We start from the raw sequence: 57,671 nt of genomic DNA, 5'->3' as shown, positions 1-57,671 counted from the left end.
AAAGATGCAATTTACTTGGATACCACAAATTTAACAATTAATGAAGCAGCTAATCACATTATTCAATTAGCGAAAGAAAGGATGAGCTAAATGAACATGTACCAATTTGCTAAAAATTTCGTTTGGATCACATTAAAGCCGATATATCGTTTTGATGTAAAAGGGTTAGAACATTTTCCGAAAACCGGCGGAGTTTTAATTTGCTCAAACCATATCGATGCTCTTGATCCTCCAGTAGTGGGAATTACTGCTCCACGCCCGGTTCATTTTATGGCTAAGGAAGAGCTTTTTCATATGCCAATATTAAAACCTCTATTGCCGAAAATAAATGCATTTCCTGTTAAAAGAGGATTGAGTGACCGTGAAGCATTAAGAAAAGCATTAGCCTTATTGAAAAACGGAGATGTAATGGGTCTTTTTCCAGAAGGAACTCGAAATACGGATGGTAAGCTCGGGAAAGGCTTCTCAGGAGCTGGCTTTTTTGCTTTAAAAGGGGATGCGAATGTTGTTCCTTGTGCCATTATTGGTCCATATAAGCCTCTTAAACGATTAAAAGTGGTTTATGGTAAGCCGATTGACATGCAACCTTACCGCGATCGAAAAGCGACTGCTGAAGAAGTCACTACAGTAATTATGAATGAAATTCAAAAGTTATTAGACCAAAATAAATCGTAATATTTAGTTTTTTTCAAATTAAAGGGTAAATTTTTGTTTTTATTAGAGAATTCGCATAAAATAAAGAGTGGAACGTTGTGAAGGAGGATTCTATATGTCTGAGGAAATGAACTTGCAGGAAAACCAGGACTTCCGTGAAGGGAATCTTGTAAAAGGAACGGTTGCCCAAGTTGAGGATAAGGCAGTAACTGTCACAATTGAAGGTGCACCGTTTGATGGAATAATCCCGATTAGTGAACTGTCAAGCTTGCACATTGAAAAAGCTTCTGACGTCGTTTCCATCGGTGACGAATTAAATTTAATTATTACAAAAGTAGAAGACGACAATTTTGTGTTATCTAAACGTAGAGTTGATGCTGCTGAAGCTTGGGATTCGCTAGAACAAAAGTTTCATAGTGGCGAAATTATCGAAGCAGAAGTGAAGGATGTAGTGAAAGGTGGACTTGTAGTTGACCTCGGGTTACGTGGATTTGTTCCAGCTTCGTTAGTTGAAGATCACTTTGTGGAATCGTTCGATGATTACAAAGGAAAACTACTAACATTTATCATTGTTGAAATGGAAAAAGATAAAAATCGATTAATCTTATCTCATCGCGCAGTAGTTGAAGCTCAAAAAGAGTCAAACAAGAAAGACGTTATTGACCACATTCACGCTGGAGATGAATTAACGGGAACGGTGCAACGTATTGCTGCTTTCGGTGCTTTTGTAGATTTAGGTGGGGTAGATGGACTTGTTCATATTTCTCAACTATCTCATGAGCATGTTGAGCAGGTTTCAGACGTTATTCATGAAGGACAAGAAGTTAAAGTGAAAGTTTTGTCCGTTGACCGTGATAGCGAACGTATTTCTTTATCAATTAAAGACACTCTCCCAGGACCGTGGGAAGGTATTGAAGATAAAGCGCCTCGAGGATCAGTCCAAACAGGTACAATTAAACGCCTTGTTTCATACGGAGCATTTATAGAAGTATTCCCAGGCATTGAAGGCCTTGTTCATATCTCGCAAATTGCCCATTCTCATATTGGCACACCGCATGAAGTGTTAAAAGAAGGGCAAGAAGTACAAGTAAAAGTATTAGACGTTAACAAAAAAGATAAACGATTATCACTGAGCATTAAAGATTTAGTTGAAAAAGAAGATGGATATTCAGGTAATGATTATGAAATGCCTGAAGAATCAAAAGGTTTTTCAATTAGTGATGTTATTGGGGATAAATTAAAACACTTTAAATAATGGAGCATAATAATGACTAGAGCTGAACGAAAATTGGACCACATAAAACACGCGTTGTCGACAGGACAATCTAGAGCAACATGGTTAGATGATATTCGTTTTGTACATCAGGCTCTTCCTGACAGTAGTTGGGATAAAGTGTCATTGCAAACTCAACTTGGCGAACTCGTTTTTGGTTCGCCTTTTTATATTAATGCAATGACAGGTGGAGGAGGGGCTAGAACGACTGAGTTGAACAGTCAATTAGCTCGTATTTCTCGTGAAATGAATATTCCAATGGCGGTGGGTTCTCAAATGGCCGCCATTAAGAACCCAGAAGAAATTGCCACATTTGCCACCGTTCGAAAAGAAAATCCAGACGGCCTGATTTTTGCTAACCTAGGTAGTGAAGCATCGGTGGATCAAGCTAAAAGAGCTGTCGATATGCTTGAAGCTAACGCTCTACAAATCCATCTTAATGTCATCCAAGAGTTGACGATGCCTGAAGGAGATCGTGATTTCAGTGGAGCACTAAGTAGAATAGAACAGCTTGTAAACGACCTGGATATACCAGTTATCGTTAAAGAAACAGGTTTTGGAATTTCACGCGAAGCGGCAATGAAACTTCAATCAATAAACGTAGCGGCTATCGATATTGGAGGCTTTGGTGGAACCAATTTTGCGGCGATTGAAAATGAACGTCGACATCGCAAACTTAGCTTTTTTAATGATTGGGGAATTCCTACAGCTGCAGCGTTAATAGAAACTACTAGTTTGAATTCTAAAGTTCCTGTATTAGCTTCTGGAGGCATTCAACATGCACTGGATATGGTGAAATGTTTATCACTCGGTGCATCTGCTGTCGGTTTGGCTGGCAAAGTATTAAAAACCTTAGTTGAAGAAGGGGAACAAGCTACGATTGAAGAAATTAAAGAAATAATTGAAGATTTGACTATGTTAATGGTATCACTTGGCGCGAATACCATTGAAGAATTGCAAAAAGTTCCATTAATTATTTCAGGTGAATTACATCATTATTTAACTTACCGCGGTATCGATACATATACATACGCAAATCGTAAATAATAAAGAGATGTAGACATATACAAAGTCTGCATCTCTTTATTTTGGCCAGGGAATAATGTCTGACAGGGTTTTCGCTTCATATATCCGCTTTGCGATGTCGAGCGAACATGGCGTTTTATGCGTTTCTTATGTATAATACTTTAGAGAAGAATTTGGAAGGATGAAATAAATATGCCTAAACCGGTAGTAGCAATAGTTGGTCGCCCAAATGTAGGGAAATCAACAATCTTTAATCGAATAGTTGGAGAACGCGTTTCCATCGTGGAAGATATTCCAGGAATAACACGTGATCGTATATATAGTTCTGCTGATTGGTTAACTCATGAATTTAATATAATTGATACAGGTGGAATTGACATTGGGGACGAGCCTTTCTTAGAACAAATTCGTGCTCAAGCTGAAATTGCCATCCAAGAATCAGACGTTATTATTTTCTTGACGAATGGTCGAGAAGGTGTCACAGCAGCAGATGAGCAAGTAGCGAAAATATTATACAAAACAAAAAAACCTGTCGTGTTGGCAATTAATAAAATTGATAATCCTGATATGCGTCCTATGATTTATGACTTTTATTCATTAGGATTCGGCGAACCATTCCCGATTTCGGGTTCTCATGGACTTGGTATTGGAGATTTATTAGATGAAGTAGCGAAGAATTTCCCAGACGAAGATGAAGAAATTTATCCTGAAAATGTTATTAAATTTTCATTAATTGGTCGACCTAATGTTGGAAAGTCTTCTTTAGTGAACTCTTTCTTAGGTGATGAGCGTGTTATTGTAAGTGAAATTGCAGGAACGACTCGTGATGCAATTGATACGCAATATGAATACGAAGACCAACCATATGTCATTATCGATACAGCTGGGATGCGTAAAAAAGGAAAAGTCTACGAAACCACTGAAAAATATAGTGTGCTTCGTGCATTAAAAGCAATCGAACGCTCGGATGTTGTTTTAGTTGTTATAAACGCAGAAGAAGGTATTCAAGAGCAAGATAAAAAAATTGCTGGGTACGCGCATGAAGCGGGTAAAGCAATTATTATCGTAGTTAATAAGTGGGATGCAGTAGAGAAAGATGAGAAAACCATGAATAAAACTACTAAATTAATTCGTGCTCATTTCTTGTTCTTAGATTATGCTCCAATTATATTCGTTTCTGCAGTAACGAAACAACGCGTCCATTCCATTTTACCAGTTATTAATCGTGTAAGTGAAAATCACGCAATGCGCGTTACTTCTAGTGTATTAAACGAAGTAATTGAAGACTCAGTTGCTCGTAACCCTGCTCCAACAGACAAAGGACGTCGTCTGCGCATTTACTACGCCACTCAAGTTGCGATCAAGCCACCAACATTTGTGGTGTTTGTAAACGAACCAGAAATTATGCATTTCTCATATGAGCGATTCTTAGAAAATCGAATTCGTGAATCCTTCGATTTCGAAGGAACACCAATTCGCCTTATTACACGTGCTAGAACGTAATTTGTATCAGTAAGGGAGATTTAAAACATGGAAAAAGCAGTCGTTTTAGGTGCCGGCAGTTGGGGGACAGCTCTCAGTATGGTCCTTGCAGAAAATGGACACAATTGTTTGCTTTGGTCGCACCGAGAAGATCAAGCAACTGAAATTAATAATCAACATTCCAATGAAAAATATCTTCCTGGAACAGTGCTACCATCTACATTAACAGCCACTTCATCATTAAAAGATGCAGCCACCCACGGAAAAATAATCGTGATGGCTGTCCCAACTAAAGGGATTCGAGAAGTTTGTCGTGATTTAAAAGAGTGGATTCAGGAACCCATTCTTTTCGTTCATGTATCTAAAGGGATTGAACCCGATTCCTTAAAGCGAATTTCTGAAGTTATGCGAGAAGAAATACCTGCGCATTTAATTGAAGAAATAGTGGTTCTTTCTGGACCGAGTCACGCAGAAGAAGTAGTGTTAAAACACCCTACTACTGTAACGGCTGCTTGCGAAGAGATTCACTATGCTGAGAAAGTACAAGACTTATTTATGAACGGCAATTTCCGTGTCTATACTAATTCAGACGTTATTGGCGTCGAAATTGGTGGGGCATTAAAAAATATTATTGCATTAGGTGCAGGCATTTCTGATGGCCTAGGATACGGTGATAATGCAAAGGCTGCTTTAATTACAAGAGGTCTAGCTGAAATTGCCCGTCTTGGAACCAAAATGGGTGCTAATCCTTTAACGTTTTCTGGTTTAACTGGAATAGGTGATTTAATAGTGACTTGTACTAGCGTCCATTCAAGAAATTGGCGTGCTGGGAACCTATTAGGTAAAGGCATGAAGTTAGATGAAGTATTAGATCAAATGGGTATGGTTGTAGAAGGCGTGAGAACGACAAAAGCCGCTTATCAATTATCTAAATTTCATGATGTGCCAATGCCAATAACAAGCGCATTATATGCTGTGTTATTTGAACAAGTCAACCCGAAAACCGCAGTGGATCAATTAATGGATCGTGTTAAGAAACAAGAGATGGAAGACTTATTTGAATATCTTTAAATCGTCACAAAACAAGAGGTAGTGAGTCTGCGCCTCTTGTTTTTTCATGATATAATTATTTGCTAGAGATAGTGGAAGGTGGTTAAATTTATGTCATCACTAGATAAAATGTGGGTTTCATTTGCTTCCATGGGCTTTTTGATGATTTCTATGGGTTTAATTTATATAAGTAGACACAAAATCAATAATCGTTTAATTAAATTTATTTTTGCAACTGTAGCTTATGTACTTTTAATAGGTGGATTTTTAAGTATGATTTATATTGTATTTTCTGGTCCAACTGGAAGCTCGTGAGGTGAGGAAATGAAAAAAATATCACTTATTAGTCTATTATTCTTTACATCAATACTGTTATCAGGTTGTATGTATCCAGAGTCAGAGCGTGCTGAAAATCAAAAACCATATGAAGATCAACTAAATTCAGTTCAAGTGGCTGTCGATAAGTATCAAGAAGCTTCAGGTGGTTTACTTCCAATAAAAACTAGAGATCAAAGTGTTGATCAATACATTAAATACCCTATTGAGTTTCAAAAAATTGTCCCTGCCTATTTAAGTGAAATTCCACCAAACGCTTACGAAAACGGTGGACTCTTTCAATATGTTATTATTGATGTCGAAGAAAATCCGACTGTCAAATTAGTTGATTTACGTTCTGCTGAAAAAATTAGAGATTTAAATATTAAACTTGGTGTGAATGGTTATGGTCCGATAGCTGGAGAAATAGCCGAAAATGTATATAAATTAGACTATAAAATTATGGGCTTTAAAGAGGAACAAACGGTTCCTAGTCCTTATTCAGATGTTAATCTGCCGTTAGTGGCTACTGGAGATGGAACCATTTATATCGATTACTCAATCGAACTGAATCGTGTTCTTCAAGAAGATAAGCCTACAGTAAAACCAGGTGAAGATATTCGTTATCTTTTAGTTGATAAATACCCTGTGCTACCTGCGTATTCACTGCCGTATACTGTTAATAAAAATAATGAACCAGAATTCTTATTAAAGAAATAAAGACAAACGTTTCATGCATATGCATGAAACGTTTTTTTGGTGCATAAAATAAAGTGCGTAGGAAAGGGGGCCATGATATGGCTGAAGAGCTTTATCAACAAATAGCCGAACGGACAAATGGTGATGTATATATTGGCGTGGTTGGACCGGTGCGAATCGGAAAATCTACTTTTGTAAAACGAGTTATGGAGAGTTTAGTAATACCTAATATGACGGATGAAGTGGACAGACTTCGTGCACAAGATGAACTACCTCAAAGCTCTCCTGGAGCAGTAATTATGACAGCCGAACCAAAATTCGTACCCGCTCATGGTACTAGCATTCAGGTAGGCGATGATGCATTCCGTTTCAATATTCGCTTAGCGGACTGTGTAGGATATATTGTAGAGGGTGCAAAAGGTCATGAAGACGAGAATGGGCCAAAATTGGTTCATACGCCTTGGCATCATGATCCGATCCCATTTGAAGAAGCCGCACGAATTGGTACGGATAAGGTAATCAGAGATCATTCTACTATAGGAATCGTGATGACAACGGATGGCTCGGTCAACGAAATTCCAAGAGCAGCTGTTGAAAAAGTAGAAGAAGAAATCGTTGGTCAGTTAAAAGAAATTGGGAAACCATTTGTTATTTTGCTTAATACTAGATTTCCAGGTACTGATCAAACAGATCATTTGCGTAAAGAATTATCCGAAAAGTACAATGTACCCGTGATTGCAGCAGCGGTTGATCGGATGTCAGTTCAAGAAATTCAAGTTGTATTAAAAGAGGCACTTTATGAATTCCCTGTGACAACATTTGAGTTACTGAAACCGGACTGGATGGACGTTTTGGAAAATGATCATCCTTTAAAAGAGTCCCTTCAAAATTCAATTGATTCTTGGTCTACACAAGTTTCAAAAATCCGTGATGTGAAAGATTTGGCCACATTTATATGTGATGAACCTTTTGTTGAAAATGCTGAAGTGATTGAAGTAGATGCAGGAAAAGGAAAAGCATCTATTCAAATCGAAATAACAGATGAGGCGTTCCAACAAGCCTATTCGGACTTCTTGGATGAGCCAATTGTTACAAAAAAAGACTGGCTATCATACGTTAAAGAATCTTCATATGCAAAAAAATCGTATTTACGATTCCATGAAGCAATTGAAATGGCACAAGAGACTGGGTACGGTGTATCAATGCCATCGGTACAAGAGTTTCAACCTACTGCTCCAGAATTAATTAAACAAAATGATTTCTTTGGTGTACGAATGAAAGCCAAAGCTCCTTCACTTCATATTATTCGTATTGACATGGATGCAGAATTCTCACCATTAATTGGTTCTGAATTCCACAGTCAACAACTGTTAAAAGATTTAAAAGAAGCCTATTATCACAATCGTGAAGCACTGTGGGCAACATCGTTATTTGGAACACCTTTACACGAGATGTTAAGAGAGAGTATGCGCTATAAATCAGATGCTGTACCAACACATGCGAAGAAACGTATGAGAGAAACGATTGAACGAATGGTTAATGAAGGCGATCGTGGTATGGTAACGTTTATCCTATAATAGAGAGCAGGACTGCGCATTTACCTATGCGAATAGTCCTGTTCTTTTTATTCTGGATGGATTTTCTGCATGAAGTTGGTAATTCTCGTGGAAATATTGTTGCGTAGCCTTTTTGGTTATGATACTCTTTTTACATGATTGAGATTCCATCCCCTTTGAGAGGAGGTGAATGGTGTGAATAAAACAGAATTAGTAAACTCAGTAGCTGAAGGTACAGAACTTTCTAAAAAAGATGCTTCTAAAGCAGTTGATGCTGTATTTGATACAATTCAAGATGCTCTTGCTAAAGGTGAAAAAATCCAACTTATTGGATTTGGTAACTTTGAGGTTCGTGAACGTGCTGCTCGTAAGGGTCGTAACCCACAAACAGGTATGGAAATCGACATTGCTGCAAGTAAAGTACCTGCTTTCAAACCAGGTAAAGCTCTTAAAGACGCGGTAAAATAAAACGCGTGTAATTACATAAAGAACGACTTTTGTGAGAAATTACAAAAGTCGTTCTTTTTTGTATGCTCTTAAGTGAAGTGAATTATCATCTTGACATGCAAAATGATGATAGAGGCTGCTTTGTCGCATATTCATGAATTATTGTCGTAACTATCCAATTTCCTCCTAATTCTACTATCCCTCTCGTGGAGCAGCAGATAAGATGTAGTACAAAATACACATTATCTTAGACAATCAAGAAGGATAGAAAAAGTAATTTCTGAAAAGAATAGACTAATTGAGCGTTTTTGCGTAACATTTGATGGTGTGCTACGATTTACATGAATTTAATACCGAAACAGTTGTCTTTATTACCCGAATTTCAATTGCCAAACGTAGAGAATGAAAACCTTTCCAAGTTCACTATTACTACACGGTAAATTACATAAAGCCAATACACGGCAAAGATAGTTGTGTTTTATTATTAGGAGGCGTCAAGCATGTCAACGGTTGACTTACAAAAAATAGAAGAAGCAGTAAAAATGATTTTAGAAGCAGTTGGAGAAAATCCTGAACGTGAAGGATTACTTGAAACACCAAAACGTGTTGCGAAAATGTATGCTGAAATGTTTTCAGGTTTGAATGAAGATCCAAAAGAATATTTTAAAACCGTCTTCCACGAAGATCATGAAGAATTAGTTTTAGTAAAAGATATCCCGTTTCATTCAATGTGTGAACATCATTTAGTGCCTTTTTACGGTAAAGCTCATATCGCTTATATTCCGAGAGACGGAGTAGTTACAGGTTTAAGTAAATTAGCTAGGGCTGTTGAAACAACGGCTAGACGTCCACAACTACAAGAAAGAATTACATCGACTATTGCTGATTCAATTATGGAGATGTTAAATCCTTTTGGAGTATATGTAATTATCGAAGCTGAGCATATGTGTATGACCATGCGAGGAATTAAAAAGCCAGGAGCAAAAACAGTTACAGCCGTCGCACGTGGCATTTATGAACAAGATGATATAAAGCGCAGTGAGATTTTATCATTCATACAAATGAAATAACCAAATCATCTTAAAACAATAGGGTATGCTATGATTAATAGAGAATTTGTTTCACATAGGAGGAATGTACAATGGCACAAACAGAATACATTGTGATTCGAGCAGAAGAAGATGGCGTTCATGTCATTGGTCTTACAAGAGGCACTGATACAAAATTTCATCACTCCGAAAAGTTGGATCGTGGAGAAGTTATGATTGCCCAATTTACTGAACATACTTCAGCGATTAAAATACGTGGTAAAGCAGAAATTCAAACAACACATGGCCAAGTTTTTAGTGAAACTAAAAAATAGAATCTGTCTACGTGAATGAGTAGCCATGCTGTGCTATAATTACAAAATACGACACCGGCAACATCGCGAAATGGAGCACGTACGATGAACGAAAAATTCATTCATAAAACAATTGAACAATTTCATTCGAAAATATTAGATTACGTCCGTCATCGGACTCTTCGGAAGCATGCGGGAGAACCGGATCTTCGAGAAGACCGTTTATTTTTTTTGCTTCTACCTTTGTTAAACGGGAATCAATGGGACGATGAACACGAACAGTCTGCAATTTCAGTTGCAGTTATTTATTGTGCATTAACGGCACATGATCAAATTAAAGAATTAAATGCATCCTCGAAAAGCCAGCAATTAACGGTATTAGCAGGGGATTACTATAGCGGACTTTACTATCAAATATTAGCAAGCCTTTCAAACATCGACCTAATCCGTTCGCTATCAAATGGAATAATCGATATTAGTGAGAAAAAAGCATCGGTGTATGATGATGTAAAGCAATCCTTTGAACAGTGGATGGAGACCATTCAAACGATCGAAAGTTTATCAATTGAACAATTTTACGATCATTTTAATTTTGCTGCCTATAAACCATTTGTACGTCGCGGATTATTAATTCACCGAATTGTAAATGAGTTAGAGCTTGTAAAACAAGGTAAAGGATCTCGTTTCCAAGACTCCTTATCAGATAGCGAACAGCATTTAGGTTTTTCTCACACTTGGCTTGTATTACTGAATAAAGAGCTTGCCATTCAAAAAAATAAATTGATGGAAGAAATTTCACGATCTCATCTACTCAGCCATTCTGTTCAACAATACTTAGTTGATATGTTTGAACTACGCTTGAATGAGCAAGTTTCTGTCATGAGAGAAAGGTGACATCAGCATGACCAAAACAAAAGAACAACGTGTCCATGAAGTATTTGAAAAAATTTCTGGGAATTACGATAAGATGAATTCCGTCATTAGCTTTCAACAACATAAAAAATGGCGTGATGATACCATGTCTCGTATGAACGTCCAAGCAGGTAGCACAACTTTAGATGTTTGTTGTGGAACTGCTGACTGGACGATTTCAATGGGACATGCGGTAGGTCCAAATGGAAAAGCGATTGGATTAGACTTTAGCCAAAATATGTTGAATGTTGGGTATGAGAAAGTTAAAGCATATCCTCAAATTGAATTGATTCATGGAAATGCTATGCAATTACCATTCCCTGATGCTACGTTTGATTATATTACGATTGGTTTTGGCTTGCGAAATGTTCCTGATTATATGCAAGTTTTAAAAGAAATCAACCGTGTTCTAAAACCAGGTGGGATGTTTGTGTGTTTAGAAACATCACAATCGGAATTACCGGGGTACAAACAATTATTTCGATTCTATTTTAAATATGTAATGCCTGTGTTTGGTAAGTTTTTCGCGAAAAGTTATAAAGAATATTCTTGGTTACAGGAATCTGCGAAGGATTTTCCAGGGATGAAGGAACTTGCAAAAATGATAGAACAAGCTGGATTTGTGGAAGTAGAATACAAGCCATATAGCGGCGGAGCAGCTGCAAGACATATTGGCATGAAAAAAGTTTAATTACTGGGAGAAGGTTACTGGTTGTGGAAAAGATGAAGTTGAAGATGCTCTATTCTGATATGCGTTCAGATTTAGATCTCATCGAAAAAGAATTAGAAATAGCGGTGAATTCGTCTTCAGACTTACTCAATGAAGCATCTCTTCATTTACTATTAGCGGGCGGAAAGCGAATTCGGCCCGTTTTTGTTTTGTTAGCAGCTAAGTTTGGGAATTATCAAATTGACCAAATGATGAATGTTGCAGTCCCTTTAGAGCTTATACATATGGCATCACTAGTACACGATGATGTAATTGATGATTCTGAAATGAGACGTGGTCAGTTAACCGTTAAAGCACAGTGGAATAATCGAGTCGCCATGTATACCGGCGATTTTATTTTTGCCCGAGCGCTTGAATATATTACCAACATTAATAATCCACAAGCTCATCGGATTCTTTCATACGCAATGGTAGAAATTTGTGTTGGGGAAATCATTCAAATTGAAGATAAATTTAGGTTAGATCAACGCCTACAAGATTATTTTAGACGTATAAAAAGAAAAACAGCTTTATTAATTTCCTCTAGCTGTCAACTTGGTGCAGTGGTCTCGGGAGCGGATGAGAAAACAGCCACTCATTTAAAACGGTTCGGCTATTATGTTGGAATGTCGTTCCAGATAATAGACGATATCTTAGACATTACATCGACAGATAAAGAATTAGGTAAACCAGCAGGATCAGACTTAATTCAAGGTAATATAACATTGCCGATTCTATTTTTAAAAGATTCGCCCGAATTTAGACCAGCGCTTGAACATGCTATTTCTGGAAACATGACAGAAATTGAGCGACTTGCACTGGTGAAAAGAATTCGAGAATCAGACGCGATTCCTAAAGCGAAAGCCATTAGTAACCGCTATTTACAAAAAGCCCTTAAAGAAATAGATTCATTACCAGCTTCACCTGCAAAAAAATCTCTCCGCGAAATTGCGCTTTATATGGGGAAACGCAAATTTTAATGGGTTGAACAAACGATGATACAATGGTAGTATTTTTTACGGTGGATAAATTACCCTTAACAGAAGGGAATCATTCTCTAAGATTTAATTGAAGGAGTGTTTATTATGGAAAGAACGTTTTTAATGGTAAAACCTGATGGCGTACAACGTAACTTGATCGGTGAAATCGTAGGTCGTTTCGAAAAGAAAGGCTTCCAATTAGTTGGATCAAAATTAATGCAAATTACACCTGAACTTGCTGCTGAACACTATGGCGAACACAAAGAACGTCCATTCTTTGGCGAATTAGTAGACTTCATCACATCTGGACCAGTGTTCGCAATGGTTTGGGAAGGTGAAAACGTAATTTCAGTTGGCCGTTTGATGACTGGAGCTACAAACCCTAAAGAATCTGCACCAGGTACAATTCGTGGAGATTTCGCAGTTACAGTTGGAAAAAACATCATTCACGGTTCTGACTCTTCTGATAGCGCAGTTCGTGAAATTGGTTTATTCTTCAAAGAAGAAGAGCTTGTTTCTTACACGAAAGAAGCTAACAACTGGATTAACTAAAAAAGTAAGCAGTCAAATGATTTTTCATTTGACTGTTTTTTTATTTTCCGTCAAATTATCTTTAGGCTATACTTGTTATATGTAGAGGAAAGGGTCTAGATAATTTTATTCATAAATTGAACGATGAAAATGAAAAAGGTTTGTGGTATAGTGTTATTTAAAATACTTTAGCGAGTTGAAGGGGGAAAGTGTTATGCGTTATTTAACAGCAGGAGAATCTCACGGTCCACAATTGACCGCCATTATAGAGGGTTTACCCGCACAATTAACCATTACGGCTGAAATGATAAATAAAGATTTGAAAAGAAGACAAGGTGGACATGGTCGAGGACGCCGTATGCAAATAGAGACTGATACGGTTGATATTACGTCGGGTGTTCGTCATGGTAAAACATTAGGTTCCCCAGTAGCTTTAGTTGTGACAAACGACGACTGGAAGCATTGGACACATGTCATGGGTATTGAACCTTTAGAAGAAGGATTAAACCCTGAAGATGTTAAACGACAAATCACACGACCGCGTCCTGGACATGCCGATTTAGTTGGTGGCATGAAATATGGTCATACCGATTTACGTAACGTGTTAGAACGCTCGTCTGCTCGAGAAACTACCGTACGTGTGGCAGTCGGAGCAGTAGCGAAACAATTGTTATCTGAACTGGGTATCAGTATTGTCTCTCATGTAACAGAAATTGGTGGCATAAAAGCTGACACCTCAAAAAGTGCAGATTTAACTGTTGCACAAATTCGTGGAATTATTGAAGAAGACCCTGTATATTGTGTGGATCAAGAAGCTTCTAAGTTAATGGTTCAAGCGATTGATGAAGCGAAAGAAAATGGAGATTCTATTGGTGGAGTCGTAGAAGTAATCATTGAAGGTATGCCAGCGGGAATTGGAAGTTATGTTCACTATGACCGAAAGCTTGATGCTAAATTGGCCATGGCTGTAATGAGTATTAATGCCTTTAAAGGTGTTGAAATTGGTATGGGGTTTGAAATGGCGCGTAAACCAGGTAGTCAAGTTCACGATGAAATCGAATGGAATCAAGAACAAGGTTACATAAGAACAACGAATCGTTTGGGTGGGTTAGAAGGTGGTATGTCTACGGGAATGCCAATCGTGATTCGTGGTGTAATGAAGCCTATTCCAACATTATATAAACCACTGCAAAGCGTAGATATTTCTACTAAAGAACCTTTTAAAGCCAGCATTGAACGTTCCGACAGTTGTGCAGTACCTGCAGCCTCTGTTGTTGCTGAGCATGTTGTAGCATGGGAAGTTGCAAAAGCAATTCTAGATAAGTTCCATAGTGATCAGATGCCTCAACTTTTGGATTCGATTAATCAGCACCGAGCTTACACAAAGGAGTTCTAATATATGCAAACCATTTCAATCGATACGAAACATAAGCATTATGAAGTTTATGTGGGTTCACACATTTACGAGAGTGCATTGTCTCGATATAAAAACCAATTTCAAAAAGCAGACCATGTGGTTATATTTGTCGACGAAGTGGTAGCGAAAATGCATCTTGAGAAATTACTAAAGCCTCTTGAGTTTATTAGTGGAAAATCCATTCATGTATACGAATTGCCAGCAGGTGAAGTGAGTAAAGCCGTTGAAACATTTATGGCGTGTCATTCATTTTTACTTGAAGTTGGTTGCACAAGAAAATCAATCGTCTTTGCACTGGGTGGAGGTGCTTGTGGTGATGTGGTGGGATTCGTTGCATCGACATTTATGAGGGGCATTCCATTTTTTCAATGTCCAACAACCATTTTAGCTCATGATAGTGCAGTAGGTGGAAAAACAGCAATCAATCATCCACAAGGTAAAAATATGATTGGTTCTTTTTATCAGCCTGAAGCGGTGTTATTCGATGTTTCAACTTTGAGTACACTTCCTCCTCAAGAAATTCGGTCTGGTATGGCAGAAGTGATTAAGCATGCACTTATTTCTGATCAACAATGGCTACAAGAGCTTTTGGAGTTCCCGTCATTTGCTGACATTTCTTCAACTCAGTATTTGTCTTTTTTAGTAAAAGGAATTCAAGTGAAAGCTGCCATCGTTGAAGCAGATGAAAATGAGCAATCGGTAAGAAAATACCTTAACCTTGGACATACTTATGGACATGCGATTGAAGCTTCTACTGGATACGGAAAAATAACGCACGGAGAATCAGTTGCAATTGGACTAGTTATTACACTGTTACTAAGTGAGAATATACAGCGCCTTGAACAAGGTAACGCCAGAAATCTATTTGAAGCATTAATTAAATTTGGTTATTCATTCGAGACCGTCTTAGAACATGATATTGACACGCTGCTTTCTTATATGAAACGAGATAAGAAAGCGTCTTTCGGAGAACTTCATTTTGTTTTACTTGAACAAATTGGAAAACCTTGTATGAAGATTGTGTCAGTAGAAGATGTCACTTTAGCGCATGAACAATTACGAAAATGGATTAAGGAGGTGCACTAATGATACGTGGCATTCGAGGAGCAACAACCATTACAGAAGATTCCGCATCACAAATATTACTTGAAACTGAAAAGCTTGTTTTAGCCATGGCTAAAGAGAATGATATTCGACCTGAAGATGTCGCATCAGTTATCGTTTCTACGACAACTGATATTGCAGGTGCATTTCCAGCAAAAGCTGTGAGAAGTATACCTGAATGGACATATGTACCTGTTATGTGTACGCATGAAATGGATGTACCAGGAGCAATAACTATGTGTATTCGTGTGTTAATGCATGTCAACACAGATAAATCACAACGCGATGTTCATCATGTATATTTGAATGAAGCCAAGAAACTTCGACCAGATTTAATTACTAGCTAACATAAGAAAGTAGAGGCGAATGACGATGAAGTGGAAAAATCAATTAACAGGTATGAAACCTTATCAACCGGGACATTCCACGGATGAAGTGAAAAAGATGTTTGGATTAGATACAATCGTTAAACTAGCTTCCAATGAGAATCCTTTAGGGTTTTCAATAAAAGTAAGTGAGTTTTTGGAGAATCAATCGATTAATCACGCGATTTATCCAGATGGCTATGCAAGTGGTCTTCGCCAAGCTTTAGCAAAATCACTAGGAGTTGATCAAAATCAATTGCTATTTGGCAATGGTTCTGATGAAATCATTATGATGATTTCCCGTGCGTTGCTTCAACCTGGTGTAAATACCATAATGGCCACTCCTACTTTCCCCCAATATCGTCATAACGCAGTGATTGACGGTGCGGAAGTTCGCGAAGTCCAGCTGAAGAATGGGGCACATGATTTACAAGAGATGGCTCAACAAATCGACGAAAATACAGCGGTCGTCTGGTTATGTTCACCAAATAATCCGACAGGGCTGTTAATAGATCAACACGAACTAGAAGAATTCATTCAAAAAGTACCTAAAGAAGTCCTTGTCGTGTTGGATGAAGCGTATTTTGAATACATAACGGATCCTTCTTACAAGAATTCAATTACGTTACTTAAAGATCATGACAATGTCATTGTGTTACGGACGTTCTCAAAAGCATATGGACTTGCTGGTTTCCGCGTAGGATATGCAGTGGCACAAAAAGAATTGATTGCTCGATTAGATCCAGTTCGTGAACCTTTTAACAACACAGTAACTAGTCAAGGAGCAGCTCTCGTTGCGTTGAATGATTCATCATTTATTGAAGCTTGTCGAATTCAAAATGAATCAGGGAAAAAGCAATTTGAAGACTATGCAAACACACATAATTTGCATATGTATCCGACACAAGGAAACTTCGTGCTGTTAGAAGTAAAAGCGGATGCCGATTTAGTATTTGACGGACTTATGAAAAAAGGCTTTATTATTCGGAGCGGGAATGCCCTAGGTACTCCAGGATACATTCGAGTTACGATAGGGACAACTCAGCAAAACGAGGAGTTCTTACAGAAGCTAACAGATGTATTAAAAGATGCAGAGGTATTTGCATGACCACGCATGTTTTAATTGTCGGTTTAGGTTTAATTGGTGGTTCCCTTGCATTAGCCATTCAAAAAAATCCCGAAATAAAAATAATTGGTTTTGACACGGACACACATACCGTACGAAAAGCGAAAAAATTAGGTGTCATACATGATATGGCATTTAATTTACAAGAATCGGCTAAAATGGCTGACTTCATCATTTTTGCTACGCCAGTAAACGCAACTGTTCAATTAATGAACGAAGCACAAAATTGGCTTCTCAAAAAAAATGTAATTCTAAGCGATACAGGTAGTACGAAGAAAATCATCATGGAAAAAGCGAAATCCTTAAAAGCTCGTGGAATTACTTTTATTGGTGGACATCCGATGGCGGGTTCTCATAAAAGTGGTGTGGAAGCAGCGAAAGCACATTTGTTTGAAAATGCATACTACATGATTACACCGTTAGAACATGAAGATGAACAACATATTCACTCACTTGAACTTATTTTACAACCAACAAAAGGGAAGTTATTAAGAGTTCTTGCACATGATCATGATCATATGACAGCAGTCGTTAGTCATTTTCCACACTTAATTGCAGCTTCTCTTGTTCATCAAATGTCTAGTGAAAATGAAGAATATCCGTTTACTAGACAACTTGCAGCAGGGGGATTTCGAGACACCACTAGAATTGCTTCGTCTAATCCTGTGATGTGGAGAGATATTACAGTCCAAAATCGCATGGAACTCGTCAAACAACTAGACAAATGGCAAAGTGAAATGGATACCGTGAAAACCTTACTCATGCAAGCGGAACCGGCAAATATTGAACATTACTTTTCACGAGCTAAATACGTAAGAGACGAATTACCGATAACTTCTCAAGGTGCCATGTATTCTGTCTACGACTTGTATGTCGATGTTCCTGACTATCCAGGTGTTATTTCAGAAGTCACAGGGTTATTAGCGAAACATTTAATCAGCATTACAAATTTACGTATTGTTGAAACACGTGAAGACGTTTTCGGGATTTTGGTGATTAGTTTTCAATCATTGGATGATCGACAACGAGCAGCAACTAGTATCGGACAAGAAACCAACTATGAAACGTATATTTCATAAGAGTGTGAAAAGTAAAGAAGGGGATGAGTGAAATGAACGATTCCATTACATTACAAGCTCATCAATCATCACTCAACGGGTCACTTCGAGTGCCTGGAGACAAATCAATCTCGCATCGCTCGATTATGTTTGGAGCGATGGCAACAGGTCTTACATCAGTGAATGGCTTTTTACTGGGTGACGATTGTTTAAGTACTATTTCATGTTTTCAAAAACTTGGGGTCGAAATTCAAGTTAACGGCACGACTGTCACCATTGACAGTAACGGCATTGAACATTGGAAAGAACCGAGTGAAATATTAGATACAGGTAACTCTGGTACCACTACACGATTAATGCTTGGGATTTTAGCTGGCTCTCATGTGCATAGTGTTTTAGTTGGAGATGAATCGATTGCTAAGAGGCCTATGAAACGCGTAATTGAACCATTGAGATTAATGGGAGCTCAAATTTCTGGAAGAAGTGGTGGACAGTTCACACCTCTTGCCGTCCAAGGAACGAGATTAACAGCAATCGACTATACGATGCCAGTCGCAAGTGCACAAGTGAAATCAGCTATATTGCTAGCTGGTGTGCAAGCTAAGGGTATAACCATTGTGCGGGAATCCGAAGTGTCACGAGATCATACCGAGCGTATGTTGCGTCAATTTGGTGTAGAGCTTAGTGCGGAAAACGGAGTAATACAAGTTCAAGGTGGACAAAAGCTAAAAGGAACTCATGTAGAAGTACCAGGTGACATTTCTTCAGCAGCATTCTTTTTAGTAGCTGGGGCCATCGCTAAAGACAGTTCGATTCGTTTAGAACACGTTGGCTTAAATCCAACGCGGACCGGCATACTGGATGTCCTTAAGCAAATGGGTGCGCAAATAGAAATAGAAGTAGATAACACTGGAGACGAAGAACCAATTGGCTCGGTGACAATTTCCTCATCTCATTTAAAGGGTATTGAAATTGGTGGAGACTTAATTCCTCGATTAATTGATGAAATCCCGGTTATCGCTTTGCTTGCTACTCAAGCCCATGGGACAACAGTGATAAAAAATGCAGAAGAATTAAAAGTAAAAGAAACAGATCGAATCATAGCTGTCGTAAATGAATTGAAGAAACTAGGCGCTGATATTGAAGCGACTGATGACGGCATGATTATTAAAGGTCCAGTCACATTATCAGGGGGAAAATTACAATCGTATGGTGATCACCGCATCGGCATGATGGGGGCGATTGCTTCTGTCGTTTCGACACATTCAATTGAAATCGAACATGCTTCGTGTATTTCCGTTTCCTACCCTAACTTCTTTGAACATTTACGAATTGTGTCTTCTTTTGGAACTCTCCGCTAACGGGGAGTTTTTTCTTGTTAATGGCAAAGCCGTGATGTAGCATATGGTATGAATAGAAAGAGAACGGGTGATAAATATGGGAATTAGTCAAGAATTTATTGAAGCTATCGAAAAGGGCGACATTCATACTGTCCAATCGTTAATAGAAACACTGCTACTTTCAAGTGAACCAGATGCTCAATATGAGATCGCAAATATGCTGATTCAGGCAGGGTATTTGAAAGAAGCTGAACAAGTCCTCGAACACCTCCAGTTTTTATTTCCAGAAGAGGCTCAACTAAAAATTGATCGTGCACAAGTGTTAATGGATATTGACGAAGAAGATGAAGCTTTACTACTGCTAACAAGCATTGAAGAACATGCAGATGAATATCCTCAAGCACTTTTGAGTTTAGCTGATTATTATCAAATGCAAGGTTTTTATGAAACTGCTGAACAAAAAATTAATCAAGCGTTAGCTTTAATGCCAAGTGAACCAGTATTGATTTTTGCAAAAGCTGAATTATTGCTTGAAACAGGAAAATATTTAGAAGCAGTTCGTTTATATGAAAACTTAAAAGAGCAAACGGATGAAATAGCCGGAATCCGTTTATCAGAACGTTTAGCTGAAGTGTATAGCTCAGGTGCCGCATACGAGGAGGCAATTCCTTATTATGATGAATCTTTATCACATCATGTGACGCCGGATTTACTTTTCGGCCTTGCTTACGCTGCTTTTCAAGCGGGTGAGTATGACCTAGCCGTTCGTAAATTGAATGAAGTAAAAACACTGGACCCCGATTATTTCTCTGCACACTTATTACTATCACAGGCTTACAGCATGCTTGATGACCATGAGCAAGCATACTCAGCGATAGTAGAAGGATTAAGTCGTGACGAGTACGATAAAGAATTATATTTATTTGCTGGAAAAATGGCTTTAAAAGTTGGGAACACGAATGATGCTGAAGCACATTTGCGACAAGCAATTGTTTTAGATCCTGAATACATGGAAGCTACGTTAACATTAGTGTCATTTTTACATGCACATGAAAGATACGAAGAAGTCATCGAATTAGTTGAATTAATTTCATTAAATCAAGATGATTGGTCTGCCTTATACCCATTTGCAGCTGATGCTTTTATGCAAGAAGAAAATTTTGAACGTGCATACGAATTTTACTCTTTGGCATATACTGACCATAAGGAAGATCCGATTTTCATGGAAAAATACCTTTATTTTCTGTTACAAGAAGGAAAACGAGAGGAAGCCCTAGAAATAGGTAAGCAATTAGTAAGTTTGCAACCAAATGATGAAAGATGGCAAGACTTGATTGAATCCTTGTTGTGAAAGGAGGAGTAGTATGACCGCATCTGTTTCTGTGATGGAAAAGAAAGAATTTGTCCGCTGGTTTTTGAAAAGATATCAAATGAAACGTCGTGAATGCGTATGGATCCTCAATTATTTATTAAGCCATGATGACTTGCTTCAAAAAGTGCATTTTGTAGAAGAAGCACACTATTGTCCGCGTGCGATGGTTATGTCTGTTACAGAATCAACTGGAGTACCGTTTCGTTTCTACAAAGGAAACTTAATGACTGCAGATGCTGAAAAATCATTTCATGACTTGCGTTTACATCCAAATGAAGATATGTATATACAATTGAATTTTCCGCTAGTGCCACCAAGTTCAGAGTATTTGGCAGTATTAGAAGAAAATCCGTTTATGCCTAAATATTTGCATATAAACGATAAAGATCGACTCTTAGCTGAAGAAGTGCTTAAAAACAGCATGCACTCTTTTAGAGAAGACAATATATTAAGACAAATTGATGAAGCTTTAGATGCTAATGATAAAGAAAAATTTATTGAGTTATCTAAATTGCTACAAGGGATGAAAGAATCATCCAATTCTTAACTTCATCGTATTTACGATGAAGTTTTTTGTTGAGGGGAAATGAGATTATGTACTGGAATTCAAAAGATATAAGTGTTTTTGTAGAACAGAAAGAATTTGTTGATACTGCCGTCATTCCGTTATTATTAATAGATGGACAAGCCAGTAAACTTAAACAAAATGCATCGAGTGCAGAATTTTTAATGGCACTTACGGCATTTATTGAAAATCAATTTAAAGGTAGAGTCATCTTAATGCCACCCGTTTCGTACACGACTAAAACAAATCGTCAACAGCTTGGACAAGAATGGGATGAGATGCTGAAAGAAGCTGGTTTTAAGCATCTGTTTTTCGTATCTAGTGATATGGGTTGGGTAAATGAAGAAAGTGCGTTAAATGTTATTTATACGCCATCTATTCCATTAGAAAATATGGATAGAAAATTGCGACAATCTGTCTTGGATGATCAATTGAGACAAATTATTCCCGTATTTGCGAAACGTTGGGCGTCAACTACCTAATAAGCTTCAAGAAATGTTCACAAAGTGCATGTTAGCAACTAATGGAATATTGACCTTCGATTTTTATTGAGCTATCATAGAACTGTCCTAGTTTTACTATTTTTTTGTATAAGTATGTCCGTTGGACTGACCTTTAAAGTTAGAGGGGGGAAAAGGATGAGTAACAATCGTGTATCAAGACGTCAATTCCTTAACTACACATTAACAGGTGTTGGTGGGTTTATGGCTGCAGGTATGTTAATGCCAATGGTTCGTTTTGCAATCGATCCTGTATTGCAAAAAGCTGGAGGCGGAGATTTTATACCAACAGGAAAAAAAGTGTCAGATATCACTGAAGTTCCAGAACGTGTAGACTTTGCATTTGAACAAGTAGATGCATGGTATACATCAGAAGTAACAAGTACTGCATGGGTTTACAAAAACGGCGACAAAATTATTGCTTTATCTCCTGTATGTAAACATTTAGGTTGTACGGTTAACTGGGCAGGTAGCCCTGACCACCCCGATCAATTTTTCTGTCCATGTCACGGTGGTCGATATGAAAAGAGTGGTAAGAACATACCAAAAACACCACCTCTTGGACCATTGGATGAGTTTGAAGTACGTGAAAAAGATGGTCTGTTAGAAATTGGTAAAACACGACCAAATACATTAGTTTAAGTAAGGGGGTACGACGTCAGTGCTAGATAAAATTTATGATTGGGTGGATGAACGTCTGGATATTACTCCTATTTGGCGTGATATTGCAGATCATGAAGTTCCAGAACACGTAAACCCTGCACACCATTTCTCAGCATTCGTTTATTGTTTCGGAGGATTAACTTTCTTCATTACAGTGATTCAAATTCTTTCGGGTATGTTTTTAACAATGTACTATACGCCTGATATTGAAAATGCATGGAAATCTGTTTACTACTTGCAAAATGAAGTAGCATTCGGTGAAATTGTGCGCGGTATGCATCACTGGGGAGCTTCACTAGTAATCGTTATGATATTCCTTCATACATTACGTGTATTCTTTACAGGATCTTATAAAAAACCTCGTGAACTAAACTGGGTAGTAGGCGTACTTATTTTAGGTGTTATGTTAGGTTTAGGATTCACAGGTTATCTACTTCCTTGGGACATGAAAGCGTTGTTTGCAACGAAAGTGGGTATTGAAATTGCTGCATCCGTACCGTTTATTGGAGGCGCAATTAAAACCTTGTTAGCAGGTGATGAACATATTCTCGGTGCACAAACGTTAACGCGATTCTTTGCGATTCATGTATTCTTCTTACCAGCTGCTTTGCTTGGGTTGCTTGCAGCACACTTTATCATGATTCGTAAACAAGGTATTTCAGGACCGTTGTAAGTTACAGCGTCTTTATGATTTCAAAAAGGAGGGGACAATATGCATCGCGGAAAAGGGATGAAATTTGTCGGGGATTCTCGAGTATCTGTTAATCGGGCATCGAAAATTCCAAAAGATTATTCCGAATATCCGGGTAAAACAGAAGCTTTCTGGCCTAACTTTTTATTAAAAGAATGGTTGGTTGGGTCAGTTTTCTTAGTGGGTTATTTAATCTTAACTGTTGCACATCCATCACCACTTGAACGTCAAGCGGATCCAACAGATACAGGATATATTCCATTACCGGACTGGTATTTCTTGTTCTTGTATCAATTATTAAAATATGAATTTGCTTCTGGTCCATTTAATGTAATCGGAGCCATCGTTATTCCAGGATTAGCATTTGGTGCACTTATGCTTGCTCCATTTATGGACAAAGGTCCAGAGCGTCGTCCATTTAAACGTCCGTTACCAACAGGATTTATGTTACTTGCACTTGCAGCTATGATTTTCTTAACTTGGGAATCAGTTGCAAACCATGACTGGGAAGCTGCAAAAGCTCAAGGTGAAATTCGTGAAGAAGCACAATTCGACACAGAAGCAGAAGGGTATAAAATTTACTCTGAAGCATCTTGTATAGGTTGTCACGGTAATGCATTTGAAGGTGGACTTGGACCTTCTCTAGCAACTACTGATAAAACGGCTGAAGAAATTGCTGACATTGCGAAAAATGGTGTTGGAACTATGCCTGCTGGTCAGTGGGATGGAACTGATGGAGATTTAGAAAAGTTAGCTACATTTATTGATGAATTATCTAAATGATAAATCTTAGAAAGAGTCAGGAAACTGACTCTTTTTTTTTACCTTTATCAAAAACTTGAACAGTATACATAATCTGTATTTGAAAATAAAAGGAGTCATGTATTAATGAATCCATTGCTCACTCAAATTAAATTTTTGTTATTTCATAAAACATTTATGTGGATATTGCTTGCAGTAAATATTTTAGGAACAATCTATGGTTACTATTGGTATATGTGGCAACTTGAAATAACAGATCCCATATTTCTTATTTTTGTACCAGACAGTCCTACAGCAAGTTTGTTTTTCTCAATCGCTTTATTCGGATGGCTTATTAATCGTCATTTCAAACTAATAGAAGCTCTTGCATTAATCACTTTAGTAAAGTATGGGTTATGGGCAGTAGTTATGAATATTTGGACACAATTTGAATCTGGTCCAATCGGTTTTGTAGGCTGGATGCTTGTTGTAAGTCATTTTGCCATGGCCGTTCAAGCTTTGCTTTACATCCCTATGTATAAATTTAAATGGATTCATGTATTGATTGCAGCTATTTGGACATTACATAATGATGTGATTGATTACGTTTTCGGGCAAATGCCAATTTATCGAAGTCTAAGTGAACATACCCTAACAATTGGTTATTTTACGTTTTGGCTGTCAGTTGTATGCATATGGATAGCAATCACCGTCATCAAATCGTCACCAAATCTGGAATCGAAATAGTTGCTCATTTATTATACTGGATATAAAATAATAAGTAGATAGAAATAGGAGGATGGTCGATTTGGGATTTTTAATCTACTTTGCCGTACTATTATTGTTACCAATTTACGCGCAAATTAAAGTAAAAAGAACGTATAAAAAATACTCAAAAGTACGCTCAACTTCTGGAATGACTGGTGCTCAAGTAGCACGTTTAATTTTAGATCAAAACGATTTAAAAGATGTAAAAGTTGTTGAAAGTCGAGGGTTTTTGAGTGATCATTACAACCCAATGACAAAAATTGTTGCTTTGTCTTCTCATAATTACCATGAAGCATCTGTAGCAGGGACTGCAATTGCTGCTCACGAAGTAGGGCATGCGATTCAACATAAAGAAGCGTACACATTTTTACAATGGCGTCATAAATTAGTTCCTGTTGCTAATATCTCTTCAAATGCATCATGGATTTTCGTGATGATTGGTATTTTTGCAACGTTACCGAACATGTTGCTTATCGGGATCGTGTTATTAGCTGTAGGGGTAGTATTCCAACTTGTTACTTTACCCGTAGAGTTTAATGCTTCAAGTCGTGCGATGACTGAGATTGTCTCTCTTGGTGTCATTCGTAACGAAGAAGAAAAACATGCTAAAAAAGTATTGAATGCTGCTGCAATGACTTATGTAGCTGCTACTGCAGTTGCTGTACTTGAATTACTACGTTTAGTGTTAATGTTTACTGGTATGACACGAGATGAATAGAAAAAACTCACGAGCATGAATTTCATGCTCGTGAGTTTTTTGTTTCTATAGTGATTACTCTCGGAAACAAGCTAAGCACAACGCTTGGTATGTTAGTCAAGCGGACGTTTTTCCTCATCGAGTGTAAATCCTTCACCCATCACATCGTGTACATCAGTTACTGACACAAATGCATGTGGATCTATAGACGTAATGATGTTTTTTAACCTAACAATTTCATTGCGACCTACCACACAGTAGAGCACTTCCCGATCAACTTTAGTAAAGTGACCAAAACCCCTTAAAACCGTAACTCCCCGCTCCATATCATTAGAAATACGATCGGCAATTTCATTTTGGAATTCAGAAATAATAAAAGCTCCACGACCAGCGTATGCACCTTCTTGAACAAAGTCAATGACACGAGACCCAATAAAGACGGCAACTAATGTATACATCATTGAACGTGAGTCTAAAAATGTTAGCCATGACAACATGATTACCACTGCATCAAAGATAAACATCGTCTTGCCCATGCTCCATCCAACATATTTGTGAGCGAGTCGGGCAATAATATCTACCCCACCAGTCGTGCCTCCATATCTGAAAATGATTCCAAGACCAACTCCAACAAAAACGCCTGCAAATAAAGAGGCTAAAAATAAATCGTCTTGAATGTGAATATTTATTTCATAAAGTAAGAAAATCTTTAGAAATATGGACACAGATACAGTTCCGATAATGGTATAAACAAATACTTTCTGACCAAGAAGTCGCCAACCAAGAAAAAACATTGGTATATTTAATAGTAAATTCATTAATGCAGGATCAAGTTTAAATACGAAAAACAAAATTAACGTGATTCCGCTAAATCCGCCTTCGCCTAGTTGATTTTGAATGTTAAAATGAACAAAACCAAAACTAAAAATTGCTGACCCTAGTATGATAAAGAATATATTTTTAAATTTAATGCCTTTCAGTATAATAACACCCCATTTTCCGAAAATTACCCTTAGTTATTATCATTCATTTCAAGTGTTTTGACAACTACATTCCTTATTATTAGGATAAGAGGAGGAGATGAAACGTATGACATCTGAAAAAACAATTCAAACGTTACAAAAAGAAGTGGATGAATACATCGGACAATTTAAAGAAGGCTATTTTCCACCTTTTGAAATGCTTGCTAGAATGACTGAAGAACTAGGTGAGTTATCAAGAGAAGTTCAACATGTTCATGGCACGAAAAAGAAGAAATCGACTGAAGCCCAAAAAAGCATGGAAGAAGAATTAGGTGATCTTTTGTTTGTTCTCATATGTTTTGCAAATGCAGAGAAAATTGATATGCAAAAAGCGCATGATCGTGTGATGGACAAGTTTAGTACAAGAGATAAACATCGTTGGACTTTAAAGGAGGAACAATCATGATTCGAGTAGCAATTGGTGGCCCAAGAGGGAAGATGGGGCAAGAAGCTGTACATACTATAATGAATAATGAGAATATGGAATTAGTCGCAGTACTAGACCATAAGGAAATAGGGGAGTTATTAAGTGAGTCACCTGAATTTCCAGCTAGTTATGATGTTCCTGTATTTTTAGAATTAGAAAGTCTGATTACGATCATCAGACCAGATGTTTTCCTTGATTTAACAACACCTCATCAAGTGTTTGGGCATACGAAGTTATGCTTACAGAATAATGTTAGGCCTGTTATTGGAACAACTGGCTTTACTGATGAACAACTTCGACATTGCACAACACTTGCGAAGAATAATCAGCTCGGCTGTATCGTGGCACCAAATTTTGCAATTGGTGCGGTATTGATGATGAAATTTGCTACAATGGCAGCAGCTTATTTCCCTGATGTTGAAATTATCGAAATGCATCATGATCAAAAACTAGATGCACCTTCAGGCACTGCGTATAAAACAGCTCAAATGATTGCGGAAGTGAGACCATCTCACAAACAAGGTCATCCAAATGAAGAAGAAACAATTGCAGGTGCTAGAGGAGCATCTTTCGATGGAATACCCATACATAGTGTGCGTTTGCCTGGGTTAATTGCTCATCAACAAGTATTGTTTGGAGGAGAAGGTCAACTGTTCACATTACGACATGATTCATTTAATCGACAATCCTTCATGTCGGGTGTAACATTTTCAATTAACCAGGTAATGGATTTAACTGAGCTTGTATACGGCCTAGAAAATATTCTATAAACGATAGGATGAGAATTCCATGAAAATAGCATTAATTGCACATGACCGAAAAAAAGATGACTTGATTCAATTTGTGACGGCTTATCAAGCTATATTGGCTGAACATGAATTATGTGCTACTGGCACAACAGGACAACGAATAATTGATGAAACGGGTTTAGCAGTATTTCGTTTTCAGTCGGGTCCCCTTGGTGGAGATCAGCAAATTGGTGCTATGATTGCCAATAACGAAATGGACATGATTATTTTCTTCCGTGATCCATTGACGGCTCAACCACACGAACCTGATGTGACAGCTCTAATTCGTTTATGCGATGTCTACCAAATTCCATTAGCCACTAATATGGGAACGGCAGAAGTATTATTAAAGGGACTACAAGAAGGATTTATTGACTGGAGATTACTGCAAGAGAGACGTTCTTAAGAAAGGAGGATGTAACTTCGTGAAGAAATTAAAAATCGGTATCACTTGCTATCCAACTGTTGGAGGCTCAGGAGTTATTGCAACCGAATTAGGCAAGTTACTAGCTGAGCGAGGACATGAAATCCACTTTATAACGTCAAGTATGCCATTCCGTTTAAATCGCATGGTCCCAAATATATTCTTTCATCAAGTAGACGTAAACAGTTACTCGGTGTTTCAATATGCACCTTACGATATAGCATTAGCCAGCAAAATGGCAGAAGTTATTAAAAAAGAGAATTTAGATATTCTTCACGTTCATTACGCCATACCACATGCTGTCTGCGCTGTTTTGGCGCGTGATATGGCAGGTCAGAATGTTGGCATAGTAACAACGCTTCACGGGACGGATATAAGTGTTTTAGGCTACGACTCATCGTTGTCAGGAGCTATTCGCTATGGCATCGAAAAATCAGATATGGTGACCGCAGTTTCGGATTCACTAAAAGAAGAGACAATGCGCTTGATTCAACCTGCTCAATCCATTGAAACCATTCATAATTTTGTTGATGAAAGAGAGTACTTTCCAAATAAATCAACAAATTTAAAGGATTATTTTCAAATTGAAGAAGATGAAAAAGTGGTCATTCACGTCTCTAACTTCCGTAAAGTTAAACATGTTGAAGATGTCGTATCGAGTTTTGCATATATTCGAAATAAAATGCCTGCCAAATTGCTCCTAGTGGGTGATGGACCGGAAATGAATAATATCGTAAAACAAGTTGCTTCGTTAGGATTAGATAAAGATGTTCTATTTTTAGGAAAGCAGAATAACGTGTCTGAACTATATTCAATTAGTGATTTGAAACTATTATTATCAGAGAAAGAATCATTTGGTTTAGTGTTGTTAGAAGCAATGGCGTGTGGCGTACCATGCATTGGTACGGATATCGGTGGCATACCTGAAGTCATTGAACACGGTATGAATGGGTATATTGCGCCTTTACATGATGTTGAATCCGTAGCATGTTATGCATTGAAAATATTGACCAATGAAGACATACATAGCCGTATGAGAAGTGCAGCACTTGAAACGGTCTCTCAAAAATTCCATTCTTCGTTTGTTGTGTCTCAGTATGAAAAGCTATATGACAAGGTAATACATCGACATGTTCACAACTGAACAATGGCAAGCTGGGAAGAAAATCATAGAAACACTCATCCAACATGGCTATGAAGCCGTATTTGTCGGTGGAGCAGTCCGTGATTTTGTTCGTCACAAAATAGCCAATGACATAGATATAGCAACTAGTGCATTACCATCAGAAGTGAAATTCATATTTAAGAGAACTGTTGATTTAGGACTTGCCCATGGCACGGTTCTCGTCATAGAAAATCATGTCCCGATTGAAGTAACTACTTTCAGAACAGAAGGCGAATACACCGATCACAGAAGACCAAGTGATGTTAAGTTCGTACTGTCATTGGAAGAAGATTTAAAACGCAGAGATTTTACGATGAACGCTCTTGCTATGACAGCTAATTTCCACCTGATTGATTTATTCGACGGTCAGCGTGATTTGCACAATGGAATCATTCGAACAGTCGGAGAACCAACTGATCGTTTTAAGGAAGACGCGTTAAGAATGCTTCGTGCCGTTCGCTTTACTGCACAGTTAGGTTTCTCTATAGATAGCTTGACATTAGATGCCATAAAGTTGTGCTCAAATGATCTTGCGTATGTATCAGTTGAACGGTTGACAGCTGAACTTGAAAAAATGTGGTTAAGTAAGCATCTTGGGAAAGGTATGAGCTATCTCGGGCAAAGCAACTTGGCGAAGCACCTTCCAGGTGATTTTCAATTCGAGGATGCTAGGTGGAAGTATCTAGGAAATCCTCAAAATGTTTTAGTTTGTTGGTCCTTTTTATGCCTACTGCAAGAAATACCAAATGGCTCAGATTTGGCGACGATTTTTAAATTATCCAATGAATTAAAGCAACAAATTAATCACTTAGTAAATGCGACGCAAATAAGATGTGAACGGTTATTTACGATTGATGACCTTTACCATTTTGAAGAGAATATACTTGTCCAGGCCGAACTGCTATCTCGAGTACTTTGTAGTGATAGTCAACAAATACCAGTAGAATTGATTGTCCAGCGCAAACAATCGTTACCAATTCAATCTTTCCGTGAACTCGTTATTTCTGGGCAAGATGTAATGGAATGGCTTAATAAGCCTGGTGGACCCTGGCTAAAGGATATGCTTTCTCAAATCGAGCATGCTGTGTTACATCAAAAAGTAGCGAACAATGCTACTAAGTTAAAGGAATGGATAATGAATGAATCCAACAGTGAAGTTTAACATCACAAAACAATTATTAGCTGCAAACGGGCAACCTATTTCTGGTCAACAGTTGGCTGACGACTTCGGATTATCAAGAACAGCTATTTGGAAGCATATTAAAGAACTTGAAGAAGAAGGCTTTGAAATCGAAACGGTGAAGAAAAAAGGATACGTCTTAAAATCTTCCCCAGATTCATTGCAAGCTGCGAAAATAGATCAACATTTAGCAACAAAGCGATTCGGCAGAAACATTCATTATCTACAATCATGTCCGACTACTCAGCCGATTGCTCATCAACTTGCACAAGCTGGAGAACCTGATGGATCCATCGTCATTTGTGAAGAACAAACTGCAGGAAAAGGACGTTTAGCACGTCCATGGACTTCTACACAAGGCAAAGGTATCTGGATGAGTGTGATTATTCGCCCTGAAATCCCTCCTACAAAAGCACCTCAATTGACTTTAGTAGCAGCTGTTGCTGTAACCAGAGCGATTGAGGATATTGCAGGGGTTCGCGCTGAAATCAAATGGCCAAACGATTTGCTAATCAATGGAAAAAAATGCACAGGAATCTTAACAGAACTTCAAGCAGATATAGACCGAGTTCATGCAATTATTTTGGGAATTGGCGTTAATGTCAATCAACAATTAAGTGATTTTCCTGAAGAAATCCAATCAATCGCTACGTCAGTTCAAATGATCACAGGGAAAACTGTCGACCGTGCAGAGCTAGTTGCCCGCATTTTACATCATTTAGAGATTTATACGGATTTGTACGTTAAGCATGGATTTGAGCCCTTAAAGCTTCTTTGGGAAAGTTATTCTTGTACACTAGGCAAACGAATTAAAGCAATCATGATTCATCAAGAAATTGAAGGCGTAGCACTTGGCATAACCAATGAAGGCATTCTACAAGTGAAAACAGACGATGGAGAAATTCATGGAATTTATTCTGCCGATATTGAAATCCAAAATTAACTTGAAGTAATCAATCTGGAATGTGTGAATTAATTCTGTTATAGTATTAGCGATGGGCAGTATCTGTGTAGAACTGCACCTGACGCAATTCAGTTAAACTTGTGAAATTAAATAATTCTGCCTTGATCTTAATCGACAGGGACGGAGGAAACCAATTCTTTTACAAACCACCCTTCTGTCCATTTTTGGCCGGAAGGGTTTTTATTTTGGTTTTCTCTCAAAAGAGAGGAGCTTGAAAAATGAAATCGACAAGTGATTTTATGAAAATGAAAAATGATAACAATAAAATTATTATGTTAACTGCTTATGATTATCCAACTGCGAAACTTGCAGAAAATGCAGGTGTCGAAATTCTACTAGTTGGAGATTCTCTTGGCATGGTTGTACTTGGGTATGACTCAACAGTCCCAGTCACGATGGAAGACATGATCCACCATGGAAAAGCAACTAGACGTGGAGCACCTAACACATTTATTGCAGTAGATATGCCGTTTGGATCATACCATGGTTCAGTCGATAAGACACTTGCTAACGCCGTTCGGTTATTCCAAGAAACCAATGCGCAAGCTCTAAAAATTGAGGGAGCAGACGAAATAATCGAAGTCATTCGATTATTGACTCGCACAGGTATTCCAGTAATTGCACATCTTGGCTTATTGCCTCAATCAGCTAGCGTGTTAGGTGGCTATAAAGTACAAGGAAAAACGGCACATGCTGCACAAAAATTGATTGAAGATGCCAAGGCCTGCGAAGCTGCTGGCGCTTGTATGGTCGTTCTAGAATGTATACCTTATCAATTAGCAAAAACAATTACAGAAACAATCTCTATTCCTGTAATCGGCATTGGTGCAGGGGCTGAAACAGACGGCCAAGTTCTTGTTTTTCATGACACCGTGACTTATGGAAGTCATCACATGCCGAAATTTGTAAAAGCCTTCGCACAAGCCGGCAACGAAATTTCAGCAGGATTATTTCAATATGTAGAAGAAGTGAAATCTGGTGCCTTTCCTGCAGAGGAACATCGGTTTACAATGAAAGACGATGAATACCAACAGTTATACGGAGGAAAAAAATGATTCAAATACAATTAATTGCGGACTTGAAAAAATGCATTAATGAAGCGAAAACTACTGGCAAGAGCATTGGTTTCGTGCCAACGATGGGCTATTTACATGAAGGACATATGTCACTTGCCAACCAAGCGAGGGAAGAGAATGACTTTGTCGTCATGAGTATCTTTGTTAATCCTGCACAATTTGGTCCAAATGAAGATTTGGATAAATATCCTCGTGATTTAAATCGAGACATCAAAATGGCAAAAGAAGCGGGAGTAGATTTATTATTTTTCCCTCAAGTAAATGAAATGTATCCACAAGATGGTGGAATTACGATACGTGCAGGAGCACAAGCAAATGTTCTTTGTGGTGCTTCTAGACCAGGTCACTTTGATGGCGTATTAAAAGTAGTTACAAAGCTATTCCATTTAGTCGAACCAACACGAGTATATTTCGGTCAAAAAGATGCACAGCAATTAGCGATTATTGAAACACTGGTTCGAGATTATAATTTCCCACTTGAAGTTCGTCGAGTTCCAACTGTACGAGAATTTGATGGGCTAGCAAAAAGTTCGAGAAACGTTTTCTTGAGTGAACAAGATCGTAAAGAAGCACCATCTATCCATCAAGCAATTCAACTCGGTCTCGAGCATTATAAAGAGCACCAAAATGTAGATGAAGCCAAAAAAGTAACGAAACAGCACATAGAAAACAGTACTTCAGGAAATATTGATTATGTCGAACTATTAAGCTATCCAAACCTCACGAACGACATCTCATCTAATTCGTCAGTAATTTTAGCCGTAGCTGTCTTTTTCGAAAAAGCCAGATTAATCGACAATATGATGTTGAACAATAAAGGAGAGTAACCAATGTTACGTATGATGTTAAATTCAAAAATTCACCGTGCTGTAGTTACAGAAGCGGATTTAAATTATGTAGGAAGTATCACAATTGATCAAAATCTTTTAGACGCAGTAGGAATGTTGCCAAATGAGAAAGTTCATATTGTCAACAATAATAACGGAGCTCGTTTTGAAACGTATATCATTTCAGGAGAACGCGGAAGTGGAGTTATTTGTGTAAACGGCGCTGCAGCTCGTCTTGTTCAAAAAGGCGATGTCGTCATCATTTTATCGTATGCATATGTAATGAACAACGAAGCGAAAGACCATAAACCAACTGTAGCCATCATGAATGAAAACAATTCAATCCGCGAAATCATCAGCTATGAACCAGAAGCAACTGTCATGTAATTATCCAGTATGAAGTTGAGTAAAATTGATTCACAAAAGACCTGCCTCGCCGTAAAAGCGAATCAGGTCTTTTTTGTTTGTTTATTGGTACTGGAGCTTGGAGATTAGGAGATAATTGGATAGTTGCGACGATAACGTGGAAGTTTGAGACAATATCGCGAGAAGTTGAGACAATAAAGAAGAAAGTTACGACAAAATAATGAAAAGTTGCGACGATAAGTCCACAAAGGTGAAAAAATCATATTTAAAAAGTGAGAGAAAAGGAAATAAAAGGATATTTTAGTGGTTATCTCGAATTATATGATTGTGAAAACCATTTATATTTTCGATAAGTTATTGTCAACGTAAAAAAGGACATATCAATGTAACGGGTTCTGTTATGAAGTACAAAACTGTAAAAAGTCAGTAAAAATGTATAACTCAAAGCACCGCTTTTTCTTTTTCAGCTCATTTAGATATTTAATTTCTCTCAACAACTCAACATAATTGGATTTGGGGGCAGTTAGCTCTACGGTTGGCATCACAAATTAAAAAAGTTCAAGTTAATACACTGCAAATACCCAAACATAATGTAATAAGTTTAGCTGGGGTTTTGGATTTAAGGTGGATGTGGGAGATCCATGATGAAAAAGGGATGAATAGTCCCGTTGCATCTTTTATTGGTGAACCCAAAGAAGTATCTGATCGATATAGATTTGCTTCGCCGATTGAATTATTGCCCTTGAATATTAACCAAATAATATTTCATGGTGAGTTAGACCTTCATGTTCCAGTTGATTTGAGTGTAGAGTATCATCGAAAAGCAATTGAACAGGGCGATAAAGTTCAGTTGATCGTCCTTCCAGACGTTGAACACTTTAAGCTAATCGATCTTTCGTCAACAGTATGGGAGACAGTAACCAATTCACTGAAAACTTTATTTGAAGTGTAAACCCTTTTACGCTTAATGTAATGGATTGTATTATTGTACGGAGGGAAAAAAGGAATTATAAGAATACATGTCGAAAACAGAATAATGTGCAGAAAAACAGAGTGAGGGCATGAATTATGAAATTATTCTTTAGAACAATGACAGAAGAACAACAGAAGAACTCAAACGAAGGTATGATAGTAGGGTTTTTGGCGGCTATGTTTTTACTATTAATTAATATTTTTTATGACTTGAAATTTGATGAAAATTTTATGTCTTCACACACTATTTTCTTCAGTATTTTTGTAATCTCTTTAGGATATGAAGGCTATTTAAATATTAAAAAAAGTGAAGTTCAATCTACATTTTCTTGAGGTAACATGAAAAGTTCAAAGCAATGAGCTTTTCTCGATTTTTATCGAAGAAAGGCTTATTTATATTTTATTTATTAAGTCACCTGCAACGGAACCTTGAATATCTTTTAAAGCAAGGTCTCGAACGGTTTGTCACTAATTTCTCGTATTTTGTAATTCTTCTTTTGAGACTACACGCCAACCGTTTTCAGTAAGTTTCTTAATATACGTTTCTATCATCATTCCTCAATTTCTATCGTAATAGGTGATGATTGTTAGGGGCTGGAAATTGGATTGGAATAGTAACTACAACGTTAATTGTTTTATGCTTCTACTTTACACTTACATTTTTTGAACACTTACGTAAAGGTGATGAACGGATTACTAAACAATCTAAAATAGTGGCAACAACTTGTATCGCTTTAGCTTTAATAGTTCCAGTTGTTTATAATATTTATATTTATAATGAGATGATGAAATAATCATAGAGTATACAAGAGCGTCTTTGTCACAAGACAATCTGAAAAGAGGGATAGAAGTATTTTTGTCCATCCCACTTTATTTTTTTTGAACATCAAGCATCCAGGTCATCCAAAATAACCATCCTTAATTTAAGCGCAATGTTTCAATCATTTCTTTTCCGTCCACCATTTTTGTGGAAAACGCGATATTATCATTTTCTTTAACTTTATCAAAATCTCCTGAGGCATCTTCAGCAATTTCATAAGTTTTTATTTCACCTTCATAATCGACCAGGACCTTTTTCTGATTTTCCCCTTCAAATCCTTTAAATACACCTTCAACTTGAGTTGTTAGTTCAATTGCTGCAGCATCACCCTCTTTAAATTCATCATCCACGCTAACTTCGGTTCAGCTTTGCAAGCAGTTAAAGAGATTACTAAAATTCCAATGGCGGTAATTCGAATCCATGATTTCACTTCACGGAAGCTCCCTTTTTTTGTTTGACGTATTTGTATCCTCTCAGTTACACGTAAACAGCTGTTTTGTGATACAATTTTTTTGTTAGAAGTCTAAATTGTGAGCTGATATTTTATGCGAAGTCTTACTTATGCAATCGTAGATATTGAAACAACTGGTCATTCGCCTGCAAAAGGAGATCGAATGATCCAATTTGCAGTTGTCTTCGTTCGTGATTGGAAAATACAATCAACCTATTCAACCTTCATACAGCCTGGAAAGAAAATTCCTTTATTCATTCAGGACTTAACGAATATCTCTGATGAAGATGTCAAAGATGCTCCCGTATTTGAAGAAGTTGCTGGTGATATTTATGACATGCTTGAAAACTGTGTGTTCGTTGCTCATAATACGAATTTTGATTTGTCTTTTGTTCAAGCTGAATTTAAGCGAATCGGCTTTCCTTTATGGAAAGGTAAGAAAATGGACACGGTTGAATTGTCCCGCTTGCTATTTCCGTCGTCCTTTAGTTATAAATTACAAGATATTACACAGGAACGCGGCATCCAGCTAACAAACGCACATCGGGCAGACGATGATGCTTATGCAACGGCCGAATTATTTATTGAATGTATGAAAGAAATTGAAAAACTTCCGATTCAAACATTACAACATATTCATAAACGATCTTTCCAATTGAAATACGATATTTCTTCATTATTTTTTGAAGCACTTCAGAAGAAACGAGTTATGTCAAAACAAGATGATTTGGATATTTATAAGGGTATTGCCCTACGAAAAAAACAACACCAAATGGATTCTGTAGAGTCATCTGCGTACTATCCTGAAACCAAAAATCAAAAACGATTGATGTTTTCAGAAGGGTTAGAAGACTTTAAAGAACGAGAAGGCCAATTTCAAATGATGGATGCCATTTGGCAAACCTTTCAAGCGGAAAATGAATTAGCGATCGAAGCATCAACAGGTATAGGAAAGACACTGAGTTATTTAATTCCGAGTTATTTTCATGCAAAGCAACAGGGTAAGAAAGTCTTAATTAGTACATATACATCACATTTAATGGAGCAGTTGTTTGAAGTAGAAGTGCCGAAATTAGAAGCAATCGTCAACAGTAAAGTAAATGTAGCTATCTTAAAAGGTGCACGACACTATCTTGATTTACATCGTTTTGAAGAATTGCTCCGAGCGGAAGATGAATCTTACGATGATACATTTGCTATATGTCAAATACTGGTGTGGCTAACGAGAACACAAACTGGTGATGTCGGTGAATTAAATGTTTCAAGTGGTGGTCAATTTTTCTTAGACAAAGTCAGAAAAAATGCATTCTCTATAAAATCATCTGAAATAAACGTTCATGATTTTCATTCGTATGCACTAGCTCAAAGTCAACAAGCAGATTTACTAATTACTAATCATGCGATGTTGTTCACAGATAAACACCGATTAGAGCCACTGTTGACCAATGAAATCACGTCATTCATTATCGATGAAGCTCATCAATTTGTCCAAGCGGCGAATGCTCGTGATGAACGGATTTTTTCTTTTACACAGTGGAAGTATGTTTTGGGTCAACTGGGCACACGTGATCAAGAGCAATTAACGTCTTCTTTTGCACGCGTATTAGAACGTCAAGGTGTCGAAATAAGTAATACATTTGAAGAACTCGATCGGATGTATACACAATGTAGTGACAATTTTGACGAGGCAGTCCAATCGCTTGTGCAAAACGTCAGTCGTAAAAAGAAAGCAAAATCGCATTCGAAACAAACCATATTACTCGAAGAACTAGAGTTAAATTACGATGTACTAAACGAGGTTTATCATTATTTACAGAGATGGCTCACACTAGCTGAAAGCTTACTCAATCGGATTTCAACAAGTCAATTAGAATCTAGTCACTCGGAAAAATTAATCGTAGCTGAGTGGCAATATTGGCTAAATGAAATGAAAATAAAAACAGGTGAATGGGTTGATATTTTCCTTTCTTCCACTTCGGAGCATTCTATCTGGGTTGAGTTAGATGGAAGAAGTGTTCCTGGTAGTTTGCATGTGTTTAAAAAACCTATTGATTCTACTCGTGCTGTGAATGAAATATTTGATGAATGGCGGGGGAAAGCGGGTATTATTTGGACATCCGGTACTTTGTCGGTTCCAGGGAACAGCCGATTTATTGTTAATCAATTAGGGCTTCCTGAAAAAGTTCAAATTAAAACGTATTCTGCTTCAAGTGATTTTTACCAAGGTGCAAATTTATTCATAGTTGATGACATGCCGGATATTCAACATGTATCACAATCTGACTTTATTGAAGCAGTTGCGGATGCAGTCATTCAAACCGTGCTGGTAACAGAAGGCCGATGTTTTGTATTGTTTACTTCACAAGATATGTTAAGAAAAACAGTGGATTTAATACAGGATACATCATTGCTAGAAGACTATATGTTATTTGCGCAAGGCATGACATCTGGTAGTCGAATGAAACTCTTAAAATCATTCCAAAGATTCCGCAAATCCGTGTTATTTGGAACCAATAGTTTCTGGGAAGGTGTCGATGTGCCAGGGGACGCACTATCTGCTGTTGTCATGGTGCGATTACCCTTTTCTTCTCCCGAAGAACCTGTCTTTAAAACGCAGGCAGAGCGGTTAACGAAACAAGGAATCAATTCGTTTACTTCGTTTGCATTGCCTGAAGCTATTCTTCGATTCCGTCAAGGGTTTGGACGCTTAATACGATCATCTACGGATAGAGGGGTCTTTATTGTGCTGGATCGTCGAATCGAATCTAAGTCCTACGGCAAAGAATTTATTCGCGCATTACCCGATATCCCGGTGAAGAAAGTCTCTTTAGAAGATATGGTCTTAGACCTGGAACATTGGTATAATGAGAAAGTATGAGTAAAATTGAGAAGGGGTTTAGAATGGAAAGCAAAATTGAAATAATATCAACGGTTACGGTTGACTATCAGTCAGACTTGTATAAAATTGTAGACGCCTTGAATCGTACACTAAAACATAGAGATTTAATGTTCGGACTTGCACTAGAGAAAGACAATCAAGAGAAAGCCGTTTTCACCATTTATAAAACGTAAGGTGCATATATGAAAAGATGGATTATATTTATAACTGTATTTATTCTTTCGCTAAGCCTCGTTATTAGCTTGTTTGTTATTTGGAAAGCAGGTCAACCTTTTTCAAAAGAACAAGATAAAGCAGAACAACTAGTATTAAGTGAAAAGAAATTAAAGGTAGTAACAGACTCAGAAGTTTACAGTGGGTCAAATACATACGTTACCGTCAGTGGTAATGATGTAAAAGGAAATGGGAAAGCGGTCTTTATCCCAATTACCGGTAAAGATCTTGCCATTGAAGAAGTGCTTCTTAAAGATGGAATTTCAAAAAAACAAGCAATTGAAGCTGTGCAAACCGAATTTAAAGTAAAAGAAATCTTACATACTAAACTTGGTTGGGAACAGGACAATGCAGTTTGGGAAATCACTTTCTTGAATAAGAATGATAAATTAAATTACGTATACTTATTGTTCGAAAACGGAAAATGGTGGAAACGTATTTTGAATATGTAAAAGGGGACGACTGTTTATGAAACCACAATTAGCTAATCGTGTTCACACATTATCACCATCAACAACATTGGCCATTACTGCAAAAGCGAAAGAGTTAAAACAACAAGGTATTGATGTGATTGGTCTAGGAGCAGGAGAACCAGATTATAATACACCTCAAAACATATTAGATGCAGCTCTTAAGTCAATGAATGAGGGTCATACTAAATACACTCCTGCTGGTGGCTTGCCTGCCTTAAAAAAAGCAATTATTGACAAATTACAACGTGATCAAGGATTAGCGTATGAGCCATCTGAAATATTAATAGGAATTGGTGCAAAACACGTACTCTATACCTTGTTCCAAGTGTTATTAAATGAACAAGATGAAGTTATTATTCCGATTCCATATTGGGTGAGTTATCCTGAACAAGTAAAACTAGCTGGTGGTGTTCCTGTGTACATTGAAGGAACAGCTGGTCAACAATATAAAGTATCACCACAACAGATTCAAGCTGCTATAACAGATAAAACACGTGCTATCATCTTAAATTCACCAAGTAATCCTTCTGGTATGATCTACAAAGAAGAAGAATTAAGAGAAATCGCAGAAATCTGTAAAGAGGCTAATATATGGATTATTTCTGATGAAATTTATGAAAAATTGATTTATGGTGATGCAAAACATGTATCAATTGCTCAAACTTCTGAAGATGCAAAAGAACGTACATTGGTCATTAACGGGGTATCAAAATCTCATTCAATGACTGGCTGGCGTATCGGTTATGCTGCTGGGAACAAAGAAGTAATTAAAGCAATGACAGACTTAGCAAGCCACTCTACATCTAATCCTGTAACCACTTCTCAATATGCTGCCATTGAAGCATATAATGGTCCTCAAGATACGGTGGAGGAGATGCGAGCTGCATTTGAGTCACGTTTAGAAATTATTTATCCAAAAGTGGTTGCCATTCCTGGTTTCAAAGTATTAAAACCTCAAGGCGCATTTTATTTACTTCCGGATGTATCAGAAGCAGCTCGCATGACTGGATTTGAAACTGTAGATGCATTCGTCAATGCATTACTGACAGAAGCAAATGTTGCGGTCATTCCGGGTTCTGGATTTGGGGCACCATCAACAATACGGTTATCATATGCCACATCGCTTGATTTACTTGAAGCGGCAGTAGCTCGTATAGACTCATTTGTAAAATCAAAATGGCAAGAAGATTTGCTGTAATCTCTGGAGGAAATTATGAAAAAAATTATGATTCACGACATGCCAAAACACTTAGGTGAAACAGTTAAATTAGGCGCATGGTTAGCTAACAAACGTTCTAGCGGAAAAATTGCTTTTCTACAACTACGCGACGGTACAGGATTTGTTCAAGGAGTCGTTGTTAAAGCTGATGTACCTGAAGAATTGTTTGCAAAAGCAAAGACATTAACTCAAGAAACATCAATGTATATCATTGGAGAAGTAACAAAAGACGAGCGTTCTTCGTTCGGTTTCGAACTCCAAGTTAAAGAAATCGAAGTCATTCACGAAGCTGTGGATTTCCCGATTACGCCTAAAGAACACGGTACAGAATTTTTAATGGACAACCGTCATTTATGGCTACGTTCACGTAAACAACATGCCATTATGAAAATCCGTAATGAAGTAATTCGTGCAACTTATGAATTTTTCAATGATAATGGTTTTGCCAAAGTAGACCCACCAATTTTGACAGGATCTGCTCCTGAAGGAACATCAGAGTTATTCCAGACTAAATATTTTGATGAAGATGCTTATCTTTCTCAATCTGGTCAGCTTTATATGGAAGCTGCTGCAATGGCACTTGGAAAAGTGTTCTCATTTGGACCAACTTTCCGTGCAGAAAAATCTAAAACACGTCGTCACTTAATTGAATTTTGGATGATAGAGCCCGAGATGGCTTTTGTTGAGTTTGAAGAAAACTTGGAAGTTCAAGAGCAATTCGTATCTTATGTTGTTCAATCGGTATTAAAAAACTGTAAATTAGAGCTTGAGCGTTTAGATCGTGATGTAACTAAACTTGAGCATATTCAAGCTCCGTTCCCACGTATTTCTTATGACGATGCCATTGTTTTCTTAAATGAAAAAGGATTTGATGATATCAAGTGGGGAGATGACTTCGGTTCTCCACATGAAACTGCGATCGCTGAGCATTATGAGAAACCTGTATTTATCACACACTATCCAATCGGTATTAAACCGTTCTATATGCAACCACACCCAGAACGTGATGATGTTGTATTGTGTGCGGATTTAATCGCACCAGAAGGATACGGAGAAATTATCGGTGGATCAGAACGTGTCCATGATTACGATTTATTGAAACAACGTTTAGATGAACATGGCCTGGATGATAAAGCATACGCTTGGTATTTAGAACTTCGTAAACAAGGTTCAGTACCGCATTCAGGATTTGGTTTAGGTCTAGAACGCACAGTAGCATGGATTAGTGGCGCAGAACACGTTCGTGAAGCTATTCCATTCCCACGTCTTTTAAACCGCTTATATCCATAAGCAGCAAGCAATTATATAAATACAAAGGAGAGTTCAGGTATGCATCAGCAAAATCCGGATCGGCTCCGTATGTGGACAGAGCAGGGGAATGTAACCATTTCCCAGCTCTTTTTTCAACATTATAAAAAGTGTGATATACAAGATGACGAAGCTTTACTCATTCTCCACATGTTAGCGTTTATTGACAAAGGAAATCATTTTCCGACGCCGGATGACTTAGTTGAGCGTTCACATTTTACACACGAACAAGTTAGCCGACATATGCAAAGATTATTTCAAAAAGGGTACTTATCAATCCAACAAAGGTATGATGAAAAAGATGTTCTATTTGAGGCTTTCTCATTCCATTCATTATGGAATCGTATATTAGATCTTTTGTTGACAGAAAAAACGACTGAAAAAGAAATGACTCAAAAAGAAGAAGAAGGCGATATATTCCGGTTATTTGAGCAAGAATTTGGACGCCTGCTTTCTCCGATGGAAAGTGAAACCATTGGTATGTGGATAGATCAAGACCACCAAACACCAGAGCTTATTCGTGCAGCATTGAAAGAAGCAGTACTAGCTCAGAAGATGAGTTTGCGCTATATCGACCGAATATTGTTTGAATGGAAAAAGAAAAATGTTAAAACAATGAAAGATGTTGAAAAACAAGCAAGTCAATTCAGAACAGTTCCAGAGCGAACATCGACACCACCTCAGAAAACCAATAAAGTGCCATTTTATAATTGGTTAGAAGAGCGAGAGTAGGGAAGTGAGTTTATGTTAACAAAAGGGCAATGGGAGTATTGCTTATCAGAAATGGATAGGATGTTTCCTGATGCTCATTGTGAACTTGTGCACAGCAATCCATTTGAGCTGACGATTGCAACATTACTTTCTGCACAATGTACTGATGTCCTCGTTAATAAAGTGACACCAGGATTATTTGCGAAATATCAAACGCCTCAAGATTACTTGAATGTTCCTATTGAAGAGCTCCAAAATGACATAAGGTCAATTGGATTATTTCGTAACAAAGCAAAAAATATTCAAGCTTTAAGTCGAATGGTTATCGAACAATTTGACGGAGAAATCCCCGCTAACCGTGATTTGCTAACCATACTTCCGGGAGTAGGCAGGAAGACGGCTAATGTCGTTGTATCTGTTGCATTTGATATCCCAGCTTTAGCAGTTGATACACATGTCGAACGTGTGTCAAAACGCTTAGGACTTTGCCGTTGGAAAGATTCCGTTTTACAAGTAGAAGAGACAATTATGAAAAAGACACCAAGGGACAAGTGGTCTCGAACCCATCATCAACTAATCTTCTTTGGTCGGTATCACTGCAAAGCACAAAATCCACAATGTCCAGTTTGTCCTCTTTTACCGTTGTGTCGTGAAGGCAAGAAACGTGTTAATAAAGGGTTGGTCTTAATTGATCCGATTTGATAGAGACTCACAACAAGAGAATTTAAATATCATTTTACAACAATGGTCTTCTGTAAAAGAACGTCTTCAACATGGTTATGAACTGAAGAACAAAGAAGTTCATTCTTACATGCTTGAAGCCATTTCACTTTATAATAAATTACTTGTAGAAGCTTCAGGAACGGATGATTTTGATAAGATCGACTTGAACAAATATGAAGTTCTTCCCCTAAACGGAGTAGAACGCTATGAATTTATCGTTATGCATCCGAGTCATTATGCAGCTTATCGGCAACTTAATGAGTTATTTGAAGAAACGAAAAAGAAAATCGCACGTCTTCGAATTCAAAATAAATAGAAAAGAAGCAGACCCTTAAAAGGAATCTGCTTCTTTTTTCGTTATGGAGGTGAATGATTCTTTTGTTTAGTCTTTATTCTTGCCACGGGTTACTTTATCGGTCAAGCCTTCAATTATTGTAGACTTGGTGACTCACCAGTACCTTCTGCTGGTGGTTCCGGTGCTTCGCCACCCTCTTCAGGAGGCGTTGGCTCTTCAACAGGAGGTTCTACAGGTACTTCGGGTTCTATAGGTTCCTCAACTGGTGGAGTTGTTCCTTCACCGTTGCCATTCCCGTTGCCGTTCCCGTTGCCGTTGCCGTTGCCGTTGCCGTTGCCGTTCCCATTGCCTTCTCCTTCATCTATAGGAGGAGTAACCGGTTCTTCTACAACTATACCTTCGATTTCAAGAGTAGTGCTTGCAGGAGAACTGACAATATCATCTGCAATGGCTACTACGGTAAATGTATACGTACTACCAGGTGTTATCCCAGTTACAATTAACCCTTTTTGGTCAGTTTTTTGAAGGACAGTAGGACTACCGCCATCTATAGAGAATGATACCTCATATGCAACTTTCAGTTCTTCTCCGCCACGTTTAGGTGCTTTGTGCTTCCAAGTTAGAGTGGCAGTTTGATCGCCTTCACTATACTCAGCTTTGAGTTTTGTTGGAGCGTCTACTTCAGTTTTTTCATATGCTTCTGACACTTTCTTAGGTTCAGTGCCACGAACAAATAATTCAGTCTGTTTCAAACTGCTTGGTGTATATTCACTAGCCAATCGAAGAGGGGAGGTACCAACTTCAACAGTTGCTTCTACTACAGAATTTGGACGGTTGAAAAGAGGTGTTTCTTTGCCTTGAGAAACTTTGGTCATGACATTTTTAAAGATGTGTTGAGCAAATGTTCTTTCTTCTTGGTTATTTGCATTTATCGCTTTATCCCTATCTTTATAACCAGTCCATACTGCGACCGAATAATTTGTTGTGTACCCGGCAAACCAAATATCTGGAACGGAGCCCTCTTGTAAATTCCATTTTTCATATTCATCTGCACTATAATTTGTTGTTCCTGTTTTACCTGCTACATCTAATCCAGGTATAATGGCAGCTTTACCGCTAGCTCCACTTCGTTCACTGACAACATCACGCAACATATCTGTCACCATAAATGCAGTTGAATCTTTCATAGCAGGAGTAGTTTTTGGTTTATAGGTCTTTTTCGTTTTACCATCACGGAATACGATTTCTCGGATGGTATAAGGTTGAGAATGCATACCATTGTTACCAAAAGCAGCATAAGACGCTGCTAAATCGATTGTGTTTATTCCAGTTGTGGCACCTATTGCAGCAGATTCATTTCCTAAGAATTTGCCTTCTATCCCTAATTTATTCGCAAATGCTGTACGATCGTCTTGTTCAACGGCTTTAAAAGTTTTCACAGCTGGAACATTTCGTGAACGATATAATGCTTCACGTATCGACATTGCACCTAAATATTGGTTGTCGAAGTTTCTAATTTCTTGTTCTTCGCCTGTATATTTCATTTTTTCATCCACGATCGTATGACCAGTTGACCAATTTAGATATTCAATAGCGGGCCCATAATCTAGGATTGGTTTAACTGTTGACCCAATATGTCGATCAGTGCGATCTTGCGCATAATTGGTAGGAAGGTCAGCACCATAATCTCTTCCTCCACCAATGGCAACAATTGCACCCGTTTTTGTATCTAATACCGTTAAACCGGCTTGCATATTTTCGGTTGGGAAGTTTTCACCTTGTAAGGTTTCTTCTACAGAAGTTTGGGCTTGAGGATCTAAAGTTGTGTAGATTTCAAGTCCATCTGCAATAGAATAACCCTTTGCTTCAAGCTCATTTTTCATTACATCGTAGAAGGCTGGATATTTAAGCGAATTTGAAACTTGTCGGTTTTTTTCAGCCACCAATCCATCAGTAACTGGAATTGCTTGTGCTGCTTCTTTTTCAGCTGTCGTGATTTTTCCGTGCTGTTCCATAAGTGAAAGTACAATGTTTCTTCTCTTCTCAGCAGCTTCTGGGTGCTTGAAAGGATTATAATTGTTAGGGCTTTGTGGAATTCCAGCTAACGTAGCCATTTCTTGCAACTCTAAATCTTTTAAGTCTTTACCATAGAAATATGTTGCTGCTGTACCAAAACCATACGTGGTACCAGACATTAATACTTTGTTAAAATACATTTCGAAAATTTCTTCTTTTTCATATTTCTTTTCTAATTGATAAGACAAATAAGCTTCTTGTGCTTTTCGCTTCAATGTTTTTTCATTTTTAAGAAATGAATTTTTTATTACTTGTTGAGTTAATGTACTGGCACCTTGTGAACCAAATCCACTTGTAATGTTCGCAAGAATTGCGCCACCTAAACGATAAAAATCCATACCACCATGCTTGTAGAATCGAACGTCTTCAGTTGCTAAAATCGCATTTTCCATTTCCTTTGGAATATCTTCATAATTAATGTATTCGCGATTTTCAGGCCCTAAAGTCATCATTAATTCGTCATTAACATCATAAATCTTAGATGGCAATGGATCTTTTAATGATTCTTCATCTAGCTCTGGTGCAGAACTTGCGTAATATGCAAACAATCCTCCACCGAATAATAATCCTGCTAAACCTATAATAATACAGGCAACCAAAATTCGTTTTAGCCATCCTGTTTTAGAAGTCTTTTTGGATTTCCTTTGTCTTTCAAGTTCTTTTCTTCGTTGTCCACGAGAATTCACTTTTTCACTCACGAATTTCTCCTCACTTTCACTGCTTTCCAGATTCCTCTGAAATCATATTTATAACACCTTTTAGATAGTCTATTGGTGGATATGCTCCTGGAACTATTTCATAGGCGTTTTGTTCAAAAATATCAAACGGGATTGATTTACGACCGCCTTTGCCCATTTCTTCCCAAGCATCTAGCAGGGGAGCGAATGGTAAGACGAAATATCGATTAATCAATGAAAACCGAACGATTAAAAAGGTCAATCCTTTTTGTTGTGCAACTAATCTCATATGACCAATTTGATGGGCATGAATGTTTTTTAATGGGAAAGAAGTTTTGTTTTTAGTTTCTTTCGCTTCAAAATCTACATGAATCCCTTGCCAAACCCCATTAAAATCAGTTGTCGATGCAGTTCTATAATAGGCTTCTTTTATAACTGCTGCACTTCGAGAGGGATATTCTACTTTGACTACTTGAATAGGTACCGGTTTTTTGTGGATGACGGCCGTACCTTGCTGCATGTAATAGTCATTCGTTTCATTAATCTCATCCTCTAACGTTTTTCCCCTATTACTGAATGAGTAATCCTTTTTTGAGCGATTTTCACTAGTATTTTTTCTAGGGGTGTATGTTTTGCCATTCGGATAATTTATCACCATGCTCGTCACCTCGAATATCAGTGTATCATACCCGTCCTCATACTAGACGTGAAAGTACTGTGAAGGTTTCATAGTACTATGTCGAATCACGATACGTTTTAGCTGAATGCTTCTAGTTTTGTCGTTGACAAAGGATTTCAGCTTGCGGTGCAGAACTTCACTACTATTGGAGGGATGAACGATGAAAAGAATTGAAGATTTGATTGAACAACTATCCTTACTCGAACATATTTTAGAAGCGCGTTTTATACAAGAAAGATCGACTCAAACACAAACTGTTATTGATAAAGGCCACCGGGTGGGGAGAGCACTAAAAGAGACAGAACAATCGATAGAATGGAATATCTGTTCCCGTAAAAGTGGTTAATACCACTTTTTTTTGTTACAATTAATTGTTATAAAGGAGCTGAGACCATGACATTAATTGAGCAAACAAAATTGGTTTTAGAAGAAAGCAACAAATGTTTAAGTCGTCACCAAGAAATGCGTGACACGGACTCAACTCCAGATTTTTTTTCTCAAGTTAAACCTCATGCCGACCATTGGCACACTTTTTTAAAGGAGTGGAGAGAACAGTCGAGAAAATGGCTAGATGATAACCGTCCTAAACATATGAGAATCCAACAAATTGACGCTGCGATTGAAGCATTCAATCAATATGTCGTTCAATCATTTTATAAAGACACTGGGAAAAAAAGATTTGCGCAGTCTATACAATCAACTTGTTATACGTTGCAAACATATATACATGCCCTAGAGCAAGAAGGTGGAAAGCTTGAGAAAGAAACAAACAATCAGTGACATTTTAATAGAATGGAAACAAGATCCTGTCATGCGAGAACGGATTGTTCATTGGCACACAATTGATAAAAAAGCAGCTACTTTGGCTGATTTCCCTGCCGATTTACATATGTCCATTCAACAAGCTTTGAAAGAACGTGGGATAAATCAATTATATAGTCATCAACGACAAGCTTATGATATGGCGAGAACTGGGCATTCGTTTACAGCCATTACACCTACAGCATCCGGCAAATCGCTATGTTATCATCTGCCGGTTTTACAGTCAATAGTTGAAGATTCTTCATCACGTGCTCTTTACTTATTTCCAACGAAAGCACTTGCACAAGATCAAAAGTCTGATTTAAATTTATTGATTGAGCAAATGAATCAAGATATTTTAAGCTACACATATGATGGAGACACTTCGCCAGCTATTCGCACGAAAGTCCGAAAAGCAGGTCATATAGTGTTAACGAATCCAGACATGCTTCATTCAGGTATTTTACCTCACCATACGAAATGGGTTTCCTTATTTGAAAACTTAAAATACATCGTCGTAGATGAGCTTCATACATATAAAGGTGTTTTCGGAAGTCACGTTGCACATGTTTTACGTCGCTTGAAACGCATTTGTCATTATTATGGAAGCAATCCCGTATTTATATGCACATCGGCAACGATTGCAAACCCAAAAGAATTAGCAGAATCGCTGACAAATGAGTCACACCAACTTATTGACCAAAACGGCGCACCTTCAGGTAAAAAGAACTTTATATTTTATAATCCGCCAATTGTTCACCCTACATTTGGTGTCAGGCGAAGTGCTATTTTAGAAGTGAGAGACTTATCTAAACGTCTATATAATGAAAGTATTCAAACAATTGTTTTTGCGAAAAGTAGAGTACGAGTTGAGATGCTTGTCACTTACTTAAAAGAGCTGACTAAAAAGAAAATTCATGATGAGTCGATTAGAGGCTATCGCGGTGGCTATTTACCATCTGAGCGAAGGCTTATTGAAAAAGGATTGCGTGATGGAACGATTCGAACAGTCGTTAGTACAAACGCTTTAGAATTAGGCGTAGATATTGGACAATTGCAAGCATGCATTATGACCGGATATCCTGGTAATATCGCCAGTACATGGCAGCAAGCAGGGAGAGCAGGGCGAAGACAAGACGAAGCATTAATTATTTATGTAGCACAGTCTACAGCACTTGATCAGTATGTTGTTAATAATCCTGCGTTTTTACTTGGACAGTCTCCAGAAGAAGCACGTATCTATCCGGATAATCTCATTATTTTAATGGACCACTTAAAATGCGCTTCTTTTGAATTGCCCTTTAAAACGACTGAACAATACGGAGAGTTTGAGATTCAAGAACTTCTAGCCTATTTAGAAGCTGAAGGCATATTAGTGAGAACTTCAGACAAATGGCACTGGATGAGTGATCGTTTTCCAGCACACGAAATCAGTTTACGCTCTGCATCTCAAGAAAATGTCATTATAATTGATCAAACTATACCAGCTGAAACCAAAGTTATCGGTGAAATGGATCGCTATAGTGCGATGACATTACTCCACGAAGAAGCCATTTATCTTCACCAAGGGATTCAATTCCAAGTCGAAAAATTGGACTGGGAAGAAAAGAAAGCATTTGTTAGAGAAGTAGATGTTGATTATTTTACTGACGCAAATTTAGCAGTTGAATTAAAAGTAATGAGTGAAGATCGAAAGAAAACATTTGAAAACGGTTCAGTATTTTACGGAGATGTCTCTATTTTAGCTATGGCTACAATTTTCAAGAAAATACGATTCGATACACATGACAATATTGGTTCTGGTCCGATTCGATTACCACCTGAAGAACTACATACGTCTTCTAGTTGGTTGAGCTTCGAACGCCCCCCTGGTTGGACGGATGCCATGTTAACGGATGCGATGACAGGTACAGCAACATCGATTGCGTCGTTTATTCCATTGTTTGTCCAGTGTGATCGTCGGGATATTCATGTGGTACCACAAGTGAAATCCATTCATGCTGAACTACCAACGTTCTTTGTGTATGATAGTTATCCAGGTGGGATTGGCATAAGTGAGCGTGTATTTGATGTGTGGCCAGAATTACTTGAATACGTGCAAAGCCATGTTACTAGTTGCCCATGTGACCAAGGGTGCCCTGCTTGTATTGGCCCACAAGAGTCTACAATTGGTTTGAAAGATGAAGTCGTAAAACTTCTAGCTTATTTGCAAATAGAAACAAAAGGTGAGTCTTATGTCATTTGAAAAAAATCTCTTACAAATGAAAAAGTTGATTAAGAAAAAACCAGCGACCAAACAATCGGTGGCTCCTTTTGTCACTCCTCAAAAACCATCCTATTCGAAAGCTTGGGAAGATGAAGGATTATCAATTGTTGAAAATAAGTTTGGGGTGGTTTTTGAGAAAAAAATCGTCTACGCTCCTGAGCATGTTCACGGGGATTTCAAATTGAAAGAAATCTTTGAGGCTTTTACTTTGTGGAATTCGTTTAAAGGTGAACATCCCATTTCTACAGATGGCAAAAAAATCGTCTTTTTTGATACGGAAACGACTGGGTTAAAGGGAACAGGTACGTATATTTTTTTAATCGGACAACTAACTTGGAATGAAGATCATTTTGAAATGACACAGCATGTATTAGCAGACCCGAGCCATGAAGCAGCTTTATTATATGAATGTGGGTTGTGGAAACCAGGTCAAACAGTCATCACGTATAACGGAAAAAGCTTTGATTGGCCTCAATTACAAACAAGATGGACATTAAATCGAGAACATTTACCAATACTAGCTGACCCCATTCATATCGATTTACTTCATGGCTCCAGAAGAGTTTGGCGCAATGAATTAGATCAATTCAAGCTTGTTCATCTCGAAGTAGAAAAGCTTGGATTTAAAAGAGTAGGAGATATTCCAGGTCATTTAGCACCCATTATCTATATGGATGCCGTCAAAAGTGGAGTACCTACCACTCTGTTAAAAGTGCTACATCATAATGAATGGGATATCTTATCGTTACTTACGTTGTTTATCCATAGCACCAAGTTGATTTTACAAGAGCAATATAACAATTCAAGTGTGTCCTCTACGAATATAGGAAAATGGTTTTCAGATTTAAAAGACTTTGATAAAGGCCAGAGCGTATTTGAACAGATTATTAAAGAATACAGTAAAACAGAAGCTGCCCAAGCATTTTACTTTTTAGGTTTCGAATACAAACGGCGAAAACAAATGATCCTTGCATATGAAGCGTTTGAGCAATCATTGATAAATTTATCAGATGTTTTTCAAATACAAGCTTATGAAGAACTCGCGAAAATAGCTGAGCATGTTAAAAAAGATTATCTTGCAGCGCAAGTCCATGTTGAAAAGGCAGTCTTACTTATACGAAACACAAAGCATCTGAAACCTCTTCAAAAGGAACGAAAGAATTGGGCATTTGATAAGCGCTTAAAACGTCTAGTAAATAAACAAACTATTTCCCGGGCAAGCGCACGTTTCGACAGAAAATGAATAGAGAAACGACCGTCAGCAGTCACTTTATGGTATAATAAACCACATGCATAACAATGGAAGGACGATGTAAATGAACACGAAATTAACTCCTGAAATCATTTTAGAAAAAGAATTCAAAACCGGTATGCGGGGATATAATCAAGATGAAGTAGATCAATTTTTAGATGATGTTATTCAAGATTACAACTCATTTATGCAGAAAATTGACACGTTACAATCTGAAAATAGACGTTTAATTGGTGAGCTAGAAGATGCTCCAAGACGTCAAGCTGCGCCTCCATCAACTGGTACGACTAACTTTGACATACTAAAAAGACTTTCAAATCTTGAGAAACATGTTTTTGGAAGTAAGTTGTACGAATAATTCAACATCTACTGGCGGATTGATTTTAGGGCAAAAGCCTTGTATAATGAAGAAACCAATTAGATAATCCAGGTAATCGCTGCAACGCTTGACGTTGTAGAGGAAAGTCCATGCTCGCACGGTTCTGAGATGACCGTAGTGTTCGTGCTTAGCGAAAAAATAAGCTAAGGCAGTGTTACAGCTGACGGCGGGAACAACACCTAAGTCTTCGGATATGGTCTAGGTTCTCTGAAAGTGCCACAGTGACGGAGCTGACTCGGAAACGTTTCAGGTGGAACGAGGTAAACCCCACGAGCGAGAAACCCAAATTATGGTAGGGGCACTCTCATGCAGGAATTAAACGAATTGAGAGACAGACTTTGTCTGTAGATAGATGATTACTACTCACTTGTACGAGGCTTATGCCGTTTGAGTACGTGATAACAAAACATGGCTTATTGGCTTTTCTAATGGGTATACTTTGACTAAACAAGCTCTCCACTAACTTCGGAGAGCTTTTACTAATAAATAAGCAAATTAATGAATGATTGTTAAAAGGAAGGATGAGATGATGACGACTCATCGATTAGTAGCAACATCGGCAATGGGATTAGAATCTATTGTGGCAGATGAAGTAAAAAAATTAGGTTATGAAACTCAAACAGAAAACGGTAAAATTTATTTTGAAGGTGATGAGCGAGCAATAGCACGTGCCAATATGTGGCTACGCGTTGCTGACCGCGTTAAAATTATTGCTGGAGACTTTAGAGCCACCACTTTCGATCAATTATTCGAACAAACGAAAGCGATTCCATGGGAAAAGTATTTATCTGTGGATGCCGCGTTCCCTGTACAAGGGAAATCTGTTAAATCAAAATTATTTAGTGTGCCGGATTGCCAAGCGATCGTTAAAAAAGCAATTGCTGAACGATTAAAATTAGCACATAAAAGAATTGGATTTTTAGACGAATCGGGTGCAACATTTAAGATTGAAGTGAGTATACTTAAAGACGTGGTAAAATTAAGCATTGATACAAGTGGTGTTGGTTTACATAAACGAGGTTACCGCGTTGATCAAGGGGAAGCCCCATTAAAAGAGACCCTCGCTGCTGCTCTAGTCTATGTTTCTAAGTGGAATCCAAATCGTCCATTTGTAGACCCATTCTGTGGGTCAGGAACTATTCCTATAGAAGCTGCAATGATTGGTCAAAACTTAGCTCCTGGGTATAACCGAAGCTTTATAAGTGAAGACTGGCCTTGGATGTCAAAAAAAATCTGGGAAGAAGTTCGCTTAGAAGCTGAAGAAGCAGCAAACTATGACCAGAATTTAGATATCACAGGTTCTGATTTAGATCCTCGAATGATTGAAGTTGCAAAAAATAATGCGATTGAAGCTGGCTTTGCTGATTTAATTCAGTTTAAACAGCGTCAATTAAAAGATTTTACAACAACTTCACTAGACGGTGTGATGATTGGAAATCCACCTTATGGGGAACGAATCGGGGAAAAAGAAGTCATTGAAGAAATGATTGATGACATGGGACGCATAATGGATAGTCATCCAACATGGTCGGTGTATATGTTGTCTTCAATGGCAGACTTCGAATCTTTATATGGACGTAAAGCAACAAAAAAACGTAAATTATTCAATGGATTTATTGAAACTAATTATTATCAATATTGGGGTAGAAAATTACCTCGTGAATAGTACTCGAAACGGATAGGTCAACCTATCCGTTTTCTTAACGTTTGAAGGGAGAACACTATGAAACAAACTTTACCATTTGCACTTTCTAAAGACCGCTCATTTTTTGAATCACTTGGTGATTGGATGGGTGACGTATTATATGATGAATTGCCTGAAAAAGGGTTTGAATGTCGCGATGAACAAATATACATGGCCTATCAAATTGAAAAATCGTTAAAAGAAAAAAGCGTACTTTTTGCAGAAGCTGGGGTAGGAACTGGGAAAACCATCGCTTATTTACTACCAGCTATTTCTTATGCACGTTATACGGGTAAGCCCGCTTTAATATCATGTGCAGATGAAACATTGATTGATCAGCTCGTGAAAAAAGAAGGCGATATTCAAAAGCTACAAGATACGCTTGGTTGGAATATTGATGTTCGCCTAGCAAAATCACGAGATCAATATTTGTGTTTAAAGAGACTTGAGCACGAACAAAAAACAAATGATGATGACTTCATTGAACAAATTGAAGACGGAATTCCTGATTTTGTGTATGGACATCAATCTTTGCAGGCTGTATTCCCTTACGGCGAGCGAAGTGCGTTCCCGGACGTGAGTGATGAAGATTGGCAAAAAGTGAATTATCATCCGATTCAACAGTGTGCAGTTTGTGATATTCGGAATCGTTGTGGTCAAACCATTCATCGCCAAAATTATCGTGAAGCAGGCGATTTAATTATCTGTTCACATGATTTTTTAATGGAGCATATTTGGACAAAAGAATCGCGTGTGCGTGAAGGGCAAATGCCTTTGTTACCTGAGGTTTCGATGATTGTCTTAGATGAAGGACATCTATTAGAATTTGCTGCTCAACGTGCATTAACGTATGAAGTACAAAGCCAAACGCTCGTGTCGTTAATTGATCGGGTTGCCCAAGATGGTGTTCGTGAAAGAACATTGCGCTTACTAGAAACATTACAAGACACGCATGATGACTTCTTTAAAGAGTTATTAGTTCACGCACATGGAGATGCTGAACGTCTTCATATTACGAAAACTGACCTTGTATTGCAAATAGGTAAAGAACTTGTCAAATTAGTAGAACAAATTCTAGAAGAATTTGTTTTCGAATCTGAACTTTATACAATAGATGAATATGATCTTCGTATGGTTGAAGAGTATTTAGAACAATATGTATTTTCATTACAATTATTTGTGCAAAACGGAGATGCAGTGGATTGGGTAGAAGAAAAAGATGGTCTTGAGACTCTGGTTATTATGCCGCGCCTAGTAACGGACATATTAAATGAAAAACTATTTACAAGTAAACTACCAGTTGTTTTCTCTTCTGCAACATTGTCAATTAATAAAGACTTTACTTATATCTCAGATGCACTCGGAATTGATAAATACCATTCATTCAGTGTAGCTTCACCCTTTGATTATGCTGAAGTGATGAAGATTTATGGGTATTCAATAGAAAGCGCGACGAAAGCGCAAAAAGCGAGAGAACTTTTAGCACAATCAAATGAACCAACTTTATTGTTGTTCAAGTCGAAACAGGACATGATAAGTTTCGAAAACTCCCTTACTGTTGAAGAACGACTAAGCATGGCATGTGAAGGGGAACGAGAATTATCATCTATTGTTCGTGATTTCCAAGCAGGAGAAATCTCTACATTATGTTCTTACCATTTATGGGAAGGGCTCGATTTACCTGCAGAAGCATTAACACGTGTGATTATTTATGATTTACCATTCCCACCTCATGACCCATTGTTTGATGCAAAGCGTAAATTCTCAAACGATCCGTTTAACGAAGTTGATTTGCCGTTTATGTTACTACGACTTCAACAAGGGATTGGACGACTAATTCGTACATCAGCAGATCATGGATCAATTCATCTACTGCTATCGGATGATGAAAAACAATTAAGTGACTCATTTACACATGTTCTTCCTGTAGAAGTGACGTGGAGTTAATAAATTTAAGACCATTCAAATGAATGGTCTTTTTATTTTCATTCATTTATTTATTATACTTTTCTGTCTTTATGCTAAAATGAATGAGATGTTTGAAAAGTATTGGGGGAAAATTCATGGAAACGACAGAGAGATTTTTAGATTATGTTAAAAAAATGGAAGCGTATTCAGAAGCAATTGGACTTATGTATTGGGATTTACGTACAGGAGCTCCGAAAAAAGGTGTCGATCAACGTTCACAAGTTATTGGTACTTTGTCATCTGAAGTATTTGGGATGCAAACTTCAGACGAGTTAGCTGCAATGCTAGATGAACTTGGCAAAAACTTAGATGGACTAGATTCAATTACACGGAAAACAGTTGAAAAAGTAAAAAAAGAATACGATATGAGTAAAAAGATTCCTGCAGAAGAATACAAAGCTTATGTTATTTTGACTTCAAAAGGAGAATCTGTTTGGGAAGAAGCTAAAGAAAAATCGGATTTCTCATTATTTTACCCTTATCTAAAAGAGATCATTGAAACGAACAAAAGATTTGTATCTTACTGGGGAGTTAAAGACAACAATCCTTATAACACGCTTCTTGATGAATATGAACCAGGAATGACGACAGAAATTCTGGATGAAGTATTTGGTGAATTGAGAAAGAAAATTGTACCTTTAGCGAAAAAAATTGCTGAATCGCCACACCAACCGAAAACAGATTTCTTATTTAAACATTTTCCGAAGGACAAACAACAACAATTTAGCTTGGATATCTTAAAACAACTTGGTTATGATTTTGAAGCAGGTCGTTTAGATGAGACAGTCCATCCGTTTGCGACAGGTTTAAATCGTGGAGATGTTCGAATTACCACAAAATATGATGAAAACGATTTTCGTTCGGCTATTTTCGGCACGATTCATGAATGTGGTCATGCTTTATATGAACAAAATATTTCTGCTGATTTAGATGGTCTACCACTATCAAGCGGTACATCGATGGGTATTCATGAATCACAGTCTTTATTCTATGAAAACTTCGTAGGTCGCAATGAGAATTTTTGGAAACATAATTATGAAACATTGCAAGGTTATGCACCTGAACAATTCGGAGCAGTTTCTGCAGAAGATTTCTTAGCGGCAATTAATGAGTCAAAGTCTTCACTTATTCGAATTGAAGCAGATGAATTAACGTATCCACTTCATATCATGATTCGTTATGAAATTGAAAAAGGTTTATTCAATGGAGATATGAAAGTAGAAGATCTTCCTCAAATTTGGAACGATAAATATGAAGAATACTTAGGTGTTCGACCATCAAACGATGCTGAAGGAATATTACAAGACGTTCACTGGGCAGGGGGGGCGTTTGGATACTTCCCGTCATATGCACTTGGTTTCTTGTACGCGTCTCAATTGAAAGCAGCCATGTTAAAAGATCTCCCACGATTTGACGAATTATGTGCAAATGGTGATTTAGAGCCGATTAAAAATTGGTTAATGAAGAACGTTCACCGTCATGGTAGTATGAAAAAACCATTAGAAATCCTTACCGAAGCAACAGGAGAAGGATTAAATGCAACTTATTTAGTGGAGTATTTGGAAGATAAATACGGCCGTGTTTATCAATTGGATAAATAAAGAATCGAAGAAATAGAATCGAAAGAAAGAAGCTCTTGCAATTGAGCTTCTTTTTTTCTTGTGTTGAATACATTTGAAAATTCGCATGAATTCAGTAAAAAAGGGTAGATATCTATAGACTCTATTGAAAGTAAAGCAGAAGGAGGAAATCCTATTGCAGGCTATATTTTTGATCTCGATGAAACGATTTATCTAGGAGACAAACTGATTGAAGGTGCTCTCGAGACGTATAATTATTTGATTTCCAATGGCCATATTATTCATTTCACTTTTAGAGAGTGTTTTTATTAGGATTTATTAAATATGATGGATTGAAATTTCTGCAGCGAAGCTATTATTTAGGTTGTGGGGAGTTTTGTACAACCTGGGGAGCGTGAAACACTTCGCTCCAAATAGCATGGCAGAAATTGAGCATCGTATGACACTCGAAAAGAATGGATAAAATCTCTTAGCATAATAAGAATTAAAAAGGGACAAGAGGAGTGACATGAACTGAACCCCGAATAGTGGACACTTTAAAAAAAGTGACCCTATCCGGGGTTTTTTCTATTCATAGACCCCGTTATACTTGAAGATAACAAT

General features: G+C 37.6%; 62 protein-coding genes and 1 other RNA gene (1 of these 63 running past the window's edge). 59 read left to right on the top strand and 4 right to left on the bottom strand.

Annotated features, from left to right (window positions below):
• The 30 genes from cmk to C8K15_RS14805 form a co-directional block, all read left to right on the top strand.
• A protein-coding gene (cmk, locus tag C8K15_RS14950; protein ID WP_108587186.1) for a (d)CMP kinase crosses the window boundary here: on the top strand, positions 1-90 show its 3' portion. Its footprint begins 585 nt before the window's first position; 90 of the gene's 675 nt are visible here — the last part of the coding sequence; the start codon falls outside the window, past its left edge; the stop codon is at positions 88-90.
• Positions 91-675, top strand: coding sequence for a lysophospholipid acyltransferase family protein (locus tag C8K15_RS14945; protein ID WP_108587185.1), 585 nt, complete (start codon positions 91-93; stop codon positions 673-675).
• Positions 676-769: 94 nt separating this feature from the next.
• On the top strand, positions 770-1,909 hold the full coding sequence (rpsA, locus tag C8K15_RS14940) for a 30S ribosomal protein S1 (RefSeq protein WP_108587184.1): 1,140 nt from the start codon (positions 770-772) through the stop codon (positions 1,907-1,909).
• Between the two features lie 12 nt (positions 1,910-1,921).
• Positions 1,922-2,974 (top strand): type 2 isopentenyl-diphosphate Delta-isomerase, encoded by a 1,053-nt coding sequence (gene fni / locus C8K15_RS14935; RefSeq protein WP_108587183.1) that lies wholly within the window; start codon positions 1,922-1,924, stop codon positions 2,972-2,974.
• Between the two features lie 171 nt (positions 2,975-3,145).
• On the top strand, positions 3,146-4,456 hold the full coding sequence (gene der, locus C8K15_RS14930; RefSeq protein WP_108587182.1) for a ribosome biogenesis GTPase Der: 1,311 nt from the start codon (positions 3,146-3,148) through the stop codon (positions 4,454-4,456).
• A 27-nt stretch (positions 4,457-4,483) separates the two neighbouring features.
• Positions 4,484-5,506, top strand: a complete 1,023-nt coding sequence (locus tag C8K15_RS14925; protein WP_108587181.1) for an NAD(P)H-dependent glycerol-3-phosphate dehydrogenase — start codon at positions 4,484-4,486, stop codon at positions 5,504-5,506.
• A gap of 90 nt (positions 5,507-5,596) precedes the next feature.
• A complete protein-coding gene (locus C8K15_RS14920; protein WP_108587180.1) occupies positions 5,597-5,800 on the top strand; it encodes a DUF2768 domain-containing protein in 204 nt (67 codons plus the stop codon).
• Between the two features lie 9 nt (positions 5,801-5,809).
• Positions 5,810-6,520, top strand: a complete 711-nt coding sequence (locus tag C8K15_RS14915; RefSeq protein ID WP_108587179.1) for a hypothetical protein — start codon at positions 5,810-5,812, stop codon at positions 6,518-6,520.
• 77 nt (positions 6,521-6,597) lie between these two features.
• The gene (spoIVA, locus tag C8K15_RS14910; RefSeq protein ID WP_108587178.1) at positions 6,598-8,076 is read left to right on the top strand and encodes a stage IV sporulation protein A; all 1,479 of its coding nucleotides are present in this window, start codon (positions 6,598-6,600) and stop codon (positions 8,074-8,076) included.
• A 174-nt stretch (positions 8,077-8,250) separates the two neighbouring features.
• Positions 8,251-8,523 carry an HU family DNA-binding protein gene (locus C8K15_RS14905; RefSeq protein ID WP_108587177.1) on the top strand — a complete coding sequence of 91 codons (273 nt, stop codon included), beginning with the start codon at positions 8,251-8,253 and terminating at the stop codon, positions 8,521-8,523.
• Between the two features lie 479 nt (positions 8,524-9,002).
• Entirely contained in the window at positions 9,003-9,572 is a 570-nt protein-coding gene (folE, locus tag C8K15_RS14900) for a GTP cyclohydrolase I FolE (RefSeq protein WP_108587176.1), read from the top strand.
• 71 nt (positions 9,573-9,643) lie between these two features.
• A complete protein-coding gene (gene mtrB, locus C8K15_RS14895) occupies positions 9,644-9,865 on the top strand; it encodes a trp RNA-binding attenuation protein MtrB (RefSeq protein ID WP_024534862.1) in 222 nt (73 codons plus the stop codon).
• Positions 9,866-9,949: 84 nt separating this feature from the next.
• Positions 9,950-10,738, top strand: coding sequence for a heptaprenyl diphosphate synthase component 1 (locus C8K15_RS14890; protein ID WP_108587175.1), 789 nt, complete (start codon positions 9,950-9,952; stop codon positions 10,736-10,738).
• Between the two features lie 7 nt (positions 10,739-10,745).
• Positions 10,746-11,447, top strand: coding sequence for a demethylmenaquinone methyltransferase (locus C8K15_RS14885; RefSeq protein WP_108587174.1), 702 nt, complete (start codon positions 10,746-10,748; stop codon positions 11,445-11,447).
• A 23-nt stretch (positions 11,448-11,470) separates the two neighbouring features.
• Positions 11,471-12,445, top strand: coding sequence for a heptaprenyl diphosphate synthase component II (hepT, locus tag C8K15_RS14880; RefSeq protein ID WP_108587173.1), 975 nt, complete (start codon positions 11,471-11,473; stop codon positions 12,443-12,445).
• Between the two features lie 105 nt (positions 12,446-12,550).
• The gene (gene ndk / locus C8K15_RS14875; protein ID WP_108587172.1) at positions 12,551-12,997 is read left to right on the top strand and encodes a nucleoside-diphosphate kinase; all 447 of its coding nucleotides are present in this window, start codon (positions 12,551-12,553) and stop codon (positions 12,995-12,997) included.
• Between the two features lie 193 nt (positions 12,998-13,190).
• The gene (gene aroC / locus C8K15_RS14870) at positions 13,191-14,372 is read left to right on the top strand and encodes a chorismate synthase (RefSeq protein ID WP_108587171.1); all 1,182 of its coding nucleotides are present in this window, start codon (positions 13,191-13,193) and stop codon (positions 14,370-14,372) included.
• Positions 14,373-14,375: 3 nt separating this feature from the next.
• Positions 14,376-15,479, top strand: a complete 1,104-nt coding sequence (gene aroB / locus C8K15_RS14865) for a 3-dehydroquinate synthase (protein ID WP_108587170.1) — start codon at positions 14,376-14,378, stop codon at positions 15,477-15,479.
• Positions 15,479-15,844, top strand: a complete 366-nt coding sequence (gene aroH / locus C8K15_RS14860) for a chorismate mutase (RefSeq protein WP_108587169.1) — start codon at positions 15,479-15,481, stop codon at positions 15,842-15,844. Before aroB ends, aroH begins: the two co-directional genes overlap by 1 nt.
• Positions 15,845-15,869: 25 nt before the next feature.
• Positions 15,870-16,970 (top strand): histidinol-phosphate transaminase, encoded by a 1,101-nt coding sequence (gene hisC / locus C8K15_RS14855; RefSeq protein WP_108587168.1) that lies wholly within the window; start codon positions 15,870-15,872, stop codon positions 16,968-16,970.
• The gene (locus C8K15_RS14850; protein WP_108587167.1) at positions 16,967-18,067 is read left to right on the top strand and encodes a prephenate dehydrogenase; all 1,101 of its coding nucleotides are present in this window, start codon (positions 16,967-16,969) and stop codon (positions 18,065-18,067) included. Before hisC ends, C8K15_RS14850 begins: the two co-directional genes overlap by 4 nt.
• Before the next feature lie 32 nt (positions 18,068-18,099).
• The gene (gene aroA, locus C8K15_RS14845; protein ID WP_108587166.1) at positions 18,100-19,407 is read left to right on the top strand and encodes a 3-phosphoshikimate 1-carboxyvinyltransferase; all 1,308 of its coding nucleotides are present in this window, start codon (positions 18,100-18,102) and stop codon (positions 19,405-19,407) included.
• Between the two features lie 76 nt (positions 19,408-19,483).
• Positions 19,484-20,737, top strand: coding sequence for a tetratricopeptide repeat protein (locus tag C8K15_RS14840; RefSeq protein ID WP_108587165.1), 1,254 nt, complete (start codon positions 19,484-19,486; stop codon positions 20,735-20,737).
• 13 nt (positions 20,738-20,750) lie between these two features.
• Positions 20,751-21,305, top strand: a complete 555-nt coding sequence (locus C8K15_RS14835) for a ReoY family proteolytic degradation factor (protein WP_108587164.1) — start codon at positions 20,751-20,753, stop codon at positions 21,303-21,305.
• Between the two features lie 47 nt (positions 21,306-21,352).
• A complete protein-coding gene (locus C8K15_RS14830) occupies positions 21,353-21,805 on the top strand; it encodes a DUF2487 family protein (protein WP_108587163.1) in 453 nt (150 codons plus the stop codon).
• A 156-nt stretch (positions 21,806-21,961) separates the two neighbouring features.
• Positions 21,962-22,465, top strand: a complete 504-nt coding sequence (locus C8K15_RS14825) for a QcrA and Rieske domain-containing protein (RefSeq protein ID WP_108587162.1) — start codon at positions 21,962-21,964, stop codon at positions 22,463-22,465.
• Between the two features lie 19 nt (positions 22,466-22,484).
• On the top strand, positions 22,485-23,159 hold the full coding sequence (gene qcrB / locus C8K15_RS14820; protein WP_108587161.1) for a menaquinol-cytochrome c reductase cytochrome b subunit: 675 nt from the start codon (positions 22,485-22,487) through the stop codon (positions 23,157-23,159).
• Positions 23,160-23,198: 39 nt separating this feature from the next.
• Complete coding sequence (locus tag C8K15_RS14815; protein WP_108587160.1) at positions 23,199-23,960, top strand: menaquinol-cytochrome c reductase cytochrome b/c subunit; 762 nt, start codon at positions 23,199-23,201, stop codon at positions 23,958-23,960.
• Between the two features lie 105 nt (positions 23,961-24,065).
• A complete protein-coding gene (gene lhaT, locus C8K15_RS14810; RefSeq protein WP_108587159.1) occupies positions 24,066-24,665 on the top strand; it encodes a lipoprotein heptaprenylglyceryl N-acetyltransferase LhaT in 600 nt (199 codons plus the stop codon).
• Positions 24,666-24,717: 52 nt separating this feature from the next.
• Entirely contained in the window at positions 24,718-25,404 is a 687-nt protein-coding gene (locus tag C8K15_RS14805) for a zinc metallopeptidase (protein WP_108587158.1), read from the top strand.
• A gap of 92 nt (positions 25,405-25,496) precedes the next feature.
• On the opposite strand, the gene C8K15_RS14800 is transcribed toward C8K15_RS14805, so the two are convergent.
• Positions 25,497-26,366 carry a YitT family protein gene (locus tag C8K15_RS14800; RefSeq protein WP_108587157.1) on the bottom strand — a complete coding sequence of 290 codons (870 nt, stop codon included), beginning with the start codon at positions 26,364-26,366 and terminating at the stop codon, positions 25,497-25,499.
• Positions 26,367-26,472: 106 nt separating this feature from the next.
• On the opposite strand from C8K15_RS14800, the gene C8K15_RS14795 reads away from it, so the two are divergent.
• From C8K15_RS14795 to C8K15_RS14740, 12 genes are all read left to right on the top strand, one after another.
• Positions 26,473-26,811, top strand: a complete 339-nt coding sequence (locus tag C8K15_RS14795) for a nucleotide pyrophosphohydrolase (RefSeq protein WP_108587156.1) — start codon at positions 26,473-26,475, stop codon at positions 26,809-26,811.
• Positions 26,805-27,602 carry a 4-hydroxy-tetrahydrodipicolinate reductase gene (gene dapB, locus C8K15_RS14790; RefSeq protein WP_199224124.1) on the top strand — a complete coding sequence of 266 codons (798 nt, stop codon included), beginning with the start codon at positions 26,805-26,807 and terminating at the stop codon, positions 27,600-27,602. The genes C8K15_RS14795 and dapB overlap by 7 nt, the downstream gene beginning before the upstream one ends.
• Before the next feature lie 19 nt (positions 27,603-27,621).
• Positions 27,622-28,026 carry a methylglyoxal synthase gene (gene mgsA, locus C8K15_RS14785; protein ID WP_108587154.1) on the top strand — a complete coding sequence of 135 codons (405 nt, stop codon included), beginning with the start codon at positions 27,622-27,624 and terminating at the stop codon, positions 28,024-28,026.
• 19 nt (positions 28,027-28,045) lie between these two features.
• Entirely contained in the window at positions 28,046-29,188 is a 1,143-nt protein-coding gene (gene bshA / locus C8K15_RS14780; RefSeq protein ID WP_108587153.1) for an N-acetyl-alpha-D-glucosaminyl L-malate synthase BshA, read from the top strand.
• The gene (locus C8K15_RS14775) at positions 29,175-30,371 is read left to right on the top strand and encodes a CCA tRNA nucleotidyltransferase (RefSeq protein WP_108587152.1); all 1,197 of its coding nucleotides are present in this window, start codon (positions 29,175-29,177) and stop codon (positions 30,369-30,371) included. Before bshA ends, C8K15_RS14775 begins: the two co-directional genes overlap by 14 nt.
• Positions 30,349-31,332: a biotin--[acetyl-CoA-carboxylase] ligase gene (locus C8K15_RS14770; RefSeq protein ID WP_108587151.1), complete on the top strand. Its 984-nt coding sequence runs from the start codon at positions 30,349-30,351 to the stop codon at positions 31,330-31,332. The genes C8K15_RS14775 and C8K15_RS14770 overlap by 23 nt, the downstream gene beginning before the upstream one ends.
• 239 nt (positions 31,333-31,571) lie before the next feature.
• Positions 31,572-32,408 carry a 3-methyl-2-oxobutanoate hydroxymethyltransferase gene (panB, locus tag C8K15_RS14765; RefSeq protein ID WP_108587150.1) on the top strand — a complete coding sequence of 279 codons (837 nt, stop codon included), beginning with the start codon at positions 31,572-31,574 and terminating at the stop codon, positions 32,406-32,408.
• The gene (gene panC, locus C8K15_RS14760; RefSeq protein WP_108587149.1) at positions 32,405-33,256 is read left to right on the top strand and encodes a pantoate--beta-alanine ligase; all 852 of its coding nucleotides are present in this window, start codon (positions 32,405-32,407) and stop codon (positions 33,254-33,256) included. Before panB ends, panC begins: the two co-directional genes overlap by 4 nt.
• Positions 33,257-33,259: 3 nt before the next feature.
• Positions 33,260-33,643, top strand: coding sequence for an aspartate 1-decarboxylase (gene panD, locus C8K15_RS14755; protein WP_108587148.1), 384 nt, complete (start codon positions 33,260-33,262; stop codon positions 33,641-33,643).
• A gap of 514 nt (positions 33,644-34,157) precedes the next feature.
• Positions 34,158-34,574 carry an alpha/beta hydrolase family protein gene (locus C8K15_RS14750; protein WP_108587147.1) on the top strand — a complete coding sequence of 139 codons (417 nt, stop codon included), beginning with the start codon at positions 34,158-34,160 and terminating at the stop codon, positions 34,572-34,574.
• Positions 34,575-34,711: 137 nt separating this feature from the next.
• The gene (locus tag C8K15_RS14745; RefSeq protein WP_158268330.1) at positions 34,712-34,927 is read left to right on the top strand and encodes a hypothetical protein; all 216 of its coding nucleotides are present in this window, start codon (positions 34,712-34,714) and stop codon (positions 34,925-34,927) included.
• Positions 34,928-35,178: 251 nt separating this feature from the next.
• Positions 35,179-35,388 carry a hypothetical protein gene (locus C8K15_RS14740; protein ID WP_108587145.1) on the top strand — a complete coding sequence of 70 codons (210 nt, stop codon included), beginning with the start codon at positions 35,179-35,181 and terminating at the stop codon, positions 35,386-35,388.
• A 124-nt stretch (positions 35,389-35,512) separates the two neighbouring features.
• Here C8K15_RS14740 and C8K15_RS14735 read toward each other — a convergent pair whose 3' ends face one another.
• Complete coding sequence (locus C8K15_RS14735) at positions 35,513-35,764, bottom strand: hypothetical protein (protein WP_108587144.1); 252 nt, start codon at positions 35,762-35,764, stop codon at positions 35,513-35,515.
• 195 nt (positions 35,765-35,959) lie between these two features.
• Here C8K15_RS14735 and dinG point away from each other — a divergent pair, with 195 nt between their 5' ends.
• Genes dinG through C8K15_RS14695 form a run of 8 tightly spaced genes read left to right on the top strand, consistent with a single transcriptional unit; the run spans position 35,960 to position 43,727 of the window.
• Positions 35,960-38,743, top strand: coding sequence for an ATP-dependent DNA helicase DinG (gene dinG, locus C8K15_RS14730; RefSeq protein ID WP_108587143.1), 2,784 nt, complete (start codon positions 35,960-35,962; stop codon positions 38,741-38,743).
• A 23-nt stretch (positions 38,744-38,766) separates the two neighbouring features.
• A complete protein-coding gene (locus C8K15_RS14725) occupies positions 38,767-38,937 on the top strand; it encodes a YpmA family protein (protein ID WP_081503781.1) in 171 nt (56 codons plus the stop codon).
• Positions 38,938-38,946: 9 nt separating this feature from the next.
• Positions 38,947-39,429, top strand: coding sequence for a cell wall elongation regulator TseB-like domain-containing protein (locus tag C8K15_RS14720; RefSeq protein WP_108587142.1), 483 nt, complete (start codon positions 38,947-38,949; stop codon positions 39,427-39,429).
• A gap of 16 nt (positions 39,430-39,445) precedes the next feature.
• A complete protein-coding gene (locus C8K15_RS14715) occupies positions 39,446-40,648 on the top strand; it encodes a pyridoxal phosphate-dependent aminotransferase (RefSeq protein WP_108587141.1) in 1,203 nt (400 codons plus the stop codon).
• 15 nt (positions 40,649-40,663) lie between these two features.
• Positions 40,664-41,959: an asparagine--tRNA ligase gene (gene asnS, locus C8K15_RS14710; protein ID WP_108587140.1), complete on the top strand. Its 1,296-nt coding sequence runs from the start codon at positions 40,664-40,666 to the stop codon at positions 41,957-41,959.
• A 39-nt stretch (positions 41,960-41,998) separates the two neighbouring features.
• On the top strand, positions 41,999-42,709 hold the full coding sequence (locus C8K15_RS14705; RefSeq protein ID WP_108587139.1) for a DnaD domain-containing protein: 711 nt from the start codon (positions 41,999-42,001) through the stop codon (positions 42,707-42,709).
• A gap of 12 nt (positions 42,710-42,721) precedes the next feature.
• On the top strand, positions 42,722-43,390 hold the full coding sequence (nth, locus tag C8K15_RS14700; RefSeq protein ID WP_108587138.1) for an endonuclease III: 669 nt from the start codon (positions 42,722-42,724) through the stop codon (positions 43,388-43,390).
• The gene (locus C8K15_RS14695; RefSeq protein WP_108587137.1) at positions 43,377-43,727 is read left to right on the top strand and encodes a YpoC family protein; all 351 of its coding nucleotides are present in this window, start codon (positions 43,377-43,379) and stop codon (positions 43,725-43,727) included. The genes nth and C8K15_RS14695 overlap by 14 nt, the downstream gene beginning before the upstream one ends.
• A gap of 113 nt (positions 43,728-43,840) precedes the next feature.
• Here C8K15_RS14695 and C8K15_RS14690 read toward each other — a convergent pair whose 3' ends face one another.
• Positions 43,841-46,480: a penicillin-binding protein 1A gene (locus C8K15_RS14690; protein WP_108587136.1), complete on the bottom strand. Its 2,640-nt coding sequence runs from the start codon at positions 46,478-46,480 to the stop codon at positions 43,841-43,843.
• 16 nt (positions 46,481-46,496) lie between these two features.
• Positions 46,497-47,117, bottom strand: coding sequence for a Holliday junction resolvase RecU (gene recU / locus C8K15_RS14685; protein WP_108587135.1), 621 nt, complete (start codon positions 47,115-47,117; stop codon positions 46,497-46,499).
• A 181-nt stretch (positions 47,118-47,298) separates the two neighbouring features.
• On the opposite strand from recU, the gene C8K15_RS14680 reads away from it, so the two are divergent.
• The 9 genes from C8K15_RS14680 (at position 47,299) to C8K15_RS14640 (ending at position 57,089) form a co-directional block, all read left to right on the top strand.
• Positions 47,299-47,484: a hypothetical protein gene (locus C8K15_RS14680; protein ID WP_108587134.1), complete on the top strand. Its 186-nt coding sequence runs from the start codon at positions 47,299-47,301 to the stop codon at positions 47,482-47,484.
• 47 nt (positions 47,485-47,531) lie between these two features.
• A complete protein-coding gene (locus C8K15_RS14675; RefSeq protein WP_108587133.1) occupies positions 47,532-47,918 on the top strand; it encodes a DUF1798 family protein in 387 nt (128 codons plus the stop codon).
• 31 nt (positions 47,919-47,949) lie between these two features.
• Positions 47,950-50,184 (top strand): DEAD/DEAH box helicase, encoded by a 2,235-nt coding sequence (locus tag C8K15_RS14670; protein ID WP_108587203.1) that lies wholly within the window; start codon positions 47,950-47,952, stop codon positions 50,182-50,184.
• A 16-nt stretch (positions 50,185-50,200) separates the two neighbouring features.
• Positions 50,201-51,448, top strand: coding sequence for a ribonuclease H-like domain-containing protein (locus C8K15_RS14665; RefSeq protein ID WP_233260512.1), 1,248 nt, complete (start codon positions 50,201-50,203; stop codon positions 51,446-51,448).
• 73 nt (positions 51,449-51,521) lie between these two features.
• The gene (gene gpsB / locus C8K15_RS14660; protein ID WP_108587131.1) at positions 51,522-51,815 is read left to right on the top strand and encodes a cell division regulator GpsB; all 294 of its coding nucleotides are present in this window, start codon (positions 51,522-51,524) and stop codon (positions 51,813-51,815) included.
• 64 nt (positions 51,816-51,879) lie between these two features.
• Positions 51,880-52,257, top strand: an RNA gene (gene rnpB, locus C8K15_RS14655) — RNase P RNA component class B.
• Positions 52,258-52,365: 108 nt separating this feature from the next.
• Positions 52,366-53,502, top strand: a complete 1,137-nt coding sequence (locus C8K15_RS14650) for a THUMP domain-containing class I SAM-dependent RNA methyltransferase (protein ID WP_108587202.1) — start codon at positions 52,366-52,368, stop codon at positions 53,500-53,502.
• A gap of 57 nt (positions 53,503-53,559) precedes the next feature.
• Positions 53,560-55,467, top strand: a complete 1,908-nt coding sequence (locus C8K15_RS14645; protein WP_108587130.1) for an ATP-dependent DNA helicase — start codon at positions 53,560-53,562, stop codon at positions 55,465-55,467.
• Between the two features lie 116 nt (positions 55,468-55,583).
• Entirely contained in the window at positions 55,584-57,089 is a 1,506-nt protein-coding gene (locus C8K15_RS14640; RefSeq protein WP_108587129.1) for a carboxypeptidase M32, read from the top strand.
• Positions 57,090-57,671 lie beyond the last annotated feature (582 nt).

It is taken from the genome of Paenisporosarcina sp. OV554 (assembly GCF_003058165.1).
GTDB lineage: Bacteria > Bacillota > Bacilli > Bacillales_A > Planococcaceae > Paenisporosarcina.
This window is presented reverse-complemented; position numbering and strand designations above follow the sequence as displayed.

Excerpts from the sequence above, each read along its gene's own strand:
- C8K15_RS14945 (WP_108587185.1), top strand. The coding sequence starts at position 91 with ATGAACATGTACCAATTTGCTAAAAATTTCGTTTGGATCACATTAAAG.
- rpsA (WP_108587184.1), top strand. The coding sequence starts at position 770 with ATGTCTGAGGAAATGAACTTGCAGGAAAACCAGGACTTCCGTGAAGGG.
- fni (WP_108587183.1), top strand. The coding sequence starts at position 1,922 with ATGACTAGAGCTGAACGAAAATTGGACCACATAAAACACGCGTTGTCG.
- der (WP_108587182.1), top strand. The coding sequence starts at position 3,146 with ATGCCTAAACCGGTAGTAGCAATAGTTGGTCGCCCAAATGTAGGGAAA.
- C8K15_RS14925 (WP_108587181.1), top strand. The coding sequence starts at position 4,484 with ATGGAAAAAGCAGTCGTTTTAGGTGCCGGCAGTTGGGGGACAGCTCTC.
- C8K15_RS14920 (WP_108587180.1), top strand. The coding sequence starts at position 5,597 with ATGTCATCACTAGATAAAATGTGGGTTTCATTTGCTTCCATGGGCTTT.
- C8K15_RS14915 (WP_108587179.1), top strand. The coding sequence starts at position 5,810 with ATGAAAAAAATATCACTTATTAGTCTATTATTCTTTACATCAATACTG.
- spoIVA (WP_108587178.1), top strand. The coding sequence starts at position 6,598 with ATGGCTGAAGAGCTTTATCAACAAATAGCCGAACGGACAAATGGTGAT.
- folE (WP_108587176.1), top strand. The coding sequence starts at position 9,003 with ATGTCAACGGTTGACTTACAAAAAATAGAAGAAGCAGTAAAAATGATT.
- mtrB (WP_024534862.1), top strand. The coding sequence starts at position 9,644 with ATGGCACAAACAGAATACATTGTGATTCGAGCAGAAGAAGATGGCGTT.
- C8K15_RS14890 (WP_108587175.1), top strand. The coding sequence starts at position 9,950 with ATGAACGAAAAATTCATTCATAAAACAATTGAACAATTTCATTCGAAA.
- C8K15_RS14885 (WP_108587174.1), top strand. The coding sequence starts at position 10,746 with ATGACCAAAACAAAAGAACAACGTGTCCATGAAGTATTTGAAAAAATT.
- ndk (WP_108587172.1), top strand. The coding sequence starts at position 12,551 with ATGGAAAGAACGTTTTTAATGGTAAAACCTGATGGCGTACAACGTAAC.
- aroC (WP_108587171.1), top strand. The coding sequence starts at position 13,191 with ATGCGTTATTTAACAGCAGGAGAATCTCACGGTCCACAATTGACCGCC.
- aroB (WP_108587170.1), top strand. The coding sequence starts at position 14,376 with ATGCAAACCATTTCAATCGATACGAAACATAAGCATTATGAAGTTTAT.
- aroH (WP_108587169.1), top strand. The coding sequence starts at position 15,479 with ATGATACGTGGCATTCGAGGAGCAACAACCATTACAGAAGATTCCGCA.
- hisC (WP_108587168.1), top strand. The coding sequence starts at position 15,870 with ATGAAGTGGAAAAATCAATTAACAGGTATGAAACCTTATCAACCGGGA.
- C8K15_RS14850 (WP_108587167.1), top strand. The coding sequence starts at position 16,967 with ATGACCACGCATGTTTTAATTGTCGGTTTAGGTTTAATTGGTGGTTCC.
- aroA (WP_108587166.1), top strand. The coding sequence starts at position 18,100 with ATGAACGATTCCATTACATTACAAGCTCATCAATCATCACTCAACGGG.
- C8K15_RS14840 (WP_108587165.1), top strand. The coding sequence starts at position 19,484 with ATGGGAATTAGTCAAGAATTTATTGAAGCTATCGAAAAGGGCGACATT.
- C8K15_RS14835 (WP_108587164.1), top strand. The coding sequence starts at position 20,751 with ATGACCGCATCTGTTTCTGTGATGGAAAAGAAAGAATTTGTCCGCTGG.
- C8K15_RS14830 (WP_108587163.1), top strand. The coding sequence starts at position 21,353 with ATGTACTGGAATTCAAAAGATATAAGTGTTTTTGTAGAACAGAAAGAA.
- C8K15_RS14825 (WP_108587162.1), top strand. The coding sequence starts at position 21,962 with ATGAGTAACAATCGTGTATCAAGACGTCAATTCCTTAACTACACATTA.
- C8K15_RS14815 (WP_108587160.1), top strand. The coding sequence starts at position 23,199 with ATGCATCGCGGAAAAGGGATGAAATTTGTCGGGGATTCTCGAGTATCT.
- lhaT (WP_108587159.1), top strand. The coding sequence starts at position 24,066 with ATGAATCCATTGCTCACTCAAATTAAATTTTTGTTATTTCATAAAACA.
- C8K15_RS14805 (WP_108587158.1), top strand. The coding sequence starts at position 24,718 with ATGGTCGATTTGGGATTTTTAATCTACTTTGCCGTACTATTATTGTTA.
- C8K15_RS14795 (WP_108587156.1), top strand. The coding sequence starts at position 26,473 with ATGACATCTGAAAAAACAATTCAAACGTTACAAAAAGAAGTGGATGAA.
- mgsA (WP_108587154.1), top strand. The coding sequence starts at position 27,622 with ATGAAAATAGCATTAATTGCACATGACCGAAAAAAAGATGACTTGATT.
- C8K15_RS14775 (WP_108587152.1), top strand. The coding sequence starts at position 29,175 with ATGTTCACAACTGAACAATGGCAAGCTGGGAAGAAAATCATAGAAACA.
- C8K15_RS14770 (WP_108587151.1), top strand. The coding sequence starts at position 30,349 with ATGAATCCAACAGTGAAGTTTAACATCACAAAACAATTATTAGCTGCA.
- panB (WP_108587150.1), top strand. The coding sequence starts at position 31,572 with ATGAAATCGACAAGTGATTTTATGAAAATGAAAAATGATAACAATAAA.
- panC (WP_108587149.1), top strand. The coding sequence starts at position 32,405 with ATGATTCAAATACAATTAATTGCGGACTTGAAAAAATGCATTAATGAA.
- panD (WP_108587148.1), top strand. The coding sequence starts at position 33,260 with ATGTTACGTATGATGTTAAATTCAAAAATTCACCGTGCTGTAGTTACA.
- C8K15_RS14745 (WP_158268330.1), top strand. The coding sequence starts at position 34,712 with ATGACAGAAGAACAACAGAAGAACTCAAACGAAGGTATGATAGTAGGG.
- dinG (WP_108587143.1), top strand. The coding sequence starts at position 35,960 with ATGCGAAGTCTTACTTATGCAATCGTAGATATTGAAACAACTGGTCAT.
- C8K15_RS14725 (WP_081503781.1), top strand. The coding sequence starts at position 38,767 with ATGGAAAGCAAAATTGAAATAATATCAACGGTTACGGTTGACTATCAG.
- C8K15_RS14720 (WP_108587142.1), top strand. The coding sequence starts at position 38,947 with ATGAAAAGATGGATTATATTTATAACTGTATTTATTCTTTCGCTAAGC.
- C8K15_RS14715 (WP_108587141.1), top strand. The coding sequence starts at position 39,446 with ATGAAACCACAATTAGCTAATCGTGTTCACACATTATCACCATCAACA.
- asnS (WP_108587140.1), top strand. The coding sequence starts at position 40,664 with ATGAAAAAAATTATGATTCACGACATGCCAAAACACTTAGGTGAAACA.
- C8K15_RS14705 (WP_108587139.1), top strand. The coding sequence starts at position 41,999 with ATGCATCAGCAAAATCCGGATCGGCTCCGTATGTGGACAGAGCAGGGG.
- nth (WP_108587138.1), top strand. The coding sequence starts at position 42,722 with ATGTTAACAAAAGGGCAATGGGAGTATTGCTTATCAGAAATGGATAGG.
- recU (WP_108587135.1), bottom strand. The coding sequence starts at position 47,117 with ATGGTGATAAATTATCCGAATGGCAAAACATACACCCCTAGAAAAAAT.
- C8K15_RS14680 (WP_108587134.1), top strand. The coding sequence starts at position 47,299 with ATGAAAAGAATTGAAGATTTGATTGAACAACTATCCTTACTCGAACAT.
- C8K15_RS14675 (WP_108587133.1), top strand. The coding sequence starts at position 47,532 with ATGACATTAATTGAGCAAACAAAATTGGTTTTAGAAGAAAGCAACAAA.
- C8K15_RS14670 (WP_108587203.1), top strand. The coding sequence starts at position 47,950 with ATGCGAGAACGGATTGTTCATTGGCACACAATTGATAAAAAAGCAGCT.
- C8K15_RS14665 (WP_233260512.1), top strand. The coding sequence starts at position 50,201 with ATGAAAAAGTTGATTAAGAAAAAACCAGCGACCAAACAATCGGTGGCT.
- gpsB (WP_108587131.1), top strand. The coding sequence starts at position 51,522 with ATGAACACGAAATTAACTCCTGAAATCATTTTAGAAAAAGAATTCAAA.
- C8K15_RS14650 (WP_108587202.1), top strand. The coding sequence starts at position 52,366 with ATGACGACTCATCGATTAGTAGCAACATCGGCAATGGGATTAGAATCT.
- C8K15_RS14645 (WP_108587130.1), top strand. The coding sequence starts at position 53,560 with ATGAAACAAACTTTACCATTTGCACTTTCTAAAGACCGCTCATTTTTT.
- C8K15_RS14640 (WP_108587129.1), top strand. The coding sequence starts at position 55,584 with ATGGAAACGACAGAGAGATTTTTAGATTATGTTAAAAAAATGGAAGCG.